The following is a 56,091-nucleotide window of genomic DNA, read 5'->3' on the forward strand; positions in this document are numbered from 1 at the left end:
AGATTTTACAACAAGAGACTCTGAAAATATTTTTGAAAGCTCATGCAACAGTGCAAGAAGAGTTTTGCTACGGTTACGGTATCTGGGTTCAAACAAAGGGAGACCAAGTGTATAAGTACATGATCATGGGCGAGGATCCGGGCGTTAATTTCCGATCAAGTTATTATCCTGACACCGGATGGGAAGTAACGGTGCTTTGCAATCGGGAATACGGCGCAGACGATTTATCCATCTGGATTGAAGAAAACCTAATTGGAAAACCCCAATAGCCCAAAGGGGACGTAGCCCAAAGGGGACGTAGCCCAAAGGGGACGTAGCCCAAAGGGGACGTAGCCCAAAGGGGACGGTGGTATTTGAGTCATAGCCGGTGAAACTGAAAATTGACGTAACGGACGGTAAATAATTCTTGAGGGGGCAATTATAATGAATTGGAAGGGAAAATCGACAAATAACGAGCAGGAACAGCAGATTAAATCCAATAAGCTTGCCTGGGGAACCTTGGCAAAGGATCACTACGAACATTTTAAGGCTGAATTGGCGGATGAAAACTTTAGGCTAAACCCCATGGTGGAAGAGGAACTTGGAGATATTCGAGGGAAAAGAATCCTTCATCTTCAGTGTAATACCGGGGCAGATTCTATCCTCCTGGCTCGTAAAGGAGCCATAGTTATCGGGGTGGACCTGGTTCCTGAGAATATTTTCTATGGGAACAAGCTTGCAGAGGATTTCAACATGAACAATGTGGAATTTATCGAATCTGATATTTTAAAACTTATGGAGGTCCATAGCGGAAAGTATGACATTGTTATGACCTCTGACGGTGCCATTGGATGGCTGCCGGATTTAGATCAGTGGGGAAGAGTGATTGCTCATTTTTTAAAGGATGAAGGGTTTTTCTATCTTCATGATGGCCATCCTTTTATGGGAATTTTTGATGAAGCGGCTTTGGATCGAGGGGTGTTGGAGCCTAGATATCCCTATTTTCAAAAGAGCGGGGATTTAGAGCTCACAATCGGAGGGTACGCCTCCGAGGAAAAGAATGCGGAAAACTATTTCTGGGGGCACCAGCTGAGCACCATTATCAATGGTTTGTTAAGCGGGGGGCTGTACGTTACCTATATAAAAGAATATGACCGCTGCGTTTCCGGTATGGGAGGCAGTAAAATCGATGAGAACGGCCTTTTGTATTATCCGGAGTTGGAAGGGAAGCTTCCCTTGATGTTGAGTATAAAGGCTATGAAGAAATAGGGGGTTCCGGCTTCGGATAAATTCTGCAATAACAATGAGTTTAGATAAACAAGGCAGGTTTTTGTAAGACGGAAAAAGATGGATAAAGGAGGAATTAGCATGAGGGATATAAATTATGTATATGGTCCGGTGCCTTCAAGAAGACTTGGAATCTCCTTAGGGATCAGCCTAATTCCCAAAAAAGTATGCAACTATTCCTGTATTTATTGCCAACTGGGAAGAACGGATCGCATGACTAATACCCGCAAGTTGTTTTACCCCGTAGAAGAAATCCTTGATGAATTAGAACAAACCATAAAAAACGGTGTGGAGTTTGATGTGGTAACCATTGTAGGAGAAGGGGAGCCCACGCTGTATTTAGGGTTAGGGGAGCTGATACTGGGGATTCGTCAGAAAACTGACAAACCTGTAGCGGTAATTACCAATGGAGCGTTGTTATACGATGAACATCTGCGAAAGGAACTCTTTGGAGCTGATATTGTATTACCTACCATGGACGCCTATGATCAAGAGTCTTTTAAAGTAATTAACAGACCACACGGATCCATTACTTTTAAAAAAATCCGGGAAGGACTTCGGATTTTCTCGAATGAGTATCCGGGACAGCTATGGATTGAAATTATGTTGATGGATGGGATTAATGACGATGAGGATTCTTTACAACATTATCTGGAGGAATTGAAAAACTTGAATTATGATCGGCTCTATATTAATACGCCGATTCGTCCTCCGGCGGAGTTTCATGTTAAAGCATCGGATTTTGAAAAATTAAAGCATGCCGCAGAGGTTTTGCGTGGAATATCAATTGATCTGTTGGTATCCGAAGGGTTTCAAAGTGACCACATAGATGATTACGAGGCGATTCTAAGCATTATTAAAAGACATCCTATGCATCAGTACGAGATCGCAGGTTTTTTGAAAAGTAGAGGGAACGAAAATACTGAAGCAATTTTGCAGCGGCTAAGAAGAACGGGAACCGTAGAAGTCGTTCACTACCGTGGATTTGATACCTATCGTTTAAAATAAACAAAAAGAGGACGAGATAAGCGTCCTCAAATTCTTTTACTGTAAACAGAGCAATAAGCATGAAGAAATAGATAATCCATTGAAAAATATCCGGGATGCGCTCTCGTGCAAATAAAACCATAGGTTGGTTTTATTATACTGTAGCAAATTATGTATTGGAATGTCCTGTATCACCTATGACCAAACCGAGAAGAAAAAGTACAACGAATAAAAGAGTATTTGCTAGCGAAAGGAATTGAACATCCCGAACTGTTGAAACGGGCTCTACAGAGAAATATTCCGAGAAAAACAAAACAGAATATAGAAAAATTACTCACATCTAACATTTAAGGAGGCTGAAGTCATGGAATTTAATAGTTTTCAAAAAGAAAGTCCCTTTGTAAACAAAGAAAGGATAATAATCGGAAAAATCCCCTGTCTGGTTTATCGGCCGAAGGAGACACCGGGGCCGTATCCAACGATAATCAATTATCACGGGTGGTCATCGAATAAAGAATTTCAGCATTTTAAAGCAACGATCCTCGCCGTTTATGGCTATCAAGTCATGGTGCCGGATGCTATGCATCACGGAGAACGGGGCAGTCTAAACTATACGGAAGAGGGAAAGCTGGAAGCCTATTTACACAAGGTTTTGCTGAAAAACATCGAGGAATCCGATCAACTGCTGGATTATGCACTAAACCACTTGGAAGCTGATGAAAAAGAGGTTTCTATAATCGGTCATTCCATGGGAGGCTTTACCGCTGCCGGTGTATTTACAAGGCATCCTTGGTTAAAGACCATGGTGGTTATTAACGGGTCCTGTGCCTGGCAGCGAATGCTGTTGAATGTCAAACAAAAGAATGAAATAGACGAGGCGCTGCCTAGGGAAATCCAACTGCTAAAAGCCATGGACCCGGAACAAAACCTGGATAGATTTCTAAAACGGCCTTTTCTTCTAATCCATGGAGAAGAGGATGATACCGTGCCCATGGAGCCCCAGCAACTGTTCTTTGAAAATGCTAAAGACTATTACGGCAAGGATCAAAAGAAAATTCGCTTCTATAAGATACCCGAAATCCCCCATGCCGTAAGCATGCATATGTTTGAACAGGTCATTACCTGGCTTGGGAAAGATGATCTAACTATTGATAAATAAAATGAACGTCTCATGATAAAACCGCCTAAGGCATATTTGACGGATACCTGTAGGCGGTTTTGTTCTACTTATTCAAATGGCTTGATACTCATACCGGGGTAACCTAAATAAAAGGCCTCGCCCTCACCAATCATGACTGTGGGGATCCCCACGCTGCCCTGTTCCTTTATGGGATCAAAGAACGGGTCTTTGTCTCTGTAGGCAAGAAAAATCTTCAAGTTTTTCATGCTTTCCGTAATATCCACGTAATCAAAGGTAATTTCCTTTTCTAAGAGATACTCTCTTACAGGTTCGCAGCCCGGTCATTTAGGACTTCCGAAAAGTGTGATTTTTTTCATACTACACCTCCTTGTAATTAGGGATATTATATCATATTTTAAGAATATGTTGTTTTCGAATTCCATGATTTTTTATAAAAAGGAAAAGAGCATGAAAAATCCAAGGCGCTTCTTGAGGGTTTAGGATTTATCCAAGAGTTCTGCTCTTATAAAGATGAGATCAACAATGGGGTGCCGATGGATCGGTTCAGGTATTTATTGAAGAAGAACATTATTCGATAAAAGGGAGTTTTTCCATGCTTACCATTAAGTGTGCAAAATGTAAAAAGAAATTATTCAAATACCAAAAAATCGGCAAGGGAAAAGTTTTAAAATGTCATAAAAGCCGAATGAATAAAGTTTATCACATCGAAAAAAGGGACGAGAAGTATCGGTGTCCCTGCAATAATTTGATTGGAAAAGATAAAGGAAGTTATATTAAGATGGTGGATCAAAGTTTTACCTATAGTGGAAGGAAAGAATAGTTGTTTTTCCATCTTCACTCCGATTCCCATGATTGGGGGATTAATCGGCTTAGCCGCCTTTGTGAACAATATTTTTGCTCTTCACAAACTCTACACCATCTATCGCCCCGATGAGGCGGTGCTGTTTGTGATCCTCAGTGTGGTTCTTCCCTTTATGGGACCGATTTTCCTCTTTATTATGCGAAATGATAAGCCGGTAAATGAAGAGGATCTGAAAGGGTCGGTATGGGAGAATTAACACATATTTTCTACATCTTTTTTAACCGAAGTATATAAATTGGATATAGAAGGTTTTGATATCAAAGAGCCAATGAATTTTTATAGGCTCTTTTTTTTGATGTTCAAAAATTTCCGTGTAGTAGTTTTCCCGTAGGAGATCCCCGGGCACATGGGGAAAAATATCCCATTGTTTTACGGTAATCAGTCTTTTGATTTTCACACCGGACTTTTCAATATCCGCTGTAATTTGGTTGACTAAATCCGGATTTGAAAAACCGTAGGCATAGGCCACTAATAGAGATTTGTTATTCTGTTTAAAAATATGGAAAAACTGTATTTTTTCCGTTTTTCCTAAATGAGGCTTAAAGTAGGTAGTAACGATCTTTTGGTTTTCTATCTCATAGGCACAGGTAAAATAGGGATTAGTGGTGAGTTTCCCCATGGCCTCGGAGAAAAATTCACTTTTAAGAACAAGGTCCGGAAGTTTAGCGGTTAACAGTACCTGATCATAGCGTTCTTCACTGTAAGGGGTTTGAACGGAAACTCCGGAATCTTTTTTTTCAATGGATATAATATCCATTGAATAGCGGATATCGGAGATGTTTTCACTGAGTTTATCAATGATCTCGGACATGCCCGTATTTACAAATAATAGTTTTTCCCCTTTGATGAAAGATAAAATTGTATCCACAGTAAAAATATTTAAGGCGTAGTAGGCGGGGATCTCGGAAATACAGCCAAAGCCGAAGGAGGAGAGCATAGGGGAGACCAGGCTGCGGATCCTATGTAAGTTGTTGACCATAAGAAATTGGTCCAAGGGTTGCAGTAATTCCTTCGGGACTCTCCCGTAATTCATATTTTCCGCGGTAGGGTAATGATTTTCCATCAGTTTTTTTAACCGATTGAGATCTTTCATGATCAGCTTTACCGTATCAAAGGATACGTGTTCAGACTTGGAGAAGTTTTCATCGAGAAAATTCCGATAGGTGTATCGCTCCGTATACTCCACACCCAGTTCCAAAAGCAGTTCCTTAATAGAATCGGAAAAACTGAAAACCGTTCCGATTTCACCATAAAGATCTTTGTTGACAATGGTTCGACAGTGTCCGCCGAGTATCTCCTCTTTTTCGTATACCGTAACCCGTTGCCCCTTCTTCTCCAACAGATAGGCGGCCAACAGGCCGCTAAATCCTCCGCCGACGATTGCATAGTGCATCTGTGATCCCTCCTAGTATAATCGATCCATATAAGCCCATAGGGGCAAAATCATTTTACTGTCCGTGGTATGAACATGGTACGCCACGGGAGAATAATCCTTTTCTTGGTAGGTTTGCTTATGATGAAGGTTATAGTCCCTGACGTACTCTTGAAGAAAGATTTTAAGTCCGTTAAAAGAAGTTTCTCTTTTGATATAAGGCATTAGAAAGGATAGACAGCGATTGGTATAGTCCTTTCTAAATTGTTGAATTTCCGGCACATACGCTCCCTGCTTTAACAGATGAATATCCAGTGCAAATCCCTGGTTTCGAATAATAGTGAAGATATCGGTAAAGAAGGATTCTGAAAAGTTTTCCATGTCCTTCCCTTCTTCGAAAAAGCAGAGAAACTTGAGTTCCATATTCAAACTCTGGGCCACGGGAAGGGCTAGTGCTTCTAAAAGGTTTTTAAAATTATCCGAGGCTAAAGTACTGTATAGTCGGGTACAGGCGATTTTGCTTTTATAGTCGAAAATCGTATATTCGTAGACGGGGCCGATTCCTTTGAAATCTCCATAATAAGTGGCCCAGGCGAGCCAGCATTCCCCTGAGGCTAAGTCTTTAAAGGAAATATCGTTTTTAAGAAGGGCTTTCTTTTTTCCTTTGGCAAAACGGAGTCGTTCCTGTTTGGTGGATAAACCATGGCTCCTGAGGGTGTTGTAAACCGCGGATTCACTGATTTGATAGCCGATGTCCCCCAATAAGTAACAAAGTTCCCGGGGGCCGTAGGAGGGATGTTTTTTAACCAGACTCAGAATGGCGGATAGAATCTCGGGTTTGGTTTTGTTTACCGGTGTAAAATTTCTCTTTTGTTTTTTTAGTCCCTCAATGCCGTAGGATTTATATCGATTCAGCCACCGATAATAAAGGGTTCGGGAAATACCGTGTTTTTCACAGGTGGCCGATACCCCCTTTTTTTGCCCCTCCATCAGGATACGAAACTTATGATCCTTATCCATCATATCAACCCCTCAAAAAAAAATTTACTTTAGCGAAGTGTGTACATATTTAAAAGTATGGGCCAATCAAAATAAGCAATTCTGTCAAAAAATTAACTAATAAATTCATTATACACCAATGTGAACAGAAAGGTAAAGTAAAAAAAGTCGGATTTATTGGAATTAGATGAACTTGTACTCTTTGAAAAGCTTGTTATAATTTAGACAAGGAGGGTGATAGCAATGAAGGAGCTAAAGGTGTTTAAGATTCAAAAAAATATTCATGAGGACAATAGGAAGGTGGCCAATGAAACCCGGGAATATTTAAAAGCACAGGATGCATTTTTAATTAATGTGATGTCTTCTCCGGGAAGTGGAAAAACATCGACTTTAGTAAGTATTATCAACGCTTTGAAAGATCGAGTCAAAGTTGGGGTGATTGAAGCGGATATTGATTCCGATGTGGACGCCCTAACCGTTCAAAGAGCTGGAGCCAAAGCGGTGCAAATGCATACCGAGGGCCTTTGTCATTTAGACGCCACTATGGCTAGAACCGGGATTGATCAATTAGAGGTCGGGGATTTGGATCTGGTTTTCTTGGAAAATATCGGAAACCTAATCTGTCCTGTGGGATATGACACCGGAGCGATGAAAAACATAGCGGTGCTTAGCGTTCCTGAAGGAGACGACAAACCTTTAAAATACCCGAAGATCTTCGGAAAAGTGGATTTATTGGTGGTGAATAAAATCGACGTGGCGGAATACTTCGACTTTGATATGAAATTATTGGAAGAACGGGTGAGAAAATTGAATAAAAACATCCAAATCATCCCGATTTCCGCTAAAACCGGGGAAGGGGTAGCGGCGCTTACGGATTGGATGATGGATACATTAAATAGGGGGTAGAAAAATGGCAAAAGTAGAGGAAAAGACCAACTTTAATAAATCAAAGCGTTTTAATTTTGCGCTGAACTGGGCGGATGTTGATGGGCGGGAGTACCGACAAGAAATTTTAGACCTGGCCAACAAAATTGGAAGAACCAAGGCCGGTAGTAGCAGAGAAGCGATTCCTTTTGGCCCGGAATATTATGCCCTAGAACCGATTGTAGATCCTTATCAAGCGAAAATCGCCATGCATTTAGAATTTCGTAAAAAGCTTAGCGCTGAAGAGGTGGGGAAAAAAGCGGGAGAACCCTACGAAAAAGTAAAAAAAGCCTTAGATCACATAGCCTGGGCCGGAGCATCTTTTGTGATAACCGTCGACGGTGTGGATATGTATTGGCAGGACATTTTTGTTCCGGGCCATCTGGAGTTAATAAATATTAATAAAGAAATTGTAGAAAAACATCCGGAAGTTGCGGAAGCCTTCTATTATTTTGGAAGTAAAAAAGGACCCATGGCTGCGGGGATTATGCCTATTGGAGGGGGACCTATGCGGGTGCTGCCCATCGAGCGGTCCATTGATGCCAATACAAAGAAAGCTACCTTTGAAGAGATATCCAAGTATTTAAATGAAGAGGAAGTATTTACGGTATCCGACTGTTCCTGTCGAACCTCTAGAGAAGCCATGGGGGAAGGCTGCGGTCATTTAAAAGAAAACATGTGTATTCAAATGGGTCATGCGGCGGAGTATTACATTAAAACCGGAAGAGGACGACAAATTACTCGGGAAGAAGCCTTTGAGATTATTGAAAAAGCGGAAGACAACGGATTGATGCACTCGGTTCCCAATCTGGATGGGATCGGTAAGACCCATGCTATTTGCAACTGTTGCGGTTGCGGGTGTTACGCCATGCGGCTGGCTAATGAGTATTTAAACAATGATATCGTACGGTCCAATTACAAGTCCGTGGTGGATGAATCTGAATGTGTGGCTTGCGGGGAATGTGTGGATGTTTGTCCCACCAATGCCTTAAGACTAGGACAAAAGCTATGTTCCAAGGAAGAAATTGATGAGACCATCACCAAAGTGACGCCAAGAAATACCGAGTGGAAAGAGGATAAATGGAACAGTGATTATCGGATAAACCGTCAGAACTCTCTGGAGTCAGGAACTTCTCCCTGTATTACCAATTGTCCCGTGCATATTCCGGTACAGGGTTATATCAAACTGGCCGCTCAGGGGAAATATCAGGAAGCCTTGGAGCTGATCAAAAAGCATAATCCCCTACCAGCGGTATGCGGACGGATTTGTCCGAGACTTTGCGAGGAAGACTGTACCCGGTGTGATGTGGATGAAGCCGTAGCCGTGGATGATATTAAGAAATTTATCGCCGAGAAGGATTTGGACAGTACCACCCGCTACATGCCGAAAAAGAGAAATGATTTTCATGATAAAAAAGTAGCCATCATCGGTTCCGGACCTTCGGGACTTAGCTGCGCCTATGATCTTTCCATTGACGGTTATGATGTTACCGTATTTGAAAAGGAAGAGAAATTAGGGGGGATGCTCACCCTGGGGATTCCATCCTATCGACTGGAAAAAGAGGTACTGGATGCGGAAATCGACGTGATTCGGCAAATGGGTGCAACCTTTCAGACCGGAGTGGAAATCGGAAAAGATCTTACCATAGAAGATTTACGAAAACAAGGGTTTAATGCTTTCTTCGTAGCCATTGGGGCTCAGTCGGGAAGAAAACTGGGTCTTACAGGGGAAGAGGCGGAAGGTGTACAAAGCGGTGTGGATTTCCTTCGCAAAACCGCTCTTGGCGAAGATACCGGGGTAAGGGGAAAAACCATCGTAATCGGTGGTGGAAACGTAGCGATTGATGTTGCAAGATCTGCGGTTCGACTGGATGACGTTCGCCAAAGCGATATTTACTGTCTGGAAAATAGAGAAGATATGCCGGCCCACAAAGAAGAAGTGGCGGAAGCCCTGGAAGAAGACGTAAACATTCATAACTCCTGGGGACCTGTAGCAATTATTTCGGAAAACAACAAAGTAACCGGGGTGGAATTTAAGCGGTGTATTTCCACAATGGATGCTCAGGGACGATTTAATCCGGTATTCGATGAGGGTGAGACAAAGGTTGTAGAGTGCGACCAGGTATTATTATCTGTTGGGCAGGTGTTTAATTATGGAGACTTACTAAAAGGGGAGGAGGTAAACTTAACTCCACGAAACACTATTGAAGTGGATTCGGTAACCCTGCAGTCCTCCAAACCGGATATCTTTGCCGGGGGAGATGTGGTCAGCGGTCCAAGACTGGCGATTGATGCTATTGCTGCGGGAAAAGAGGGGGCCGTGTCCATCCATCGGTTTGTTCAGCATGGTCAGTCCCTAACCTTTGGTCGGGACAATCATTCCTATAAAATGCTGAATAAAGAAAACTTAGAGGACTTCGTAGATTATGACGGAACGGAACGTCAACGAATTCAACACGTGGATGGGAAAGAGTCTAAAACCACCTTTAAGGATTTAAGAGGAATTTTAACCGAAGAACAGATTGAAAAGGAAACCGCCCGGTGCCTGGGCTGTGGTGCGACGAAAGTGGATGAATACCTCTGTGTCGGTTGCGGCGCTTGTACTTTGAAATGCAAGTTTGATGCCATTGAATTGGAAAAAATTCATGAGATAGAGGGATATGAGATAGATGAATTACCGAAAACCGTTTTGAAAAATGCGGTCACAAGAAAAGCAAAGATCACGATCAATAAAGTGAATCCTTTTGTAAAAACACGGTAGGATCCTGCCCCCTCCCAATAAAAAGGGAGGGGGATAATAAAAGAAAGGAGGACTTCGATGCATGAGTTAGGGATTGTATATGAAGTAATCAAAGTGGTGGATGGTTTTGTAGAAGAAAATCATGTCACGAAAGTAGAAAAAATTGTGCTGGAAATCGGACAGTTGTCTCAGGCTATCCCAAGATTCATCGAAGAGTGTTATCCCGCAGCAGTAAGCGAGACACCTTATGAAGAAACGAAGTTGGAAATTATTTCTTTGCCTGCAGAGGGGACCTGTAATTTCTGTAAGGCAAGCTATAACATCGTTGATCATCGCAAGGTTTGTCCCGGCTGTAAGGGAGAAAATTTCACCCTGATCTCCGGCCAGGAGTTTAACATTAAAGAAATTCAGGGCTACTGATCAGTAGCTCCCATCATCTAAAGGAGAGTCCTGGACTTTCGATTAAAGGTTGTTTGACATTATATATTTTTATAGAAATTGTTAAACTAATGACGAAAGGGGGCAAGGTGAATACTACAAGTAGATTGTCATCATAAGTTAATATCAAATTTATTGGGTTTGAAACAAAATAAAGGAGGGTACTTATGTCCGTATTTTATGATAGTGTCAGTGTGAAAGGTATTATAGGAATTATCTTATTTATCGCTGCATTTGTGTTGTTAAACGAAGCAACCAGAAGGTCGTTAAAGATTTCAATTTTCGCCTTCGGCGTACTTCCGGTGCTACTGGCCTTAGGGGTGTATCTGGATGTTTTAGGATCCCCTACGGGAAACACCTGGTTTGGATGAGTTAAGGTGGTTTCTGCCTTAATCGGGGTTTATGGATTTTTATTGATTCGATTCACCAGCATCGGGAACAAAAAATTTGCCCTGCTGTTTCCCGGAGCCATATTGGCGATTAATATAGCAGAAGCGGTATATCGGGAATTTGAAGTGTATTTTACCTATCAAACTCTAACCGTGGACCCCGGAGGGATTTTAATCCAAGGAGGGATATGGAATATATTTAATGGCATCGCCGGGATCCTTTGTATTCTTACCTTAACCGGTTTTGCCGGAATAAAAGTATCGAAGGATGCCTCCCGGGATATGATCTGGCCGGATATGACCTGGCTGTATATCATCGGTTATACAATTTGGAACTTTGCTTATGTATACAACTGTATTTCCACTCGTTCCCTGTATGCGGGCTTCGGTATTCTAACTGCTGCATTACTGGGGGAATGGATGTTTAAAAGAGGAGCTTGGCTACAACATCGGGCGCAAATTCTATCCTTATATGCCATGTTTTCCCTAAGTGTGGATTTTCAAAACTTTGCATATTTCAGTGTTTTGCCTACCTATAGTGAAAATGTTTTATTCGGATTGAGTTTAGCCTCCTTAACGATTAATATCGGAGTATTTGCTGTTATGGTTTACACCATAATGAAGCATAAGATCAATCCCATTAAACAGGAAATTTATATCCATACCCCATATTATAAGAAAACTATGGAACAAAGCAAGTTAGCATAAGATTAAAAAATCTCCCGTTGAATAAGGCGGGAGGTTTTTATATATCGAAAGCTTTTATCCTAAGAGGAATAAAGAAATTTTACATATTTAGATATAGGAATACGCAATTCAATTTATAAAATAGATAAAATAAATCAATTTAACACTATGTTAAAAATTTGATAATATAGAGCTTGTCATACATATTTTTTACAAAATCATATTAGGGAGGGAAGGTTATGTCGTCAAGGTTACAAATTATTTTATCGGGACTTATGGTGGGAAAGCTGGGAAGCCTGTTGGTGTTATTCGGAAACCCGGTGAATATGGGGGTCTGTGTTGCCTGTTTTTACAGAGATATGGCCGGCGGCCTGGGACTGCATCAGGCCGGCGTGGTGCAGTATATCCGCCCGGAAGTTATCGGATTTATTCTCGGAGCCTTTATTATTTCCAAAATGAAAGGAGAATTTCGGGTAAGGGGTGGCTCCTCTCCGATTATCCGATTCCTCTTAGGTTTTTTTCTGATGATCGGGGCTTTGGTATTTCTTGGATGTCCCCTACGGATGATCCTTCGCCTGGCCAATGGAGATTTGAATGCTGTAACCGGTTTATTCGGTTATGTGACGGGGATTTTCGTCGGCATTCAGTTTATCAAGCAGGGCTTTAGCTTAGGAAGAAGTGTAAAACAAAAGCCGGTAGGAGGCTATACCATGCCCCTGTTTGCAGTGGCGCTATTAGCGCTGCTGCTGCTAAGACCTTCATTCATCTACTTTAGCACTGAAGGTCCCGGTGCGGCTACGGCGCCGATTTGGATGGCCCTTGCTGCAGGACTGTTAATCGGAGGGGTACTGCAACGAACCAGGCTATGTACCGCCGGCGGTTTTCGAGACGCCATTTTGATTAAGGATTATCACTTTATGTGGGGATTGATCGCAATATTCGTTGCCAATCTTGCAGGGAATCTACTCTTTAATTTTGAAGCTTTTAATTTAGGCTTTGAAGGACAACCCATCGCCCATACGGACCATTTATGGAATTTTATGGGGATGGCCTTGGTGGGCCTTACGGCTGTTCTGCTGGGAGGATGCCCTCTTAGACAGACGATCCTTGCCAGTGAAGGAGATACCGATGCCATTATTACCGTGGTAGGTCTTGTGGCGGGAGCCGCTTTTGCCCATAACTTTGGGCTGGCCTCCAGCCCTGCGGGAAGCACTTTTAACGGTCAGGTGGCGGTCATGATTGGGTTGGCAGTAACCCTTGGGATTGCCATATTATCAACTGAAACCAGTGTATCCATGGAAAGGGGAGTGAAAAGCAATGTCTAAGAATCAAGTAGATGCGAGAGGACGATCCTGTCCAGAACCGGTGATCTTGACAAAGAAGGCTTTGGATCACTATAATGGAGAAGTGGTAGAGGTTTTAGTGGATTTGGAAGTAGCGGTGGAAAATATCCGGCGCTACGCCGAGAACAACGGATTTGCCGTGAGCATCTCGGAACTATCCGATGAAGACTACCAACTAACGATAAAAAAGTAGGGATTGAATGGATAATAAAACTTGTATTATGACCTTTCACACCACCTATCATGCCTTGAATTTTGAAAAGGCCTTAAAAGAAAAGGGGATTGAGGTAAAACTGATTCCCGTTCCTAGGGATCTCAGCTCCAGTTGCGGTTCCGCTGCCCGGTTTAATTTAAAGGATCGGGAAAAGGCCCTGGCCCTGGCAAGGGAATACCATATTGAGCTGGACGAACTGTATGAACGGGAAGCAGAAGTGGAAAAACCCGGTTTGTTGGAGCGCTTGATGAAAAAGAAATAAAAAGAAAGCAATGAACAAAGAACCATCCCATGGGACCAAGTAAAGGCCCAGGGGTGGTTCTATTTTTGTTCTACATAGAAAACAAGTAATACTATTGCTCCCAAAGTTTTTTAATAACAAAAGCCAACAGATGTAAAAGTACTAATAATAGCAACATTATGAAATAGGGTAGAAAAGTAGATTCATTAAAAAAAGGAATTATATAAAGGTGTCCTGCTAACAATGTAATAAATAGAAAAATAAAACCCTGGATAAGCCAAAACACTGTTTTTTTCATTTGACCGTGTCCTGCCCGGCAAAGATCTTTTGGGTTTTTCCATGAAGCCTTCTTCTTTAACTCCAATGCTCTGAGTTCTTCCCGTACGGATTGTTTTCGTGCCTCTTCTTCATATGGATCCCGTTTCATAAAGCAAACAACCTCCGTTATTATTTATTATACCATGAAAATCATCTGTTGCTGATGTAAATAACTCGTCAACATATCAATAGTCTGAAAAATTCCAAAGTTCCGTCTTGAGACGGAGTGGGAATCCGCCCCTATGCCCTTATGCTTTATGATGGGGTTCTTTATACTAAGTATAGGAGCAAAAAGAAAAGCTTGTTTTTGCTAAGATCATGCACGTTGATAAAAAAATGTGGTGTACAGCAGTCGATAAAATTGGAGGCGGTTAACCTGATCATTAACAAACAAAATCCTTATGATGTGGAAGAACATATTGCGGAGATTTATGACCGTGAAGAAACAACGGTGGAAGATGTGGAATTAATCACAGAGTTACTTATCCGGCATCAATGCAGAAATGTGTTAGAGCCGTTCTGCGGCACGGGAAGAATTCTACTTCCCATTGCGAAATTGGGGGTGACAATTGTTGGGATGGACGGGGCAAAGATGATGTTGAATCGCTTGGAAGAGAAGTTGGATGCGGAGCCCGAATCGGTAAAAAACAATGTATCGATCATTCACTCAGAGCTAATGAGCTACAGCTGGCCGGCGGGTTTTGACGCCGTAATTCTTGGAGGCAACTTCTTCTTTGAATTTGCCAGCCTGGAGGAGCAGCAAAAGATCCTAAATAAAGCCTATCACTCCGTGAAAAAAGGGGGATACATTTTCATTTCCTCCGACAGCATTGAAAAAGAACTGCCGGACTACTGGTGCAACGTAGGTGTGGAAAATCGGGCCTTCCCCTCAGGGGTATGCAAAGACGGGGCGGAACTGAAAGCCTACTCAAAGCCCGTGTATGTAGATAGAACGAAAAAGATCTGGAAAGCCGAAAGGCGCTTAGAAGTTTACGAGAATAACAAACTGACCAAGGAATATTCCTGGGAAATACAAAAACACCCCATCGGTTATAGCGAAATCATCGACATGATCAACATGTTTGATTTAGAAATCATAGAATCCTGGGGAGATATTAAGACAAGAAAACCGTTCAGCACCGGCGATGACAAAGCCGCTTTATGGCTTAGAAAAAAGTAACGGAGGAGAAAAACATGAAACTGGAATTAAAACAACCTATGAACTAACGATGTAAAGGAGGATACTATGAAAAACAAACCGGCGTTACTTATTACCGCGGCGGCAATTATTATACTTTCAGTTATTCTAATGGTAGCCAATCATCTGAAGGAACCGGATCAAAGAGCAGAAGCCTTAGAAAACCCTTCGGAGAATTTGGGGAATTCAGCGGTGGAAATCATCGATATAGAGCGGTCAATTACGGGACTTGAAAGCCGTATGAGTCGATTGGAGCATCAAATGCCGAGGGATGATCTGGAGCAAAGGATACAATCCGCCAATAGTGAACTGGACTATGTGAAGGATTTACTGAGTAAGATGCCGGAGATTGAAACCCATGTTGGAAGAATCAGTGGATATGAAATTGCAGAGGGCACAGTACTTGACGTAGAGTTAAAGGATACCCGGGAATTACTTCAAATACCTCTGGCTGAGGACTTCACGGTGTATATGATGACCGAATTGACTTGGGCGCCCATCACCCTAGAAGATTTTAATGAATTTTTACAGGCAACAACAGAAGGTAACAAAGATACCTTTACATTTAAAATTATTGATGGCAAAGCCGTTCAAACTTTTCAGGGAGAGAAAACTGAATAATGATAAGTTGGGGGCTAGGGCAGTTTACTAAAGCGTAAAGCGTGTTCTTACAAAAAACGGTTGAACAAAGAAAATAAGAGAGGAAGATAAAAAATGAACGTAAAATCCATCAGAGCACATCCGGAGTTGAAGGACCGAGCCATTTCGTATTTTCAGCAGAAATGGGCCAGCGAAAGCAGCAAAATGGTGTACGAAGACTGTATAAACCATTCAATAAATCCGGAAAGTCCCTTGCCTCATTGGTACTTGCTGATGGAGAAGGAGAAAATCATCGGATGCGCAGGTTTGATCACCAATGATTTTATCAGTCGAATGGATCTTTATCCATGGATCTGTGCAATTTTTGTTGAAGAAGACTACCGGGGACACGGCTATGGTTCATTACTGATGGAGGCTGCAAAACAAGATGCCAAGGCCAGAGATTTTAGGCACCTTTATCTTTGTACCGGCCATGTGGGCTATTATGAAAAGTACGGCTTCGAATATATTGCTACAGGATATCATCCCTGGGGAGATGATTCACGAATTTACCGTATTAGTTTATAAAAGAATTTTAGGAACAAAGCTCGTCAGTATTCAGTCTAATAACTACAATACTATCGAAAATACCGAGAATATCGAAAAAATTAAAATTACATGGAGCGTGGAAATTATGAGAGAAATTAAGTACGAAGGTTATTACTGGCAGAATGAGAAGGTTCGTTTGCGGGCTATGGATGAACCGGATTGGGAAGGACACTATTACAACCGCTATGATACCCCTGCCCGACGATTATTGAATTATGAAGTGGAACTTCCTCCAACCCCTCAAGAAGCCAAGGATATGATTGAACACTTTAAAAATTTCAAAGAAGGTTCGGGACGATTGATGTTCAGCATTGAAAATCTTGAAGGGGTTACCGTTGGCGGGATTAATTTGAATTCCATCGATGAGAGAAATGGCACCTTCAGTATCGGGATGCAAGTGGATCGGGATCACCGGGGAAAAGGCTACGGAACCGCAGCGATGGATATTGTACTGGGCTATGCTTTTAACGAAAGAAGGTTGAATAAGTATTACGGCGCTGTATTAAAGGGAAATATCCCTTCGGAGACGATGTTAAAGAAACTAGGATGCCTTGAAGAAGGCAGAAGACGACAAATGGTTTATACCGATGGCAAATATCATGATGAGATATTGTTTGGATTATTGAAAGAAGACTATATGAAGCTGTAAGGGAAGAAAGATTGGGGAAGACAATGAAGAAACTGGGCTTGTGGGTAAAGTTAAGGGGGAAATGATATATGAAAAAGTTTACGAAGTGTTTATCGGTACTCGTATTATTGGCCCTGCTGGGGACAATGCTTATGGGTTGCAGTTCAATTAATTCCAGTAGAGCCATGGAAATAGACCAAAAGGAACAGGCCGCGGAAAAACTGCTAGAAGAAAAAGGCTATCAAGTGGTTTCATCCGGCGGAAAAACTGAAATTTATGAAGTTAATCGAGATATTCTGGCCCATCCTCATTATGCACTGATTTGGGGGATTCAAAAGATTGATGCGGATCGATACATTGGAAAAACAGTGGAAACCTATGAATTTCTTGTTGAAAACCATCCACTACTGTTAGAGGTTGCAGAGGATGTAGGTCGGGTCAGGGTATGGGTTCTTTTCTGTGAGGATGAAGTACTCGGCGGATATACCTTTCCCGATTACGACGAACCCCATTACGGCGGAGTATATTCCTTAGAGGGAGAAACCTTAGAAGAGGTAACGGAAATGAGATTTCAAGCCTGGCGAAAAAATTGGGAACAAAAATATCAATCCTCCAAACAGTAAGGAATCTGAGCGATACAAAGGACTTAGAAAAACCGAAGCAAGGATTCCCGTTGGATAGGGCTGAAGGGATAAATTTCAGGTCTTTCCGTCGGGAAATTTTTTTCCTTTTTATTCATTTTCGTCTTCATCGTAATAGTTGAACTGCCACATCACACCGAACTTGTCCACCACAGAGCCGTAGCATTTACTCCAGAAGGTCTTTTGCAGTTCCATTTCCACGGTACCCTCTTGTTTAATCCGATGGAACAAGGTCTCGATTCTTTTTACGTCATCAGTGTTCACAACCGGACTGATATTATTACCAAAATTCACAGGGCTATCCGGTAAAGCATCGGAAAACATTACCACGGTTCCTTCGATTTCAAGACCTACATGCATGATACGATCCTTTGTATCTTCAGGAAGGTGGAAAAGGGGATCCTCTGGTGCCTCACCAAAGGTCATAAATTCCGGCTCGGTTGTTTCGAAAATTTCAGCATAATACTCTACGGCTTCTTTGCAATTTCCGTTAAAATTCATATAAACCTCAATGGACATGTTATTCACTCCTTTTGGTTTTCAATAGGTTGCGAAATGATGCACAGTAGCTGTTCATACAGTAAGTATATACCCGATTTCCAAGAATTTAAGATAAGTAATCTTTGAAATTTGAATAATATATATAGATAAAAATAAGAGAGCAGAAAAAAGGACATTCCGATCAAACATAAGAACTTAAGGCGTGTTGCTAAAGGCCTATTTCACCGGTGACTTCCTCTAGGGTTTGTAGCCGTTTTGAACGGCCCGTTGAAGAATATCCTCCTCAACGCCGTCCCAATCCATTCCGGAGGCTTTACCGATGGTACCCCCTTCCCAGTCCCAAAGAAAGTTATGGTCCTTGTCTATGGAACCCACATCGCCGTGGTACCAGTTGGAAAGCATCTCGATCATTCGTTTTTCCACAAAGCTGGGGTTTTCCACCGCCGCCAGTTCTGTTAATATGGTAAAAATGTTCTCGTCGTTTAACGTTAAATATCCCCATTTGTCCCGGGCCACGATGGCCCCGTCAGGTTGCGTATAAATGCAACCCCGCCCCTTGCTTCGGTCGTCTAAAACTCAAATATTAATTTGTTTTTTATGTTAAAATTGAATATTTCATTTAAAAAGCAAGAAAGGCCATGTTTCTTTGCCTTTAAGTACCGTATTAGTTCCTTATCTCCGGCTTCGAGGAGTGCTAAGTATTTGCTCGCACTGTCTTCATAATGCTTCAGCATTTTTTGGACCTTGCGTTTGGTGAAACTCTTTTGTCGGGAATTGCTTGCCCGAAACTTGCTGCCGTCCACGGCGATGATTTGTTTCCCGTACAGGCCGAGCTCGTTGCACAGCAGACTGAACTCTTTAAAGATATTTTTTAACGCTTCGGGATTGTGCTGGCGAAAGTTGGAGATGGTTCGATCATCCGGCTTTAATTGATCCAGCAGCAACATGACTTCAATGTTTCGGTGAGCTTCCCGTTCAAGCTTTCGGGTGGTCCGGATGCCATTTAAGTATCCGTACAGGAACAGCTTCAACAGATGACGCGGGTCGAAGGGTTTTCGGCCAACTTCTTTCGTTACGCCATAGCGAAAACCCAGCCGCTGCATATCCAGCGTATCGACAAACGCATCGATCACCCGTACCGGATGATCTTCGGCGATCATTTCGTTTAATGTCATCGGTAATAAGCTAACTTGATCTTTATGCTCACCTTGAATATAGCGGGACATCGAACCACCTCGTTTTCTTTCTATTATATCATATAACCATTGATAATACAGGATTTCAGGGTGGTAATACTAATGTTTTATTGATTTGTTTTTACGCAACCTGCCGTGGGTCATGTGGTGGACATCCCGGACAATGGCCGCCGTGGACCGGGGACTGATGGATGCAACGTCGGCGTTTTCTTTCACGTATTGAAAGGGATCGAAGCCTCTTCCCCTATAGTCCTCCGGTACCGGCACCTTAAAATCCGCCTGAAGGGTTATTTCCTCCTCTTCCTCGGTGGCTTCAACGGAAGTGCCCTCTTCTCCTTCCCGAAGACTTTCGATTTCTCGGGGCCCTTCATTTTCATCGTTGCCTAAAACCGATTGTAGCATAGGCAGGTTATTCAAGACCAAAAAGAGGACTAGCAGCAGTCCCAGGGTAACCCCGCTAAGTAAGACCGCTTTAAATCGATCACGGTGAAAGACTTCTTTCATGTGGAAATCATTCCCTTCAATTGTAGTATACTACATTTTAACATTTTATCCACTTCCTATACAAGACGATTATCCCAAATTCACCTCGTTGTTCAAATGAAAGAGGCTAGGTGGTGAAATAAAAAAAAGACTTAAGACACCGATAAACAACAGGACCGTAAGGACGTTTGAAGAAACAAAGTTTAAGGTTTGAAGAAATTTCCCGCCACCCGATAGGAAAACTCGAAGAAAAGGTAGGAGGTAGGAGCAGGGGAAAAAATATGTAACTCTGAGAGGGAAGCCTGGAAGCTTGGATCCAAATATGCAGTTGTTTTATGTCATTCCAACTTTCTGTAATTTTAGGCAAAAAATATTTGACATTTTACATTAATACCACAAATATCCAAAGCTTAATCAGGAAACCGAAAGGGAGGAAGAAAATTCTCGAAAAGAATTCAAAAAACAAAGGAAAATCGTAGAGGCAAGTCGAATAATAGTACATAAGGAAAATCTCATAAAGAGGAGCGGGTAGATCATGAATGTCATCTGGGGAGAAGAAAACTGGAAGGTTCGGGGAAAGTGGTTGTTGGTTGTATCAGTAGCTTTGATCGGGTTGAATCTCCTGTTAAACCAATTAATCTATCGGCAACAAACCTCCTTTGAAGTGGAGGGAACGTTGTTTCGATACGAAGCAATGGAGGGGGAGGAAATTTTCTTTCGAGACAGGGAGCGGGACCGTCTTACGGTTACTATGGAAAATCCGGAAAATAATCCGGTGTCCTTTGCAACAGACTATCAGGTAAGTTATCAAAACTATCAGTTGCAGGTAGCCTCGAATAATTTTTTTGAACAAGGCTTTCGAATACATCGGAATACCGGGTCCGATTACACGCAAACCATTACGGATAGCGGCTGGTCTAGCGGAGCGGGAAGGATGCCTTCGAGAAATCATGGGGAAATCAAAAATCTGCCCTATGATGTACAACTGGTTTACGGACTGGAAAGCACGGTTCCCACCGTTAAGGAAGGCTTTATCGGGAATTGGGGCCGGTTGTTTTTTGCTTTTACCCTCATATCCATCGGAGCAGCCTTTGTCATCCTTCTGCCGGACATTGCTTGGAAAGTGGAGCACTTTCTGTGGGTGGAAAAGGGGGAACCATCGGAGCTGTATCTAGGACTCCATATTACCCTGGGAATTTTGACCATGATTCTGATATTCGGCTTTTATTTCTTCGCTTTGCTTTAGTATTTTTTTGATTATCATAACCTATAGTGACTGAGGTGGATCAAACCTATGAAAACAATCCTATACAATTCCAACGATCGGAAAAACCTCCCCAGGTCCCCTGGAGTATACCGTTTTATTGACCAACAGGGTGAGGTGCTGTACATTGGAAAAAGCGTGAATTTAAAAAGTCGGGTAAACTCCTATTTTCAAAATAAAGGGGAGGGGGAGGGACCGGAGAAACTTCTTCGAATGCAGGGCTTTATTACCTTTATCGAAGTAACCCCCACCCCTACGGAATTGGAAGCGGAGTGGCTGGAGCAAGCTTTGATTGAGCGCCATCATCCCCAGTACAATCAGCAGATGAAAAGTAATGCCCGTCACGGCTATTTGGTACCGGAAGCTGGAAAAGTCAATTGGCGGTGGCGGGAAATCCCTCTTGGGAAAGATCAAGATCCTCTACAGGAAAAGAGAAAAGACCACTTTTTGATCGGTCCCTTTCGAAATCCCAAGGCCCTTAAGGACCGACTGAAAGTCCTTTATAACTTTACTTGGCTGGAAGACTGGTCCTATCAGCCGTTACCCGTGGCTTACCCGACGGAAGGGGTAACAAAAATAGTTCGCTGGCTCAAAGAGATCTTTGGAAATCAGGAAAACTACAATCAATGGATTCGAAACCTGGAGCAGGAAAGGGACCTCGCTGCAAAAAAATTGGAATTTGAGAAGGCCGGACGATTCCAGGAAGTCATTGCGTCCGTGGCTCCTTTAGGACATGCCCTTAAAAGAAACCAGCTGCTGTATCAAGGCGATCCCCCTTTTATGATTGATCGGAAAAATCAGCACCACTGCGGTTATTACCTAAAGAATGGTGTGTTATTTCGAACATGCTGGATATCGAAGCCGAAGGCATCCGGCGGAGAAGGAAAGGTGTTTTTACGATTAATAGGCAACAGGGAAGATACTATAGAAGGGGACGGGACGTACCAACAATGGAGACTTACAAACTTGGATCAGGAAATGATTCTTTACCGGGCCTTTGTAAAACAAGAGGAGAAAATCATCGGATGTTTTCTGTAAAATAGAACTTAGTAGGGAGCTGGTAAGATGTCAGATCGGAGAGAAGTGCAATGGACAATAGAAAAACTTAAGGTGGAAAAAGTTCATGGGGATTATGAAATTGAGATGTCGGAGTTTGATAGTTGTTTGTTTTCATTGTTTAAAAGAAACAATTATCAACGGGTTCTTGATTTAGGCTGTGGGAAAGGTAAGAATTCTTTAATTCTAGCGAAGAATCATCAAAGGGTATTTGCCGTCGATGCATCTTTGGAATCTCTAGAAAAAGCAAAGGATAAAAGCATTCAAGAAAACATTGGAAACATAAAATTTTATAATGACTCTTTTACTAATTTACGATTTCAAGATGGAGGTTTTGATGCAGTATTGTGTAAATCCACGTTGCATCATGGTACGCTTAAGGAGATTAAGCAGGGCATCCGTGAAGTTTACCTAGTGCTTAAACAGGGAGGATGCTTTGCTTTTGATATGCTCTCAAAAGAAGATGAGTCATACGGGAAGGGGGCATTAATTGAGCCACATACTTTTGTCGGATCGAGAGAAGGAGAAAAAGGGGTTCTCCATCATTATACGGATATAAAAGAATTAAAGGAGGTGCTAACCGGTTTTAGTAGCGTTGAAATAAGTATAAAACTGTATATTATATCTGTAAACGGCGGAAAAGAATTGACATCTAAAGTGTATAATATTATCGCATTTAAGTAAGGTAACAGGATTGTTATTAAGGGCAAGCCATCAATGGAAATCACTATTTTAAAGGAGGATACTTATGGAACCGGTGGACATTTTAGACCGTATGGCAAAGCATTTTCAAAATATGATTGATGAAGCCTTCTGCTTGAATATTAAGCTGAAAATAGAAGGTAGCGAGGAGTATTTTAATATAAATATTGAAAACGGCAATGTGTTATTGGAGGATACGGCTTCAAAAAATGTGGACTGTACCCTGGTTACAAGCGAAGAAGTTCTGCAAAAAATACACCGTGGAGAAATCACTGCATTTACAGCAGCGGGAAAAGCCCATGTGTCAGATCCTGCTCCCCTGGACTGGGAGATTGAGGGCGGCTATAATCCTGAAAACATGAAGAATTTATATTTTTTCTTAATGCACTTTTTTAATGTGCAAGTGCCGGAAAAAATTAACCTAGGGGAGAAATATGCACGGAAAGTTCATGGAGCAAATGCAATTCCTCTATATTATAATCCCGGTTTTAGAAGTGCATGGTATATGGTTAAAAAAGGGGAACAGATGAATGAACCGGGGGATACCGATCCTTTTCATCAGGCAATCATCGTTATAGAGGGTAAGGGATATGCAAAGATTGGCAATAAATCCGTAGAAATCGAAAAAAATGAGTCTTACTATATTCCTCCAAAAGGCGATCAGGTGGTTTGGAATGATAGTGAAGAACCCCTGGTCTTAATCTGGTTAGCCTGGGGGGATGAAGCGTAATGTGTTTGTTAATTATAAATGTACTACAATCATTTCAAGGAGGTAAAACATGAGCAAGGTATCTTTAAATATGTACGTTTTTGCTGTTTATGTGGGATTGGTTGCCGCGGGTTATGATATGAGTGAAAGCAGTAGCAATAAAGAAATGATTGAAGAAATCAAAAATATGGATTGGGATAACCGGATTACAGACTATTATCAATGGACTAAAAATTCAACATGTGAAGTGAATCCATACTGGCCCAGGGCATTTATTCTAACATTAGCCAGTTTATATGTTTCAGATGAGAATACAATACAATATAAAGACGTTGATGAGGTGATGAACCATATTAACAGTCTCGATCAAATTAAACTAACAAGTGAAAAGGAAGAAATCGAACAACGGGTTAAAGAATTACCGTGCATTCATAATCGGGTTGTTAAAACCCCTGGATTTCATGGACTATGGAAGGCGTATTGTAGAAGGGTTAAATCTGAGGAACCTGAGTATAATAGAATAATTCATCAAGCAATGGGTTTAGTAAGAGAAGCCTTTGATTTAAAAGCTGACAAATTTCCTTCGTTAATTTTTGTTCCCAACAGCTTACAAGCTCCTGAAATTGCTGATTTCGTTACGATGAAAAACCGGGTATATGTAATTCAGTCAAAACCGAATGCTGTTGCAATTGTCCATGAATATCTTCACCAAATTTTAGGCAACAAACTGGATGAATCCGCTGATCTAATAAAGCGGTATACCTTTTTAATTGAACCGGTTTTTGAAAAGATGGTAAAGTACCAATACGCCTGGGACAAAGATAATGATTCTTGGCTGAATGTTTTTGAAGAGAACTTTATAAGAGCCGCTTCAATTTGGATTATCAATAGAAATAATAAAGAGGCGGCTATTAAAAAAGCTAATAAATATGCTGCGGATGGTTTTGTTTATATTCCAATTATCCTCGAAAATTTTATGAATCGCTGGAAAGGTCTAAAAGCGCTGGATCTTTTCATTTTAGAATGCCTTAATGAGTGCAAAAGAAGTATAAATTAAAATGCTAAGCAAATCGGAAAAGAAGGGATGGAGCTTATCAGTGGAACCATGGGAAAAAGCATTGGAGGGCTTTCTAGAGGTCTGGAGTTATAACGAAGAGCTAAATTGTTTCTTTTTATCAAATTACAAGTTCCATGACAGATCCGAGGCGTGAAGAAAAATATTTAGCTAAAGAATTTCCGGATCAAGATTTATGCGATCGGTTAGGGTCTCTGGTGACCTTCAAAAAAGGCGTGGAAAGTTGGCGTGAACACCTATAAAATGGATTTTAACTAAGGAACAGAAATTTGGATTAGACAGGAGGCAATTATGCGAATAATTATTTCACCGGCAAAGAAAATGACGCGGGACACGGATTCCTTAGAATACAGGAGCTTACCGGATTTCTTAGAGGAGACGGAAAAGCTTTTAAAATATTTAAGGAGTATCAGTTATGAAGAGTTAAAAAAACTTTGGAAATGCAGTGATAAAATAGCAAATGAGAATTACAATCGAATTCAAAACATGGACCTTACCCGGCAACTAACCCCGGCGATCCTGGCCTATGAAGGGATACAGTATCAATATATGGCCCCGGGGGTATTCGACAATGACGAATTGGAATACCTAGAAGAGCACCTGCGGATTTTATCGGGCTTTTACGGCATTCTTCGTCCCTTTGACGGTGTGGTGCCCTACCGGCTGGAGATGGCCTCGAAATTGAAGGCGTTTGAAGCTGCAACCCTCTATGATTATTGGGGAGGGAAGTTGGCAAAACAGCTGTTTTCGGAAAGTGATTGTATCGTAAACCTGGCATCCAAGGAATACAGTAAAAGCATTACCCCTTATATGAACGACTCCATTCGCCTGGTCAACTGTGTTTTCGGAGAGAGGGAAAAGGGCAAAGTCGTAGAAAAAGCAGCCCGGGTAAAAATGGCCAGGGGTGAAATGGTTCGCTTTATGGCGGAGGAGAAGGTCAAGGATGTAGAGGCATTAAAAAACTTTCACTATCTTGATTACAGGTTCGCTGAGGATTTATCCGACGGGGAGAATTATATCTTTATTCAGAATACTCCCTTGAAAGACCAAGATTTTTAATGGTATAATGACACTATATTTTCTAAATTTTGGAACAATAAAAAAGAAAAACATATCATAAATACTAATAGCCCGGCATAGTAGCTATATAGACTTGGTACCGAAGTGTTCACTCTTTGAAAGAAAAGAATGGGAGAGAGTTGCATGAAAAATAAGAAGTTATTATTGAAATTTTTCATACTACTAGGAATAGTCATTGTTTCCTTTGTTTTTATAAACCAACGGCAGACCACTTATGGAAACCTCCTGGAAAGAAATTTAGGAGGAAAAACTATTTCTGAAATTTCCATTCGACATTACACGCAAAAAGAGGATAAAAATATAAGATTAATTTCGCAGGAGAAAATATCAAAATTAACCTCGGATCTATCTGAAATGGAACTCAATCGGACACGTACAGCGATGGGGCGTAATTATATTGTCCTTTTCCACACCGAGGAAGGTTATAGTTTTGCTATGAGCTTTGATGATAAGGGAGTTTTGAGAATTCCTGGTGAAAAGACCGACTTCCGGATACAAGGAGAGAATCTTTTGCTCGAAGGTTTGCACTCCTTCGACGACAAATGGAACATGATAGATTGATTTGAGCAAAGTGAAAAGATCCTTTCTGTTCTCCTCGACAGGGCCTTTTTGCATGGAATCTTATGAGGTTTAGGAAGGGGACGGAAGAGGAAACCTAAGGCACATGGTTATGGTATAAGGATTAAATAATGAGTACATAATTGTTCACTTAAAAGTTGAAGCATAATGATAGCTATGGTACTTGCTTTACATTCCCAGGACATTTCTTATTATGTTAGTCGTAACCTAATAAGGGTATCTTCATTATATATTCTTACATTTATTACCGTGGTATCCAAAGGCTTGTACCTGGTCACACCGAGTATGGTATAGAAGAATACCCTGCTGCAGAAAAACGGGAGAATAAGCAGGGGTCGGTATTTGTGGATGTATAATCTAATAGGTGGCACAACTACTGTAAGATCCATAATCGAGATGTTTTTTTGTGGGGTTAAAATGGAAGGCATAGAGTACTTTTAACTGAATTCAAGAATTGGAGGAGATATAATGAAGAATCGGGGAATCTTTCTATTAATCTCTGTAGCACTGATCATGGTTTTTATTTTTTTTCAAAACGGAAGTGTAACCTATGGTGACAAGATACAAGAGTTAATCGGTGGTAGGGAAGTGGAGAAAATCGAAATAAGGTTGGACGACGGCACAACCGTTGCAGTCATTGAAGACCAAGAGACAATCGATGAGATTGTTGAAAAACCACGAAATATGAACCTGGAGGAAACCGAGGAAATCCATGATCCGGTAGAGGATTTTTATTTGGATTTTCATACTAGGGAAGGGAATTTTTTGATTACGGTAAACGAAGCAGTGATTGGAAGATTATATGGAGATGAAAATGCAAGTTTTACCGTGCTCGATGAAAACATACTATATGAAATCGTTAATGATATAGCAGAGGAAGGCTAAACTAGAGGAGGAAGCGTAGATCGCAGGAAAAATGCATCTGAAGTTTTCGGAATAGTCAATCAAAACAAGACGTAAAGGCTTAGGGTAGCGGTCTGCTTGAAAGATGAAGAATGATCTTTATCAATAGGGAGGAGGAGAATTATGAAGCTTACGTTGGAAAAATTTTGGCTGGATGATATGATCTTCGGAGAGGATACCGGGATTCGTGGTACCACTTTAACCGTGAACAGAGAGGAAATCATTAAAATCATTAAGGAAGATAAGCGAATTGCCAAAGTTCACATCGACATTGTTAAACCCGGAGAATCCGTCCGTCTATATTCCGTTCGTGATGTAATTGAACCCAGAGTTAAAGTTTCGGGAGCTGGTGAGTTGTTCCCCGGCTTGCTCGGCGGTGCGGATCCGGTGGGCGAGGGTGTTACCAAAGCCTTTAAAAATGTGGCAGTAGTACCCCTCGGAGAAGTTGCCGGAGTAAAGGAAGGAATTATCGACATGTCCGGTCCGGGAGCAGCGTACACGCCCTTTTCAAAAATGAAAAATCTCGTGTTGGACTGTGAACCGATAAGTGGTTTGGAAACCCAGCGGTATGAAGAGGCTCTGCGGCTGGCGGGTCTTAAAATTGCCCGGTATATAGGCAAAAGCTGTGAAAAGGTAAGAACTCAAGATAAAACCGTCTACGAAACCCTACCCATAGAAGCACAAGGACATAAGTACCCGGACTTACCAAAGGTGGGTTACGTTTATATGCTTCAAAGCCAGGGGCTCCGACACGATACATATGTCTATGGTGTGGACGCTAAAGAGATAACACCTAGGTTGATGTATCCCACAGAAGTCATGGACGGAGCGATTGTCAGCAGCAACTGCGTAATCGCCTCCGATAAGAATACCTCCTATCATCATTTGAACAATCCGATCATTGAAGATTTATATGAGCGTCACGGTAAAGATCTCAATTTTTGCGGGGTGATTATCACCAATCAAAACGTCACCTTAGAGGATAAAGATCAAGCCTCCAACAAAACAGCAGAATTGGTAGAGCAATTAGGCTTGAACGGTGTCATCATTTCAAAAGAAGAGTATGGAAACACAGACACCGATTTAATGATGAATTGTAGAAAAATTGAGGAGAAAGGAATCAAAACCGTGCTTGTAACCGATGAGTATGCAGGCCGTGACGGCACTTCCCAGTCTCTGGCAGATGCTGATCCGAAAGCGGATGCGGTAGTGTCAACCGGGAATGCCAATGAAACGATCATGCTAGCCCCTATGGATAAAGTAATTGGAAAAATCGATTCATCAGATCAAGCTGAAGAAGGCATGGAACAAGACCGGAATATAGAAGTGGAAATACAGTCCATAATCGGGGCAACCAACGAGTTGGGCTTTAATAAAATGGGCACAAGATAATACCGGTTCATTTCCTTGAATTCTGAAAAGGAGCTGTGAAAAATTTATGGGAGGAGGAGATCGTTTGAATAAATTGGACAAGGTAAAAGAATACGCATTAAGTAAATTGCACACGGAAGTTACCGCCCATGATTTTTCTCATTCCTTAAGGGTAATGAAAATAGCAAATCATATCGGAAACAAGATGACCGGGGATGTGGATATGGAAATTATCAACGTTGCCGGGTTAACCCACGACATCATTGATAAAAAAGTTGCTCCCAACATAGAGGAGGCAATCAGAAGTTTGTCAGAAGAATTACTAAAGATCGGCTATACAGCCTCCCAGATGGAGCATGTGTTGGACATTATTCAAAACCTCTCTTTTTCCAGTGGGAAGACACCGAGAACCCTGGAAGGAAAAATTGTTCAAGATGCCGACCGGCTGGAAGCCATTGGAGCCATAGCCATAGCCAGAACTTTTGCCTATGGAGGGAGATTAAACAGACCCATATATGAAGAAGGGGACAAGAGTACCGGAATTGCCCATTTTTATGACAAACTGCTATTACTAAAAGACCGCATGCATACAGAGGTTGGAAAAGAAATTGCATTATCAAGACATGAATTTATGAAAGATTATTTAAGGCAATTTTATAAGGAATGGAGCCTAGAGGATTTAGAACAGGATAACCCTTAACGGAAGGGGAAAGAGAATATGTTTGTGAGGCTCAGTAGATACCGGACAGAGGTTTTAATCCTTTTCGAAGCTTGCTAAGCCTTCTTTACAGTCTTATCTCCGCCGGGAGATGTAGAGGGAACAAGACCCTCGACGGTTATAAAATGAAGTAGTATAGGCTATTATTAAGGGAGTCTAAGAAGGGTAAGAATTTAATCGATTATAAGAATGAATAATTTTATCGAGAAGAGGAATCGCCCATGAAAAGAAATAAAGCCATGTATGGGATGGCCCGGATTTTAGTTTTAGCTTTGACGTTTTTATTGGTGTCCACGGTGTTGAACTCTGAATATCTGTTTCAGTGGGTGGCCCATAACCGGATGTTTTATTTAGTACTGTGTGTTATTCCCTTCGTCCTATTCCTATTGAATAAAATACTTCTATCAAGATTTATCACCGTGGGGATTGTTGCAGGTATTTTTATCGGAAATTATTTCGGGGGATGGATTAAAACCTACAATGAAAGCAGAATTGTTGACAACATGAGTGCAGAAGAAATTGCCCGATTGCAACATCACCCCGGTTTTGAAATTTGGATGGGGGCAGTTTTATTTACCGCAGTTATCGGAATGATTATTCATCGAGTTCTTGGGAAAAATTAAGAATCAAACGAAGATAATTAAACAGTAGGAAATAATAAAATGGAGGGATCATATGGAAAATCTGTATCAAAATCCGAAGTATTATGAAATTGCTTTTTCCTATCGGGATATTCAAGGGGAAGTGGATACCTTTGAAGAAAGCATCCAACGGTTTTCTAAAATACCCGTAACCAATGTTTTGGAAATCGGATGTGGAAACAGTCCGCATATGAGGGAGTTGGTAAACCGAGGATACCGCTATCATGGAATTGATCTCAGTGAAGCAATGCTGGATTATGCAAGGGAAAAGTCAAAAGACATCAAGGGAAAAGTACATTTCACCTGTGCCGACATGACGGATTTCACCCTTCCCCGTCAAGTGGACTTTGTTTATATCCCCCTGGGTTCTTTATATGCAAAAACCAACGAAAATTTAAATGCCCATTTTGACTCGATTAGCCGGGTGCTGAAAAAGGGAGGGCTCTATTTGTTGGATTGGTGTGTGAATTTCGAGCCTTTAGGTGAAACAAAAGATTCATGGGAAATGGAAGAAGAGGGAATCCTAGTGGAAACGGAGTTTTCCATAAGCAAGTTGAACAAAGTAACCCAAACCTACGAGGAGGGGATCACCTTACAGGTTAAGGATCATGGAAAAGAAATGAGCTTTACTCAAAAGGATCTAAGACGGGCAATTTATCCCCAGGAATTTCTGTTTCTACTCCAGGGAAGAGAGGATTTTGAATTTATCGGCTGGTGGAATGATTGGGACTTAAATCGGCCCATAAAGGGCACGGAGACAATCAGCCGTCCGATAACGATCATACGAAAGCAATAAAAAGCCTGATTTTTTTATTAAGGATCCGGGAAGCTCATAATTTAAACAAGGAGGCGTTAACAATGGCAAGAAAAGCGTTCAATGCAAAAGAAGCGGTGGCCGTGGGGCCTTATTCCCACGCTGTAGAGGCCGGAGGCTTTTTATACTTATCGGGACAAACCCCGATTGATTCCACTACCGGTAAATTGGTGGAGGGAGATATTACCGACCAAACCGAGCAGTGTTTTAATAATCTGATGCATGTTTTAGCTTCCGCCGACTTAACCTCCGATGCAGTCATAAAAGTAAAGGTTTTTCTGACGGATATGGAAAACTTTCACGGGATGAACTCGGTTTATGAGAAGCAGTTCTCAAAGCCATTTCCTGCACGAACCACCATCGGTGTTAAGGAACTCCCCCTCGGGGCCCAGGTGGAAATTGAAATGGTTGCAAGAAGAGCTTAGATGACAGCGGGACGGAGATTTTGTCATCTTATTTGAAACCTTTCAGGAATTATCAAAAGCTTTACTAGACTAAAGGAGGCGAAAGCGATGAAACTTACCGTGCTGGTGGATAACAATACCTATATCGATCAATACTGTTATGGAGAACCAGCGGTTTCTTATTACATCGAAGATGAGGATACAAAGCTGTTGTTGGATACCGGATACTCCGATGTGTTTCTGAAAAACGCTAAAAACTTGGGTGTAAACCTGAAGAACCTAAATACCATTGTCATTACCCACGGCCATGATGACCATACCGGAGGATTGCAATACTATTTTGAACATAGAAAAGACCTGAACTTCACGGTAATTGCCCATCCCGAAGCTTTTCATGAAAAAAAGAAAGATGGTCTAAGGATATCTGCTCCAATTAATGAAGAGGAAGTAAAGGATCGGTGTCATTTGTTTCTTTCAAAAGAGCCGGTGCAGATCAGCGCCAATATCACTTTTCTCGGAGAAATCCCTCAAGCAAACAGTTTCGAGAAGCGGGAAGCTATGGGAGAACAGATCCTTAAGGGAAAGGCCTTTGATGACTTTTTGCTGGATGACAGCGCCTTAGTATACAAAAGGGAAGATGGCATCTATATTATCACCGGCTGTTCCCATAGCGGTATATGTAATATTATTGAATACGCCAAGGAAGTTACAAAGGAGGAAAGGGTATTAGGGGTTATCGGAGGATTTCATTTATTTGAAGTGAACGAACGGGTGCATCGGACTATAGATTACTTAAAACAAAATAATATACAGGAATTATATGCCTGCCACTGCACTTCCTTTGAAGTTAAGGCGGAAATACACAAAGTTCTCCCCATAAAAGAAGTGGGTGTGGGTTTGCAGCTCTATTGGTAAGATAAAGCATAGCAATCGATGAGACTGAGTCAAGCGAGGGGTTATCTAAAGGAGGGTATCGGATGGGTACTATAAGTCTTACCGATCGAATCAAATCGTTGGCGCGGCAAAACGGAATTACCTATTTTGGTGTGGGGGACTTATCTAAAGTAGATAAAGCATTACTTGATCAGTGGGGGGAGGATATAAGTCATTTTTCTTATGGAATTTCCTTAGGAATTCCGTTAAATAACTATATCGTGGATCAATTACCCCGAAGGTCGGAGCCATCGGTGGTTATTAACTATAAGCATCATGCTTATGATGTGGTGAATCAGCGTCTGGACTTAGCGGCTTCCGCTGTAAGCGACTTTATACAACAGCAGGGCTATGATGTGTTTCCCATTCCTGCATCCAAACAGGCGGATAAAGATCGAATGTATGGTGGATTTTCACATAAAATGTCAGCGGGTTTGGCAGGATTGGGATGGATCGGGAAGAACTGTTTATTGATTACCCCGGAGGATGGACCGCGGGTACGGTGGACAACCATTTTGACCGATGCTCCCATAAAACCAGGCAAAGGACTGATGAGTAATCAATGTGGAGATTGTATGGATTGTGTAGCGGTCTGTCCGGCAAAGGCCATTACAGGGAACCCCTTTGTAATAGGGGAGTCCCAAGAAATAAGGTTTGATGGAGAAAAGTGCGAGGCCTATTTGGAGAAAATGGAATCCGAGGGGAAGTTAAAGGTCTGCGGAATGTGTTTATACGTCTGTCCCTATGGGAAAAACAGGAGTACGAAAACCGAATAATCAAGGAGGATGGCGAAAGCAGGAATAAAATTCACAAACAACGAATTATTTAGATCATAATGCAGTTAATAAAAATAAAGGAGCCTGCCGATGAAAACCCTGTTTGATTTAAGAAAAAACAGTGACCCGAAGACCTATATCGAAATCAATCAATTATATGGAGGGGATCTTTTAATATTTGAATTTCAAAACCAGGAAATCACCCCCTGCACAGGATGTTGGAACTGCTGGTTGAAAACCCCGGGCACTTGCGTGTTGAAGGATCGGATGAGTGAGAGTTACGGAGCTTTTGTGAACAGCGATACGGTAATTGTACTGTTGGATACGGCTCAGGGCTTTATTAATCATCGGGGCAAGGCTTTTATTGACCGAACCATCCCCCACTTTCATCCCTATATAAAACTGGTAGATGGAGAATCCCGGCATCTTTCCAGGTATGACCGATTACCGGAGATGGTTTTTTATTTTGAACGGGAAGGACTCACCGAAGAGGAGGAGGAGCGGATAGAGGATTACCTGTACCGAACGGCTTACCAGTTCCAAACAACAGGCTATAGAATCAAGGATCTACGTCATCCCACATTGAAGGTATTGAATCGGCGGCCGGCGAAAAGAGGAGCGCAATCCTTTGGAGCCGTAAAGAAAATGGATAAACTGGTGATCTATAACGGATCTCCTCGAAGGTCGGGCAGTAATACAGCACTAATTTTACAAGAGGTCAGCCGTCGATTGGAAAACTCGGTGGAAATACGGGATCTTAAACATCGAGAAGAGTGGGGGAACTGGCAGGAAAAGTTTTCTAAAGAAGAGCATATTCTTTTGATGCTTCCTCTATACGTTCACAGTATGCCTTCCCATGTGATGGATTTTATTGAAGGCCTCAAACCCTCCCGAGGGAGTATCACCTTTTTTATTCAATCGGGATTTCCGGAAAGCAGCCAGTCCTATTATTTGGAAGCTTATTTTGAGCAGTTGGCAAAGCGGCTGGAAAGAACGTATTTGGGTACGGTGATTAAGGGAGGGATGGAGGGGCTGAAAGCCCGGCCTCCCCAGTCCCGTCAAAAGATGATCGAACCCTTGGCAACAATCATCGAGGAACTTATAAATCACGGACATATTTTGAAGGATTCATGCATACAACTGGGAAAACCAGTTCAACTGAGCTTACTTGGAAAAGCTTTTTTAAAAACCGGGATCATTAATTATTATTGGGATCAGCAGTTAAAAGCCAACAATGCGTTGGAGAGAAAAAATCATCGCCCTTATTAATAAATGAACCAAAGGGGACGGAGGTATTCGGTACATCATGTACCGAATGCCTCCGTTCCCTTTGGTTCGCCCGAAATTTACTGTTTAAAGATTGTCTTTCGCGAGTAAATATAGTACAGAAACACAATTTCCATTTGGTACCCATAAAACGAAGGGGTGGTTTTTTGAATAAAAGACAAAAAAGAAATATACGACTGATTGTACCGGCCGTTTTATGGGTATTTGTAATGGTTTCACTTTGGAGCATTGCTCCCGATTTAGATATTTTAGTGAGGGAGCATGGGCAACATGATATTCCCGAAGGATACTCCACCCAAATTGCTCAGGATATTTTAGAAGAGCACGAGGGTACCTCTGGGGAAGAGGTATTGGTGCTTTATGAAATGGAAGAGGAGCTAGAAGCCTACGAGGATAAGATCCTTACCATGAAAGACGATCTTATAGAAGACCCGGGAGAACTGGAAATCGCGGAGGTGGTCACCCCCTTTGACGGATCTCAGGAAGAAAACCTTCTGGTGGGGGAGGACGGCGAACTGCTCCTAGTCATTATTGAGCTGGATATGACAGTATCGGAGATCTCTTTTGTACGGGAAGAGATTCAAGATAAAACGGAGATTGAAGGAATGGAAAGTTACACAACCGGTGCGGCGATTATCGAGGATGATGTGCTTACAACCACGGAAGAACGTTTAGGGATGATTGAGTATTTAACCGTGGCCCTGGTATACATCGTTTTGCTGGTGGTTTTTAAATCACCAATTGCTCCCCTAGTACCCTTAATTACCTTAGGGGCTTCCTACTTTACCAGTATAGCCATTGTATCTTTGTTGATTGAGCATGTGGGATTTCCCGTATCCAATTTCAGTCAGGTATTTGTTTTAACGGTAACCTTTGCCATCGGTACGGATTACGTGATTTTGCTGATGAAACGTTATCAGGAGGAGTTAACGGAAGACGAGAAAAATGGCAGGAATCATAATAGTGAGGATAATCATCAGCGGGTACAACGAACCTTCCGCTTTACCCGAGGGGCGGTTTTGTCCAGTGCTATTACGGGATTTGTAGGGTTTGTAACCATCGGTCTCGCGGATTTTAACCTGTATCGTTCCGGTGTGGGGGTAGCCGTTGCGGTGGTGGTTCTGATTCTTGCCATTTGGACCTGGGTACCGCTTTTTATAGGAGTGATCGGTCAAAAACTTTTCTGGCCCTCCCATAAGTCTACGAAAAAAGAAAACAATCGGGTTTGGGGGTTTATCGGACGATACAGTACCGGATACCCCGCCTGGTCTTTGCTTTTTTTAATCATTCTTATGATTCCGCTGCTGCTTCTCTTTCGGAATGAGCCCTCTTTTCATTCCCTGGATGAACTGGAAGGGGACCAGGAGTCGGTGGTTGCCTTTGAAAAAATTGAAGAGCATTTCGGGGAAGGGGAGTTTTTCTACGGAAATTTAATTGTGGAGGCGGAGGATCCCAATTGGGATGATGCCCAGCGGATTTCTTATGGAGAGATGGTAACGAACGACCTTTTGAAAATCGAAGATGTTGAGGAAGTACGAACCATAACCCGGCCGGAGGGCTCTCCCATTGATGCGATTACCGTACCCTACCAGGCCGGACTGATAACCGACGAGGTGGGGGAAGCCTTGGAAGGGGTTCAAGAAATTCAACAGGGTCTGGAGGAGATGGAAGAAGAGCTTCGCAGTACAAAGGATCAGCTGGCGGGTCAGGAAGATGAGGTTCAGGAATTGGTCGACGGTACGGCGGAGAGTCGAAGTGCTTCGGGACAGTTACAATCCGGGGCCAATGAAGTAAACCACGGGGTTCGAAATATGCGTCAAGGGTTACGCTCTACCCAAGATAGTTTAGAGGAGTATTATAATTGTTTGGATATGATTGACAGTTTGTTTGAAAAACTGATCGGTCTGTTCAGTGATGAAGAAATTTCTGTCCTCAGTCCGGTTTTGGAGCCGTTACAGGAAGGAATTGAAGAAGTACGGCGACTGCAGCAAGGACTTGGAGAAGCTTCAGCGGGTCTCGATGAGATCTCCCGGGGAGCAGGTCAGCTACAACGGGGTCTAAGGGAAATTGAAGAGGGGCAAAAGGCCTTAATGGACTCCTTTACCGACCTGCAGGAAGGACTCGAAGAATTTCATCAGGGGGTAGTGGATTTGATGCACGGGGTGGATGAGCTGGAAGAAGGAATGATCAGCCTTCAAGAGGCTTTTGAGGAGGTGGCGGATCAGGAAGAAAACGTACTGGCCGGGATTTTTATTCCCGAGGATCTCTATGAAGAGGAGTTTGGAGATGCCTGGGAGGCCTACGGTACCCCGAATCGAAACGTTGTTATTTTTCAAACCCTTTTAGGGGTGAATCCCTATGGGGACCGGGCGATGGATGTAATTGAAGATATGGAGGATGTGGCCCGATTCAGTTTGCAAAAATCCGATTATGAGGATTCTAAGGTGGCGATTGAAGGGCTTCCTGCAAGGAATCGGGACCTTCGGGCATTGTCCCGTCAGGCTTTTTTCCAAACGGCGACCTATATGTTAATCGGGATATTTGTAGTGCTGACGATTCTTTATAAATCCTTAATCATGCCGATTTATGCAATGTTCTCCTTGGTGATCACCTATATCGCCTCTCAGACCATTGTGGAGCTGATTTTCATCAACGGGCTGGGATATCCGGGAGTGATGTGGTCCGTACCTTTTTTCACCTTTGTGATGCTGATGTCCATGGGGGTGGATTACTCCATATTTTTATTGACCCGGTTTAATGAAGAGATGGATAAGAAAAAACGGCGGACCACGGGGGATGTAAAAAAGGCCATGCATACTGCCATGAAGAAAGTGGGGGGCGCCGTATTCTCCGCCGCCGTTATTCTAGGAGCCAGTTTCGCCGCTATTACCCTATCGGGGATTCAGTCCCTGGTACAAATCGGATTATGGATCATCATCGGTCTCGGCTTTTATGTTTTGGTACTCCTGCCTATATTTATCCCTGCGGTAGCCAGTCTTTTCGGAGGAAATAACTGGTGGCCCTTCCATTTGATTTCCGGGAAAAAGGGGGCCGGAAACCCTTCGAATCTGACCTTGAATTCTACTGCCGCTGAATTGAAAAGGACCGGGAAGGCTCGGGAAGAAAATGCAAAAAACAAACGAGGCTCCAGGGCTTACCTCAAATCCAAAAGAAGGAAGGGCATAAACCCTTCCCGTAGGAGAGATAAGAGAAGTCTTCGAAGGCTGAGAAAATCAAAATAAGTTGAATACTTCCGACCATAAAAGCATGATGAATATAAAGGCCACCATCATGTAGTTCGCCGCTTGAAAAGAGAGTTCATATTCCCGTACTTTTTCAAAGAAGGAGGCAGTAATAGGAGATTGGCGGATGAATAAATAGGCAACCAAAAGATATAACAGAAAGAAGAGCCATGCTTCTGGGGAAAGGGGGGCCTCATAAAAGCGGAGCCCTCCAAAACCGGGAACCATCAATTGGTACAGGTTTAAAAACAGGATCCCTGCGGTCAGGAGGCCTAAGGAGAGGCGGTCATAAATACTGACGGTCAGGGGCTTTCGAGAGCCACGGGGAAGGAGGATCTGCAAAAGTCTTCCAAATAGGATTAGGGTGCCCAGGTTGATGAAATGATAGCCCAAATAAAACAGCGGTTGATCCCGAAGAATCATTCCGACAAGGGCTTTTCCCTGATAGCCCAGCAGTAGGGGGGTTCCCATAATGGATAGAATTCCAAAGAGCATCACAGCGCCCACCAGGGGCATGCGATGCAACACCCCCCGGATTTTTTCCAGATCATAGGTTTTATAGCTGCGAACAATGGAGCCCGCCCCTAGAAATAGTAAAATCTTTAAAAATCCGTGGTTTACAATATGGACCAAGGCTCCGGAAACCCCTTCCGATGTGGGAACTTCCAAAGAACTAAGGCCCATGACGATAAAGCCGATATGGGAAATGGTGCTAAAGGCGAGCAGCCGTTTAATATTGGTCTGACTGATACCGAAAAACAAGCCACACAGTGCGGTGATCATTCCCAGAAGAATAAAAAAGTCTTTATAGGCCTCCATGGGAAAGACCTGTTGGATTTTATACAGTCCCAGGACACCGCTTTTTACCATGATCCCCGAAAGTACGGCGGAGATACTGCTGGTGGATACACTGTGGGCCCGGGGCAGCCAGTTGTATACGGGAAAAAAGGCGGATTTCACTCCCATAGATACGCACATCAATACGAATATCATGATCATCGTGGCATCCTGTTCCATACCCGACAAGGCATCCTGTACCAGTCCCATATGAAGGGTTCCCGTCATGCGGTAAAGCATACTGAGGCCGATCAGAAACAATAAAATTCCCGCGGTATTAAAAACGATGTAGTAAATCCCGGCTCTTAAGGAAGGGCCGTCTTTTTTGTAAATAATTAAAATACCTGATAGAATCGTGGCAATTTCAATGAACAAAAACAGGTTGAAAAAATCGTGGGCATGGACAATACCCATAAAAACCCCCTGCAAAAATAATAAAAAGAAATAATAGCTTGAGGACTGTTTTTGATGGGGCCAGCTGTAAAGGATTACCGAAAACCACAACAACACCGATAATAACCCGTAGCCGTAGGTAAGGGTATTGGAAATCAAGGTGATGTTGAGCTTGTCACCGAAGGCTCCCAGGACCAGGTAATATTCCCCCTCGGGAAGATAAAGAGAAAAATATCGAAGTCCCACAACCAGCAGGGCTCCTTGTGCAATAAAGGCTAAAAGATTGCTCCTGGGATCATTGATCAGATAAATAACAATGGCGAAAATAATCGGAATCAGAATTGCAAAAATGGGATAATAACTCATTGGTTATCCTCCTTTTCTAAAAGGAGTTTCCAGTCTAAAGTCCCGTATTGGTGGTATATTTTAATACTCATCATCAGGGCTAAAGCGGTTACGGAGGCACCGATAACAATGGTGGTAATCATCAGTGCTTGGGGCAGGGGATCCACCGGTTTTCCTCCCATAGAGGGGATAATCGGCACCGCACCTTCCGGCACATAAAACAGGCGAAGGAAAAAAAGAATCACCGCGGCCTCCAAGACATTAAGAAATACGATGGATTTAATCAGGTGACGGCTGGTGGCCAGACCGTAAAGGCCCAGACCGATCATCAATAGAATTAATGAGAGCTGCAACATCTACTTTCCCTCCTTTACAAAGCGGGTAAAGATTATGGTTAAGCCCGAGGAGACCTTCAGTCCGATTAAAAGATTTAGCAACACCAAAAACAATCTTCGCAGTTCCGGATCCAGGGATCCGGATAAGAAGTTGGTAAAAGGAGCACCTTCGGTAAAAAGACTGATAAGGCCCAGGCTTAGCAGGGATAAAAACAGGATCTTCTCCAGTCGGTTTAATAAATTTGTGTCTGCCGAAGCTTTTTCCGGGATGTATACGGAAATCAGTCGGGCGGTGGCCAGGATGACGCCGCCCTGAAAGCCGCCTCCGGGGCTGAGATCCCCGAATACGATAATGTAAAATCCGAAAAGTAGCATAAAAGGATAAAGTATTCGGCTGACCGCAAGGATGGTGTCGCTGTCCTTCGGTGCGGCGGCTACCTTTGCCCGGGGAAAGGGCCTTGAATAAGCGGAAGACTGGGTCATATAAAGCACCCCCGCTGCGGAAATTAGAAGAATTCCCGCTTCAAAAATGGAATCGAAAAGACGGTAATCCAGTAAAATCGCAGCCACCAGGTTTTTGGATGCGGTGTCGTCGTAGCCTTGTTGGATTACGGTCTCGCCAACGGAGGTTTCCGGAGAAAAGTTTTCCAAGGGAGCCGTGGCCGTAAGGGAATAAAGTAAAATAAAGCCGAACATCAACAGCAGCATCAGTTTCTTAATCATAAATCTCATCCTCCTCTACGACCTCAAATCGAATGCGAGGATCCTCATGAAGCACCCGCCGTAATTTATGGTGGAGAACGCTGCTTTTTTTCATGACAAATACATATTTACCGTCCCGGTGACTTTTTACAATGATCAAATCCACATTCCGTTCGCGAAAAGCCCCTTTGATTTGCACATGATGTTCGAAATAAATATCCAGAGTCAGGTCATAGGAATCCGTAAATCGTTCTAGGGGTTTGAAACCGGGGCAGCCTTCCTTTTCACTAAAGAACTTATCCTCCACCCGGCTGACCACCACAAAGTTCTTCTGTTTTCCCAGGGCAATGGTAAAAAAAAGCGGCAAAAGGGCGCTGCCGATGGCAATTTCCGCTAAGGCCACATCATAGGCGTGGTATAGAAAGTAGAGTGCCGACATCAGCAAAGAGAAAACTGCAAAATAAATAATCAGGCGAAGGGACTCCTTTTCCCGAAGCATAATGATGATAAAAAAGATGATTAGGCCGTAGAGTATCAGATACATCGCGTTGCACCTCGCTTTGGTCTAATGACCGGTTGGTCTTTTCATCGGAAGGGTAATTCTTTGTTGAAGACCGGTCAGTTTATGGAATTTAAGACTCTTTTAGCTCCTGGTCGTCCTTTGAAACAGTTTCCGGATCCTTTAAGGGAATTCCGTTGATTAAGGCGGAGCGCCCGATGAACTGACTGTTTAAGGGGCTGGTGATCAGGAAAAACAGCAGGATTGCTAAAAGCTTCAGGGATTCCCACTGCAAGCCGATCCGAAACACCAGGGCAAGGATAATGGAAAAGAAGGCAACGGTGTCGATCTTCGAAGCCACTAAAATTTTCAAATAGATGCTTTTAAAACGAAAAAGACCGATTACTCCAAAGAGTAAAAAAATCCAGGAAATCATAAGAAAAAAATTGCTGATCATTTTTGGCGGCCTCCTTCCATCAGAAAGCGGGTAATTAAGGTGACAGCTAAGAATCCGACGATGGAGAAGGTAAGGGCGATATCGAGAAAAAAGAAATTATCCCGCTGAAAGCCGATCAATAAAAGCAGTAAAACGGTTTTGCCGCTGATCAGGTTTAACGCCAGGATCCGTTCCCAAATCGTAGGACTGAAAATGAATTTTATACTGATTATCCCTATCGCCATAAGCAGGAGAAGAATTGTAAACTCGATCATCAAATCCCTCCTTTTAAAAAGGGTTGTTCCAGCCGGGTTTTAATATCTTTTCCTATGGTTTTACCCTGTTGGAAATCATTTTTCACCGAAAGCACCAGCAGTCGATTTCGCCGCTGGTCCAAGGTGATGGTTCCCGGAGTCAAGGTGATGGAATTGGCAATTAACGTGGTGATAAATAAATTGTTGTTCTCCAAGTCCATGGAAAAGATAATGGGATCGTCATTTCCTTTGATGATGGTCACCAGCAGGCAAAATCCGGCGTAGTACATATCCAAAATCAGACGGATACTGTGGCCGAGTAGGAGCCCAAAAGAGGGCAGGGAGAAATAGGAGCCTTGATCATGATAATAGGTCCCTTTTGACAGAAACACCACCAATAGGGAAAAAAGCCCTCCGATAAGTATATTGACGGGGGCAAGACTTAGGGAAAAAAGCATCCAAACCCCCAACAAAAATCCAAAGAGTTTAAATTGAAAAATTATTTTATCCATGGTTATCCCTCCTTGCTTGCCGAAGTTTTCCCTATATTATCCGTCCCCGTTCGCATTTATTGCCCCAGGCATCAATCAATTCATCACCCTGATAAACCGCAATAATCTCACAGTGGTTGGCACATTTATCACAGGGTATCCCTTTGGTTTGAAAGTCCGCTTCGGAAATTTTAAAATCAAAGGGGCGGTGGTCTTTGGAATTTTTCGCAAGGATCGCGGTACCCAGAGCGCCGATCAAGTGAGAGTCGGGATCCACATGAATTTCATGACCCGTGATCCGCTCAAAGGCTTTGGTAACTCCGATGTTTTTGCTGACGCCCCCTTGGAAAATTATGGGGGGGATAATCCGTTTTCCTTTAGCCACGTTATTCATGTAATTTGTCACCACGGACTGACAGATTCCTGCGATAATGTCTTTTTTAGAATGCCCGATCTGGCTTTTATGCACCATGTCGGACTCGGCAAATACACTGCAACGGGCGGCCAGTCTGGTGGGATTGTCTGATGTCAGAGCGATTTTACCGATATCCTCCACCTTTTCGTTCAACCGCTGAGCCAGGCTAGAAAGAAAAGCTCCTGTGCCCGCAGCGCAGAGAGTATTCATGGCATAATCCACCACAATTCCGTTTTCAATTAAAATGATTTTCGAATCCTGTCCACCAATTTCAAAAATGGTTCGCACCTCGGGGTACAGGGAAGTGGTGCCGATGGCATGGGTGGTAATCTCATTTTTTACCACGGAGGATCCGGTAATACTACCGATTAATCGCCGGGCACTGCCCGTAGTGCCCACGGCTTGAACCTGATAGGGATTCTCCCGATGCTTTTCGTTGACCCGGTCCAGTTGATCGGAGAGGGACTGGAGCATTTTTTTTACGGTGCCGATAGGATCCACCTCGGTCCAAAGATAATCCCGGGCTAAAATCATATTATTTTCATCGATGATTACGGATTTTGTGGAGATGGACCCCACATCGATTCCTAAATAAGCGGTTTTCATAGTAGTCCTCCTTTGCGCATCATAATCATGTCATAAAAGGCTTCCAAGCGGGTCTGGATCCCCGTATCACTGGTTTGAGAATCAAAGGTGAAGTAAAGGATCGGTATATTAAAGTCCCGACTGATGTTTTGCAACACCGGCATGGCATCCATCTCGGGAGTGCAGCCGAAGGATTTCACGTGAATGATCCCGTCGTACTTTTGTTTGGCAAAACGCAGGGCCTGATCCACAGTAAACATACTGGTGGCTCCCATAGAATACTTTGTATAACGTCTTACCCTTTTTTTACGTTTCCAATCTTTTCGAAGAACCGTGTTGGTCAGATTGATCCACCGGTCCACCACGATACCTTTTTTCGCCAGTTCCTTTTCGATGTCGTGGTTGCTAAAGGGTTCCATAATGGTATAATACTCGCCGATCACCCCCACTCGAATGGGATTGTGGGGTTTATTCAGCGGAACCTCCAACAGATGATCCGTGGTCTTTTTGTAAAGTTTTTTCACGTCTTTCTTGGAATCCGTTAAACGCAGTTGCTGTAAGAAGTCTTCGTGAATGGCCTCCAGGATTCCCGGAGACGTTTGAAAACCGCTGTTTTTTCGAACAAAGTCCTCCACCTTATCCATGGTCTCGATCATGGTCATTACCATCGGCAGGGTGGAGCCGATTTGTTTTACGGACATAGCGGGGTTGATTTCTTTAAAGCTCTGATAAAGGGTGACGGGTTTGGACAGGGCTCCCTGGGACAAAGTGATAAAACGAACATCATGACCCAAGTCTTTAAGAATTTGAGACTGCAGCTCGCCGTAATAACGAAGACGGCAGACACCTCCGGTTTGTACCAAAGTGTCGGCACCTTTCTCAATGGTTTCGATATAATTGCCCATATTAAACTTAAAAGGGGCACAGATGTAATCCGGGCTGTGAAGGCTTCCAAGTTCCAAGGTCTTTTTCGTAATCACCGGAGGCACTACATAGTCCACGTCCAGTCCCCGGGTAAACAGGCGCTCCAAGGGAACGTAATAATTTCCAAGATGGGGAAAGCTGACCTTATATTTTGTCATAATAGCCCTCCTTTTTAAATCGGATAATGTCGATGAAGCTCTCCAGCCGGGTCTCCATCCCTGCGGTTCCTTCCTGGCCGTCAAGAATCAGTTGTAGTACCGGAGGATTGTTAATCCGTCGAAGGACTAACTCGTTGATTAAGGAATCGGGACCGCAAGGGAAGGCGGTTATCAGTACAATACCGTCGACCTTATGCTGATAGTGGGCGATGGTGCCCACCAGTTCCCGGTTAAAAACCCAGGGAATGTTTTGGGATATTTGATGGGAGGTTCGGTGAATCTCCTTATCATGGACCCGGGCAGCGGAAATGGGTATGGTGTCAAGTTTTTTTAACATCTCAAACACCGGGGTGCCCAAGTGGGGATCATGTAGATTGTAGGCATGGCCCGCCACTAGAATTTTCAAGCCATCCCTTTCCATGGCCTCCCGTACTTTGTTTCCCTCTAAAATTTGCTGGGTTTTCTCTCCCTGTTTCGCTATCAGGTAAGCCCGAAGGCTTTTCGTACGGCTTTTTCCCAACTGTTTTCCCAGCTTCACAAAACCCGGAGTTTCTGCATCGGCATTTCGAAAGTCCACGTTGTAATGGACCAGCTCAATTTCCTGGTCCCCAAAAGTGTTCCTTACCAAATCGAATAGCGCGGGAAACTTGGTACAGAGTTCACCATCCATACCATAGGATGAGATTCGGGGCACAAAGATTTTATCGCACTTGTCAATCAGCCAGTGTACATGACCCAAATACACTTTCGAAGAAAGACACGCCTCATCAATGGCGAATTCATTCCCCCGGTCCAGGATCTCCTGATTGGTTTTGGGGCTGACAATGTACTTAATACCTAAGGCGTCAAAGAAACCCTTCCATAGGGTTTCGTGCTTATAATATAAAAATCCTCGGGGAATTCCGATAATCATAAATATCACCTGCTTTACTTTAGTATTTGTGATTAGTTTATCATATGAAAGGGGAAATGTGAATGAAGGGGGAGGGGAATAGAGGTAATTATAAGAAAAGTTTATGAACTCAGTATGAACTCATTTTCCTAGCGCGGGATCAACAACAAGGGTTTATCTTTATGAAATAAGGGAATAATATGAATATCAGATTAGTTAATAGGGAGTTGAAGCTATACCTCTACAGAAGGCTTTGTTAATTGAAGGTATATGTAAAAGGAGGATTATCATGAGGGATGTTCAAAAAAAGCGGGAGGTAAAAGAGACGGAAACGGCAACGGATACTTTAAGAAGGGTCATCAGAATCATTTTTTCTTTAGCGGGAATTATTCTGTTATTTAGATTTGTGTTCCTGCTTTTCGGGGCCAATCCGGACAATCAGTTTGTGGATACTCTCTATGGCATTACCGAACCCTATGTAGGAATTTTCAGTGGTATTTTCCCGGAGACGGAATGGGGAAGGGGAGTTTTTGAACCGGCGACGTTGATTGCATTAGTCGTTCTTTTTATAGCATCCTGGCTGATCCAATCCTTATTTGCGAAAAGAACCCTACGCCGGGAGGAGTACGTCGCATCAGATCATACCCCTAAGGAAGATCCATCCTCAGAGACCACTGAAGATACCGCCGTAAGGGAAAAGGTTAAAGAAGAAAAGGTTAAAAAAGAGGGAGAAGAATGATGCTCCGCTCTTGAAAAAATTGTGGATTCTCCAACCCGAATGGAATTTAAAGTCTTTTCATCGGAAAAGGAGGAAGAGGCCCGAGCCTGGTTACGTTAACAAGGTCACTGTTTCAGCTAATCGTTTTCAAGGAACCGAAAATAAGGGGAGAAACTTGGTATGATCAAAGAAATCATCACCGACAAAAATTTCATCGGAAACGTAATTCAAAGGTTCTTTCGTTGGGTAGTGAATCTGTTGGTGTTATTACTGATCGGATCATGGATATTGTCTTTTATGTCGGAGGATTCTTTTTTAGAAGTGTTAAGCCTCATTTCTTTAGGCTGGAGTCTTAGGGTTGTCCTTGTATTGTTTCTGATTGTTACTGTCAGCGAAATCATTAGAGAGTACAGAAAACGCTACACAATATAAGCGATAAGTTAAAAAAAGTGTACCAGAGGGTCGGACCCTCTGGTACACTTTTTTTACTGTCAATAGATGAAAAAAATCAGCATGTAAATCGGGTTTTTATTTATCAGGGTCGTTAAAAGTGAATATTTTGGGTAAATAATCTATAGATTAAGATTTAAGATTAACAGTTTTTTGTCGCAGTGGAAGATGCTTTTACGGTTCTTAAAAGGGGTGTAACGATGGCAAGGTATGAATTTGATGGAATTGAAACAAAAAATTTGATCCTTCGAAGGTTCAAGGAAAGTGACATCAAAAGATTTTACACCTACAGGAATCATCCGGAAATTCGACGGTACAAGGGAGAAGGATGGTGTGACTGTACCTTTGAAAAAGCCAAAAAGTTTATTAGGGAACAGGCAGGGGCGGAACCCCAAAAGTCGAATAAGTGGTTTCAAATGGCCATCGAGTTGAAATCAAGGGGGGAATTGATCGGAGATTTAGGAATTTACATTTCCGATTCCGATGAATGGAAAGCCCAAATTTTTGTAACAATTGCACCGGATTATCAGCAGGAAGGTTTTGCAGAAGAAGCGGCGACGGCGGGGCTGAACTATGCATTTTCGAATCTTGATGTTGAAGAGATGGTTGCCATTATTGATACTCGAAATCAACCAGCGGTAAGTTTGTTGGAAAATTTGGCTTTTGAACGACAGGGAGACTTTACAACCAATGAGGAAGTTGACGGAGAGGACCGCACCGAGCATTTATTTACCCTGGGGAAAGAACAATGGATTGGAGCTAATATTTAGAAAATTTTTTGTTGAGAGTTTTTTTTATCTATACGGATCAAATTAACATCGACAAAAAAATACAAGCTTCGGGAAAATTCTCCGAAGCTTTTTTTTGTAATTTTACTTCCCGATTATTCGTTTTTAATTTTGCACAGTTAGACTCTATTACAAAAAAGAAAAAGCGGAAATCGCGGACAAATATTGGAATTCCCGGTAATGAATTCACAATCAAGGGATTAATGTATAGAAAAAAGGGTATTTGAAAATTACTGAGAAGTTCTTATCCTAAGAAGATAGAGGATAGAATTTTGCCGTAAAATAAAGAAATGATTGTTATTTCATGAAAGCAAAAACCTTACAAAGTATAAAAAGGAGGACTAATTAATGAAATTCATTGGAAAGTTGAAAAGCAGCAGGAAATTGAGGTTTGCTCTATTAGTTTTGGGAGTGTTTATTTCGGTCCTGGGCTGTTCCGAGGAGACCGTAGAAAATGGCCGGGGACTATTTTACGAAGTGACGGGGGGAGAAAATCCGGTATATTTAATGGGTTCTATCCATATAGGAGAGGAAGAAATGTATCCACTACATAACTCCATTGAAGAAGCCTTTGAAAGCTCCGATGTATTGGTGATGGAAATCGACTTGGACAATCTTAACGAAATGGCCGTAGCTCAGGAAATGATGGATTACGCCATGTATGATGATGAAAGCAGAATGCGGGACACCATCTCGGAGGAAACATTTCAGGAACTATTATCCTACGCCCAACCCTTAGGCATTGGAGAAGAAATTCTAGATCTTTTCCGTCCCTGGTACGGCACAATGCTTCTTACAGAAATTGCCGTGGAGAAATCGGATTTTTCCCAGGAGTATGGAGTGGAACAGTACTTTCTTGATCAGAAGGGGGACCGGGAAGTCATAGGACTGGAATCCGTTGAGGATCAATTACGGCCCTTTACCTTACTATCCGATGAATCCCAGCAGCGGTATCTGGAAGAGACCTTAGGGGAGATGGAAACCGTAAACGAACAGTTTCGAGAGATGCTGGATTACTGGGAGCAAGGAGATTTGGAATATTTTGAAACCCTTCGTCGGGAGAGTATGGAAGAGGTTGGGAGCGAATCCTTTCAGCAGTATCAAATCGCCATGCTTGATGAACGGGATCTGAACATGACGGAAAAAATCCAGGAGCTTTTGGAAAATGACGAAGAGGAGACTTACTTTATTGTAGTGGGTTCTTTGCACCTCGTAGGGGAAAACAGCATTGTATATAATTTAGAAGAGCTGGGCTATCATCTGGAACTGGGGTATTAGTTAGGATAAGGGACCTAACTATACGCCAAACAAGCCGCTGGTATTTTTATATCGACGGCTTTTTTCACTAGTACCGGAATACCCCTTTCAATGTATTCTGAAAACAATTATAATAAAGGGGAGCAATCACGAATTAATCAATATAGAGAAAGGAAGGATTCCAATGGATAAAATCGATATAAACAGTGATCTTGGAGAAAGTTTTGGGGCATATCGATTGGGCATGGACGAAAAGGTACTGGAGCACGTAAGCTCTGTCAATATAGCCTGCGGTTGGCACGCCGGGGACCCGATGGTTATGAAAAAAACAGTGGATACTGCAATAAAGCTGGGGGTCGCCATCGGAGCTCATCCAGGACTTCCGGATTTAATGGGGTTTGGTCGCCGGGAAATGGCAATTACCCCGGAAGAAGCAAAGGCCTATGTGATCTATCAAGTAGGGGCATTAAAGGCTTTTGTGGAAGCGGCGGGAGGCAGACTGCAACATGTAAAACCCCATGGAGCACTGTATAATATGGCGGCGAAGGATCTGAAGCTGTCCCGGGGGATTGCGGAGGCTGTAAAAGCGGTGGATTCGGATTTGGTGTTGGTGGGACTTGCCAACAGTTACCTGGTAAAAGCCGCAGAAGAAATAGGACTCAAGGCGGCTCGGGAAGTGTTTGCGGATCGAGCCTACGGCAAAGACGGAAACCTGGTGTCGAGAAAGGAGCCCGGGGCTATGATCGAGGATCAAGACCTGGCTATAAAACGGGTTGTACGAATGATCAAAGAAGGAAAGGTAGAGGCGATCACCGGGGAAGAAATCAGCATTTGGGGAAACACCATTTGCATACACGGAGACAATGAAAAAGCCCTGGGTTTTGTTAAAAAGATTCGAAAGGCTCTTAAAGAGGAAAACATAGATATCGCACCGATGAACAACAGATTTCTAAAGAGCGGATCACGGGGAGGAATGACGAATGGACAAGGCGATTGAGTATAAAAGTGCCGGAGACCATGCTCTGGTAGCAGAGTTCGGAAATGAAATTTCGAAAAAAATCAATGAACAGGTGCGGGCTCTTGCCTATTTACTACAACAGGAAGGAGTGAAAGGGGTTACAGAAACCGTTCCCACATACCGTTCGTTGATGATTCATTACAATCCGCTGGTAATCGATCAAAAATCATTGATTACAGAGCTTAAGAAAAGGGAAGAGAAACTAAAGGAATTAAAGATGCCGCCACCATTGATTACGGAAATTCCAACAATTTATGGGGGGGCCTACGGACCGGATTTAGAGGATGTGGCAAAACATGCAGGGGTCAGTGAAGAAGAGGTTATCCAAATTCATTCTTCTGGAGAGTACTTAATCTACATGTTAGGATTTACCCCGGGTTTTCCCTACTTAGGAGGAATGGATCCCCGAATAGCTGCGCCGAGGCTGAACAGTCCCAGAAAGAAAATTACAAGAGGCTCCGTGGGAATAGCCGACGCTCAAACGGGAATATACTCTCTGGACAGTCCTGGAGGTTGGCGACTGATTGGCTGGACTCCGGTAGCTTTATTTGATCCTAAGGGAACTCCCCCTTTTTTATTGAAGGCGGGAGACTACATAAAGTTTTGTCCCATAGACCATGAAGAGTATGAAAAAATTCAACGGGAATTGAAAGCCGGAGGCGTTCCCTGGAAAACCTATCGGAAGGACGAAGAGAAAGGATCGATGTAAATGGGAGAACTTAAAGTGCTTAAAGGCGGCCTGCTCAGCACATTGCAGGATGGCGGAAGAACAGGGTGCCAACAATACGGTGTGCCGGTTTCCGGGGTTATGGATGATTATGCCTACCGTATGGGCAATATTCTGGTGGGTAATGGCAGGGAAGAGGCGGTAATTGAAGTCACGATGATGGGTTTTGCCGCTGAGTTTCTACAAGAGGCGGTTATTGCGTTGACCGGAGGGGATTTAACCCCGACGATCAACGGTCGTCCCGTAGAAATGTGGAAATCCCTCGCGGTTTCTCCCGGGGACAAGTTGGCTTTTCAGCGTGTGAAAAGTGGCTGCAGAAGCTATGTGGCCGTTGCAGGAGGGTTCGATGTGTCGAAGGTAATGGGGAGCCGATCCACCTATCTCCGGGGAGGTTTCGGAGGTTTTCAGGGAAGAGCTCTTCGAAAAGGAGATCTGATGAAAATCGGCATCCCTGAGGGAGCCCAGGATAAATGTAAAGACCGGTCCCTGGGGGAACAGGGAATGATATATCCTAGGGAAATAAGAATCCGGGTAGTTCCCGGGCCTCAGGAGGAAGCTTTTACAGAGGATGGTATTAAGAACTTTTACATGGAGTCCTATAAAGTGACGATGGACAGTGACCGTATGGGCCTTCGCCTGGAAGGCCGGGAGATTAGCCACCAGGGTCCGGCGGAAATTATTTCCGACGGTATAGCCATGGGGGCCATACAAATTCCCGGTCACGGTATGCCAATTATTATGATGGCGGATCGTCAAACCGCCGGGGGCTATCCGAAAATAGGAAATGTGATTACTGCAGACCTTTCGAAGCTGGCCCAGGCAAAACCGGGGGATACTTTGTATTTTAAAAAAGTCTCCGTGAAAGAGGCTCAGAAAATTTTTTGGCAAAGAGAAGAGCAGTTCAAAGGAATGCAATATGCCTTGGATCATGGAGCAGAAAAATTCTGTAACCGGAAAGAGGAATCGTTGAAACCGGGACAAAAAGAGTTTAGGATCCGGGTTAATGAAAGGGAGTATACGGTTTTGGTGGAGGAGAAAAGGAAGCTATAGACGCTCCCCGGGAGAAAAAATTCAAGCAAAAAAGAGGAATATGGGTGCTCTTTGTCGAATAAATACAGTAGATTATCAAGGAGATGAAAACTCCATCGAAGGAGGGGGACCGATGAACCTGCTAAGAGAAATTGAAAAGTACGAGCCCTATAATGAACAGGAGTCCCGGGATAAAAATGTGATGCTGGGCTTTTTAAAAAATCAAAAAAACGTGTTGACCAGAGAAAACGAAATTGCCCATTTTACTGCCTCAGCATGGGTTTTAAATGAGGCTCGGGATAAGGTGCTGATGATTTATCATAACATCTATGATTCCTGGTCATGGACCGGAGGCCATGCCGACGGGGAGGAAAACCTATTGGCTGTGGCGATCAAAGAAGTCAAAGAGGAGACGGGGCTTATAGAAGTGCGACCGATTCAAACAGAGATCTTTTCCCTGGAGATATTAACCGTGGAGGGTCATTTGAAAAATGAAAAATACGTGCCTTCACATCTTCATATCAACTGCACCTATTTACTGGAAGCTAGCGATGACGAAAAGTTGTCCGTGAAATTCGATGAAAATCAAGGGGTATGTTGGATGGATATTGAAACCTGTGTTAAGGTCTCCAAGGAGCCTTCCATGCAAAAAATTTATAAAAAACTCAATGAAAAACTGCGACGTTATCAACTTCAGAATCGGAAACCGAGTAAGAAATCTAACGATTCAAAGGATATAATCTGTGTAGACTGTTTTTGAATTAAAGTTTTACTAAGCAAAAGACCTTGGAAATTATTCCAAGGTCTTTTGCTTAGAGGTATATGTTTCTAACAACACCCTAATCGTTGATCATTACTGTAGCCTCTCCATCGAGCACTACTTTTCCTTTTTGATTTTTACAGTAGGTATTCAGGGTAAGAAACTTTTTTTCTACATTGATCTTTTTGATGGCAACCACGGTGGTAATGGTATCACCGATATATACCGGCTTTTTGAAATTCAGGGTTTGGCCTAAGTAAATGGTTCCGTGTCCCGGCAGCTGAGTTCCGATGACCTTTGAGATAAGCCCGGCGGATAGCATCCCGTGGGCAATGCATTTTTTAAATATGGTATCCTTCGCGTAGTCCTCATCCAGGTGTACGGGATTATGATCGCCGGTGACCTTGGCAAAAGTTTCTACATCTTCTTTGGTAATAGTTTTCTCATCAAAGGCTTCATCGCCGACGCGCATACCTCTGAGCTCTGCATTTTCTACTGTTTCCATGTTAAAACCTCCATTCTTTATTGTTTGATAATTTGTTAAATAATTAACGTTACAAATTTATCATACACTTTTCCCCATGTTTTATCAAGGGCTATCCGGCAACTTTAACAACATTTTCAACTTTACAGATGAAGCAGAAGAAAAAGCTAAACTTTTCAATCAATAAGCCGATAATAATCATGGATTTATCGTAAAAAGGAGGAGGGCATTTATGTGGAAAGATCGTTATAAAATAGGGGTAGAACGGATTGACGAGCAGCACCGGGAACTTTTTCAAAGGGTAGAGGAGTTTTTAAAGGCCACCAATGACCCCCAAAGAACCTGGGAGGATAAGATTGAAAAAGTAAAGGAAACCATGAATTTTATGGGGGAGTATGTACATTATCATTTTGATGATGAGGAAAAACTTCAAGAAGAATTAGGGTACCCTAATATAGAGGATCATAAAAAGGCCCATGAAAAATTCAAAAAAGGCATTGAAGAGTATATCGAAAAACTTGAAAATGAAAATTATTCGGAGGAACTGGTACAGGAATTCGGCGGAAAGATTATGACCTGGTTGATTATGCATGTGGGGGATGTGGACCAAAAGATCGGAGACTACGTTACGAAGGAAAGGGAGGATTGCTAAAATATGAAGGCAGAATACTTAAATCCTTTTATTGAAGCCACCAATCGGGTGTTTCAGACGATGCTCAATTTGGAACCTGAGAAAAAAGAATTGAAAATGGAGGAAGATTTGATTACTAGTAATGATGCCAATGTGGTTCTGGGGGTTACCGGAGATCTTCAGGGTACTGTGATTTTCGGATTTCCTGAAGAGATGACATTGAAAATGGTAAAGGAAATGTCAGGAATGGAAATGGCGGAAATCAACAGTTTTGTATCCTCCGCGCTGGGAGAAGTGGCTAATATCATTTCGGGTAATGCCATGACCATACTCCATGATGAGAACCTGAGCTGCGACATTGTTCCTCCGAGGATTTTCATCGGCGAGTACAAATCCTTTGCTGTGGAGGAAGAACAGCCCCTGGTACTTACGTTAAGTACGGCGATGGGGGAGTTTGATCTGAATTTATTTTTAAAAGAAAAGGAATAAGGGAAAGACAACAATCGATGAACAATAAAAAACCCCGTGACTTGGAAAATCTAGGTCGCGGGGTTTTTCTTCTCTATAAAGAATCGGTAATTTTATGGAACACCGGTTGTTGATTTTTAAAACTGGTATAGTATTTGAAACCTAAACTCTCCAGAATTTCCAAGGCTTCAGGAAAATAAGTTCCGGTACCGCCAACTACGTGAGAGTCGGATCCCAGGGTGATGAGTTCACCCCCTAAGGCCTTGTACTCCTTTAAAATATCCACGGAGGGATGAAAGTCTCCCAAACCATAGCGAAGTCCCGAGGTGTTCAGTTCAATGCCTTTCCCTTTTTCAATAAGCAGTGTAAAAATTTCCCGTAGAATATCCCGGTAGCTACTTAGGGGGAGGGTGTGGGGATAATTACCATAACGCTTGATTACATCGATGTGACCGAAGGACTGAAAATGATCATAAGTGGCAAGGCACTGTTTCAGCTCGGAAAAATAATCGTTATAGGCCTGGAGTTGGCTCCGGTGGTCAAAAAAGTTACCGGAATAAAAATCTTCCCGATCCACACTGTGGATGGAAGCCAGGATGAAGTCAAAGGGAATATCCTTAAAAAGAGTGTGGTAGCGGTGGACTAAATGGGGTTGAAGTCCCAACTCGATTCCTACACGCACATCGATTCGATCCCGGTACTTTTCTTTTAATAAACCCAGAGTGTGGAAATACTGATCTATATCAAAGGTGAGGTCATTATCCTTGCCGTCGTAATCCAAGTCATAATGATCTGTAAAACAAATGGAACTTAGTCCTTTTTTTATACTTTCCTCGATGGTGTCTACCATAGGAGCGGCAGAGTCCGGGGAAAAGTTGGAATGTACATGACTGTCAAACATAGTAGGCCTCCTTTATATTAATACCTCATTAGTATATCAGAAATTGATTGAATAACAAAACCCCCATTAAGAATCACAAAAATGCAAGTCTTGTATTAATAGTTGCAAATAGCATCTTGGAGGAATAATTAACAATGACAAAAGTGGATGGTTAAAACGTTGGCATGTGGGGGTCTGAAAAAAATACAAGAAAGATGTTTAAAGAAATTACTCCCTGGGTAACTATAGTTATAAGAAAAAAATAATTTTAAAAAATCATTTGACAAACAAATGCACGGTTGGTATAATGATCTTACAGAGAAAATAAAAGGAGAGATAATATGAGAAAAGAACAAAGACATTTACCCAAGGTAGAAGAACGAAAAGATTGTGGAGCAATTACCTGTATTCATTGTGTGGCAAACTCTTGTACTCTAGAAGAGTGTGACATGTTTGAGAAGAAGTTGCGACAGGAAAATTAATCATAAAAGAACAAACCCCATATAAAAATGGATCCTGGAAATCGGGGTCCTATTTTTATGAGTAAATTCACCTCTTATGCAATAAAATTAAAAAGACCTGCACGGGCAAGAGAGTATAAAAAAAGCTCGGGTTTCTTAGAAAGAAACCCGAGCTTTTTAAGGGAATAAATTAGGCAAAGCTGTCAGTGGTTGTTATCGTACATCCTTATATTGTAGTTCGTATAAATTGTAATATAAGCCTTTTTCTTTAAGAAGCTGATTGTGATTTCCTATTTCCCGTATACGCCCTTTATGAAGGACAATGATCTTATCACAACTTTGGATTGTAGATAAGCGATGGGCGATAGCAATGGTGGTTTTTCCTTTGATGATTTTTTGCATAGCGTCTTGAACCAACTCTTCTGTTTCCGTATCAATATTGGAGGTGGCCTCATCCAGTACCAGTACCGCCGGGTTAAACGCCAAAGCCCGGGCAAAGGCCAACAGTTGTTTTTGTCCCGAGGATAAGGTGGCCCCCCGCTCCATTACCGGTTCGTCGTATCCATTAGGGAGTCTTTCAATAAACCGGTGCAGGTTTACATACTTGGCGATTTCTTTGATTTTTTCCCGGGAGATGTTGGGATTATCCAGAGAAATATTTCCTTTAATGTCCCCGGCAAACATGAACACATCCTGCAAAACTATTCCGATGTTCTCCCGAAGATCGGTAATGGAAAGGTCCTTAATATTGACACCGTCGATTAAAATTTCCCCCTTTTGAATATCGTAAAAACGGGCCATCAGGTTAATAATGGAAGACTTTCCGGCACCGGTAGCTCCTACGAAGGCGATGGAGTCCCCGGGCTTGATTTTAAAGCTAACGTCTTTAAGTACCCATTCATCCTCATTATAGGCAAACCATACATTTTTGAACTCAATCTCTCCACGAAAGAATTTTAAGGGTTTAGGGTTCTCTGGGTTTTGTATAGTGGACTCCGTATCCAAGAGCTTGAAAATTCGCTCTGAGGAGGCCATGGAGGACTGGAGAACGTTATATTTTTCCGTTAGGTTGTTGATCGGCTGGAAAAACTGTTTAATATAATTGATAAAGGCAAAGAGAATACCGAACTGTATATTGCCTTGGACCACCTGACCGCCTCCGTACCAAATAATAATGGCAAAGCCGAGAGACCGTATAATCTCCATGGATGGTCTATATACGGCGAAAATGAATACTTCCCGTTTGTTTGCAGCTAGGAGTTCCTCGTTGGTTTTATTGAATTTATTAAACTGCTGAGTTTCCCGTTTAAAGGTTTGAATGGTTTTCATTCCGGTGAAGTTCTCACTTAAGGAAGCATTGATTCTTGCAAGCTTTAGTCGGACCTGTCGGTAGGCATCTCGGACCTTCAGTCGAAACAAATAGGAGGATAGGAGCAGCACCGGCAGCACTAAGAAAGTCAAAAGAGCCAGTCGAAAACTCATGGTAAGCATGACGATGACCACCCCTAAAAGGATGAAAATATCCTTGAAAAAGCTTACCAATACCTCGGTATACATCTGATGAAGGGTTTCCGTGTCGTTGGTGATTCTTGTTACCAGCCGTCCCACCGGGTTTTTATCGAAAAAGCGTAAGGACATGTTCTCCACATGGGTAAACAATTGTTGGCGGATATTGTAGATGATTTTATTGCTGGCATAATTCAGGGCATACACTTGAATGTAGTTCATGATAAAAGCACTAATGATTAGTGCGAGAAAGATCCAGCCGATGCGCCACAAATTGCTGATATCCTCGGCTCGAAAATCCTGTATGGCTTCGTCGGACAGTAGAGAAGCGGAAATTT

65 protein-coding genes and 1 pseudogene (2 of these 66 running past the window's edge) are annotated in these 56,091 nt (G+C 42.6%); 45 read left to right on the forward strand and 21 right to left on the reverse strand.

Annotation, left to right across the window (positions count from 1 at the left end):
* The 4 genes from ISALK_RS04955 to ISALK_RS04970 all read left to right on the forward strand — a co-directional run.
* On the forward strand, positions 1-269 hold the 3' portion of the coding sequence (locus tag ISALK_RS04955; protein ID WP_371723579.1) for a serine hydrolase domain-containing protein. 832 nt of this gene lie to the left of the window's left edge; the window shows 269 of its 1,101 coding nt (coding positions 833-1,101); its start codon lies beyond the left edge, outside the window; its stop codon occupies positions 267-269.
* 154 nt (positions 270-423) lie between these two features.
* Positions 424-1,248 (forward strand): class I SAM-dependent methyltransferase, encoded by an 825-nt coding sequence (locus ISALK_RS04960; RefSeq protein ID WP_160719733.1) that lies wholly within the window; start codon positions 424-426, stop codon positions 1,246-1,248.
* A gap of 99 nt (positions 1,249-1,347) precedes the next feature.
* Positions 1,348-2,274: a radical SAM protein gene (locus ISALK_RS04965; RefSeq protein WP_160719735.1), complete on the forward strand. Its 927-nt coding sequence runs from the start codon at positions 1,348-1,350 to the stop codon at positions 2,272-2,274.
* Positions 2,275-2,617: 343 nt separating this feature from the next.
* A complete protein-coding gene (locus ISALK_RS04970; RefSeq protein WP_160719737.1) occupies positions 2,618-3,412 on the forward strand; it encodes an alpha/beta hydrolase family protein in 795 nt (264 codons plus the stop codon).
* A 68-nt stretch (positions 3,413-3,480) separates the two neighbouring features.
* Here ISALK_RS04970 and ISALK_RS15030 read toward each other — a convergent pair whose 3' ends face one another.
* A complete protein-coding gene (locus tag ISALK_RS15030; RefSeq protein ID WP_236660268.1) occupies positions 3,481-3,639 on the reverse strand; it encodes a hypothetical protein in 159 nt (52 codons plus the stop codon).
* A gap of 504 nt (positions 3,640-4,143) precedes the next feature.
* Between ISALK_RS15030 and ISALK_RS04980 the strand changes: the two genes are divergently transcribed.
* Complete coding sequence (locus tag ISALK_RS04980; protein ID WP_160719739.1) at positions 4,144-4,452, forward strand: hypothetical protein; 309 nt, start codon at positions 4,144-4,146, stop codon at positions 4,450-4,452.
* 21 nt (positions 4,453-4,473) lie between these two features.
* Here the strand turns inward: ISALK_RS04980 and ISALK_RS04985 are convergent, their stop codons facing one another.
* Positions 4,474-5,649: an FAD-dependent oxidoreductase gene (locus tag ISALK_RS04985; protein ID WP_160719741.1), complete on the reverse strand. Its 1,176-nt coding sequence runs from the start codon at positions 5,647-5,649 to the stop codon at positions 4,474-4,476.
* A gap of 12 nt (positions 5,650-5,661) precedes the next feature.
* On the reverse strand, positions 5,662-6,648 hold the full coding sequence (locus tag ISALK_RS04990) for a helix-turn-helix domain-containing protein (RefSeq protein ID WP_160719743.1): 987 nt from the start codon (positions 6,646-6,648) through the stop codon (positions 5,662-5,664).
* A gap of 222 nt (positions 6,649-6,870) precedes the next feature.
* Here ISALK_RS04990 and hypB point away from each other — a divergent pair, with 222 nt between their 5' ends.
* The 7 genes and pseudogenes from hypB to ISALK_RS05030 all read left to right on the forward strand — a co-directional run bounded on the left by hypB (position 6,871) and on the right by ISALK_RS05030 (position 13,624).
* Positions 6,871-7,533, forward strand: coding sequence for a hydrogenase nickel incorporation protein HypB (gene hypB / locus ISALK_RS04995; protein WP_160719745.1), 663 nt, complete (start codon positions 6,871-6,873; stop codon positions 7,531-7,533).
* 4 nt (positions 7,534-7,537) lie between these two features.
* Complete coding sequence (locus ISALK_RS05000; protein WP_160719747.1) at positions 7,538-10,312, forward strand: FAD-dependent oxidoreductase; 2,775 nt, start codon at positions 7,538-7,540, stop codon at positions 10,310-10,312.
* Positions 10,313-10,369: 57 nt separating this feature from the next.
* Positions 10,370-10,711, forward strand: a complete 342-nt coding sequence (locus ISALK_RS05005) for a hydrogenase maturation nickel metallochaperone HypA/HybF (protein ID WP_160719749.1) — start codon at positions 10,370-10,372, stop codon at positions 10,709-10,711.
* A 185-nt stretch (positions 10,712-10,896) separates the two neighbouring features.
* Positions 10,897-11,826: pseudogene (locus ISALK_RS05015) on the forward strand (DUF5692 family protein).
* A 218-nt stretch (positions 11,827-12,044) separates the two neighbouring features.
* Entirely contained in the window at positions 12,045-13,130 is a 1,086-nt protein-coding gene (yedE, locus tag ISALK_RS05020) for a YedE family putative selenium transporter (RefSeq protein WP_160719755.1), read from the forward strand.
* Positions 13,123-13,341 carry a sulfurtransferase TusA family protein gene (locus ISALK_RS05025; protein WP_160719757.1) on the forward strand — a complete coding sequence of 73 codons (219 nt, stop codon included), beginning with the start codon at positions 13,123-13,125 and terminating at the stop codon, positions 13,339-13,341. Before yedE ends, ISALK_RS05025 begins: the two co-directional genes overlap by 8 nt.
* A 7-nt stretch (positions 13,342-13,348) precedes the next feature.
* Positions 13,349-13,624: a putative Se/S carrier protein gene (locus tag ISALK_RS05030; RefSeq protein ID WP_160719759.1), complete on the forward strand. Its 276-nt coding sequence runs from the start codon at positions 13,349-13,351 to the stop codon at positions 13,622-13,624.
* A gap of 91 nt (positions 13,625-13,715) precedes the next feature.
* On the opposite strand, the gene ISALK_RS05035 is transcribed toward ISALK_RS05030, so the two are convergent.
* The gene (locus ISALK_RS05035; protein WP_160719761.1) at positions 13,716-14,030 is read right to left on the reverse strand and encodes a hypothetical protein; all 315 of its coding nucleotides are present in this window, start codon (positions 14,028-14,030) and stop codon (positions 13,716-13,718) included.
* Between the two features lie 252 nt (positions 14,031-14,282).
* Here ISALK_RS05035 and ISALK_RS05040 point away from each other — a divergent pair, with 252 nt between their 5' ends.
* The 5 genes from ISALK_RS05040 (at position 14,283) to ISALK_RS05060 (ending at position 17,558) form a co-directional block, all read left to right on the forward strand.
* Complete coding sequence (locus ISALK_RS05040; protein ID WP_160719763.1) at positions 14,283-15,101, forward strand: class I SAM-dependent methyltransferase; 819 nt, start codon at positions 14,283-14,285, stop codon at positions 15,099-15,101.
* Between the two features lie 66 nt (positions 15,102-15,167).
* A complete protein-coding gene (locus ISALK_RS05045; protein ID WP_160719765.1) occupies positions 15,168-15,740 on the forward strand; it encodes a hypothetical protein in 573 nt (190 codons plus the stop codon).
* A gap of 93 nt (positions 15,741-15,833) precedes the next feature.
* Positions 15,834-16,286 carry a GNAT family N-acetyltransferase gene (locus tag ISALK_RS05050; protein ID WP_160719767.1) on the forward strand — a complete coding sequence of 151 codons (453 nt, stop codon included), beginning with the start codon at positions 15,834-15,836 and terminating at the stop codon, positions 16,284-16,286.
* Positions 16,287-16,392: 106 nt separating this feature from the next.
* Positions 16,393-16,956 (forward strand): GNAT family N-acetyltransferase, encoded by a 564-nt coding sequence (locus ISALK_RS05055; protein ID WP_160719769.1) that lies wholly within the window; start codon positions 16,393-16,395, stop codon positions 16,954-16,956.
* A 68-nt stretch (positions 16,957-17,024) separates the two neighbouring features.
* A complete protein-coding gene (locus ISALK_RS05060) occupies positions 17,025-17,558 on the forward strand; it encodes a hypothetical protein (protein ID WP_160719771.1) in 534 nt (177 codons plus the stop codon).
* A gap of 108 nt (positions 17,559-17,666) precedes the next feature.
* Here ISALK_RS05060 and ISALK_RS05065 read toward each other — a convergent pair whose 3' ends face one another.
* The 4 genes from ISALK_RS05065 to ISALK_RS05080 form a co-directional block, all read right to left on the reverse strand.
* A complete protein-coding gene (locus ISALK_RS05065) occupies positions 17,667-18,095 on the reverse strand; it encodes a VOC family protein (protein ID WP_160719773.1) in 429 nt (142 codons plus the stop codon).
* A gap of 219 nt (positions 18,096-18,314) precedes the next feature.
* A complete protein-coding gene (locus ISALK_RS05070) occupies positions 18,315-18,593 on the reverse strand; it encodes a DUF6241 domain-containing protein (RefSeq protein ID WP_160719775.1) in 279 nt (92 codons plus the stop codon).
* A gap of 53 nt (positions 18,594-18,646) precedes the next feature.
* Positions 18,647-19,303, reverse strand: a complete 657-nt coding sequence (locus ISALK_RS05075) for a transposase (protein WP_160719777.1) — start codon at positions 19,301-19,303, stop codon at positions 18,647-18,649.
* 69 nt (positions 19,304-19,372) lie between these two features.
* Positions 19,373-19,777, reverse strand: a complete 405-nt coding sequence (locus ISALK_RS05080) for a hypothetical protein (protein ID WP_160719780.1) — start codon at positions 19,775-19,777, stop codon at positions 19,373-19,375.
* Between the two features lie 514 nt (positions 19,778-20,291).
* Here ISALK_RS05080 and ISALK_RS05085 point away from each other — a divergent pair.
* From ISALK_RS05085 to ISALK_RS05165, 17 genes are all read left to right on the forward strand, one after another.
* Entirely contained in the window at positions 20,292-21,002 is a 711-nt protein-coding gene (locus tag ISALK_RS05085; RefSeq protein WP_160719783.1) for a hypothetical protein, read from the forward strand.
* A gap of 48 nt (positions 21,003-21,050) precedes the next feature.
* Positions 21,051-22,058, forward strand: coding sequence for a GIY-YIG nuclease family protein (locus ISALK_RS05090; RefSeq protein ID WP_160719786.1), 1,008 nt, complete (start codon positions 21,051-21,053; stop codon positions 22,056-22,058).
* A gap of 27 nt (positions 22,059-22,085) precedes the next feature.
* Complete coding sequence (locus ISALK_RS05095) at positions 22,086-22,760, forward strand: class I SAM-dependent methyltransferase (RefSeq protein ID WP_160719789.1); 675 nt, start codon at positions 22,086-22,088, stop codon at positions 22,758-22,760.
* Positions 22,761-22,824: 64 nt separating this feature from the next.
* On the forward strand, positions 22,825-23,508 hold the full coding sequence (locus tag ISALK_RS05100) for a cupin domain-containing protein (protein WP_160719792.1): 684 nt from the start codon (positions 22,825-22,827) through the stop codon (positions 23,506-23,508).
* A gap of 49 nt (positions 23,509-23,557) precedes the next feature.
* Positions 23,558-24,544, forward strand: a complete 987-nt coding sequence (locus ISALK_RS05105; RefSeq protein WP_160719796.1) for a hypothetical protein — start codon at positions 23,558-23,560, stop codon at positions 24,542-24,544.
* Between the two features lie 309 nt (positions 24,545-24,853).
* Positions 24,854-25,621 (forward strand): peroxide stress protein YaaA, encoded by a 768-nt coding sequence (gene yaaA / locus ISALK_RS05110; RefSeq protein ID WP_160719799.1) that lies wholly within the window; start codon positions 24,854-24,856, stop codon positions 25,619-25,621.
* 144 nt (positions 25,622-25,765) lie between these two features.
* Positions 25,766-26,203 carry a hypothetical protein gene (locus ISALK_RS05115; RefSeq protein WP_160719802.1) on the forward strand — a complete coding sequence of 146 codons (438 nt, stop codon included), beginning with the start codon at positions 25,766-25,768 and terminating at the stop codon, positions 26,201-26,203.
* Between the two features lie 486 nt (positions 26,204-26,689).
* Entirely contained in the window at positions 26,690-27,106 is a 417-nt protein-coding gene (locus tag ISALK_RS05120) for a hypothetical protein (RefSeq protein WP_160719805.1), read from the forward strand.
* 141 nt (positions 27,107-27,247) lie between these two features.
* Positions 27,248-28,516, forward strand: a complete 1,269-nt coding sequence (locus ISALK_RS05125; protein WP_160719808.1) for a glycine/sarcosine/betaine reductase component B subunit — start codon at positions 27,248-27,250, stop codon at positions 28,514-28,516.
* Positions 28,517-28,580: 64 nt separating this feature from the next.
* Positions 28,581-29,195 (forward strand): HD domain-containing protein, encoded by a 615-nt coding sequence (locus tag ISALK_RS05130; protein ID WP_236660270.1) that lies wholly within the window; start codon positions 28,581-28,583, stop codon positions 29,193-29,195.
* A gap of 239 nt (positions 29,196-29,434) precedes the next feature.
* Complete coding sequence (locus ISALK_RS05135) at positions 29,435-29,836, forward strand: hypothetical protein (protein WP_160719811.1); 402 nt, start codon at positions 29,435-29,437, stop codon at positions 29,834-29,836.
* A gap of 52 nt (positions 29,837-29,888) precedes the next feature.
* Positions 29,889-30,650 carry a class I SAM-dependent methyltransferase gene (locus ISALK_RS05140; RefSeq protein ID WP_160719813.1) on the forward strand — a complete coding sequence of 254 codons (762 nt, stop codon included), beginning with the start codon at positions 29,889-29,891 and terminating at the stop codon, positions 30,648-30,650.
* Between the two features lie 62 nt (positions 30,651-30,712).
* Positions 30,713-31,093, forward strand: a complete 381-nt coding sequence (locus ISALK_RS05145) for a RidA family protein (protein ID WP_160719815.1) — start codon at positions 30,713-30,715, stop codon at positions 31,091-31,093.
* A gap of 87 nt (positions 31,094-31,180) precedes the next feature.
* Complete coding sequence (locus ISALK_RS05150) at positions 31,181-31,987, forward strand: MBL fold metallo-hydrolase (RefSeq protein WP_160719817.1); 807 nt, start codon at positions 31,181-31,183, stop codon at positions 31,985-31,987.
* A 62-nt stretch (positions 31,988-32,049) separates the two neighbouring features.
* The gene (locus tag ISALK_RS05155; protein WP_160719819.1) at positions 32,050-32,781 is read left to right on the forward strand and encodes a 4Fe-4S double cluster binding domain-containing protein; all 732 of its coding nucleotides are present in this window, start codon (positions 32,050-32,052) and stop codon (positions 32,779-32,781) included.
* Between the two features lie 90 nt (positions 32,782-32,871).
* On the forward strand, positions 32,872-34,050 hold the full coding sequence (locus ISALK_RS05160; RefSeq protein WP_160719821.1) for a flavodoxin family protein: 1,179 nt from the start codon (positions 32,872-32,874) through the stop codon (positions 34,048-34,050).
* A 164-nt stretch (positions 34,051-34,214) separates the two neighbouring features.
* Positions 34,215-37,310: an MMPL family transporter gene (locus ISALK_RS05165; RefSeq protein ID WP_160719823.1), complete on the forward strand. Its 3,096-nt coding sequence runs from the start codon at positions 34,215-34,217 to the stop codon at positions 37,308-37,310.
* On the opposite strand, the gene ISALK_RS05170 is transcribed toward ISALK_RS05165, so the two are convergent.
* The 10 genes from ISALK_RS05170 to ISALK_RS05215 form a co-directional block, all read right to left on the reverse strand.
* Positions 37,302-38,906: a complex I subunit 5 family protein gene (locus tag ISALK_RS05170; protein WP_160719825.1), complete on the reverse strand. Its 1,605-nt coding sequence runs from the start codon at positions 38,904-38,906 to the stop codon at positions 37,302-37,304. The genes ISALK_RS05165 and ISALK_RS05170 overlap by 9 nt on opposite strands.
* The gene (locus ISALK_RS05175) at positions 38,903-39,241 is read right to left on the reverse strand and encodes a sodium:proton antiporter (RefSeq protein WP_160719827.1); all 339 of its coding nucleotides are present in this window, start codon (positions 39,239-39,241) and stop codon (positions 38,903-38,905) included. The genes ISALK_RS05170 and ISALK_RS05175 overlap by 4 nt, the downstream gene beginning before the upstream one ends.
* Positions 39,242-39,943: an MnhB domain-containing protein gene (locus ISALK_RS05180; RefSeq protein ID WP_160719829.1), complete on the reverse strand. Its 702-nt coding sequence runs from the start codon at positions 39,941-39,943 to the stop codon at positions 39,242-39,244.
* A complete protein-coding gene (locus ISALK_RS05185; RefSeq protein WP_160719831.1) occupies positions 39,936-40,466 on the reverse strand; it encodes a Na(+)/H(+) antiporter subunit B in 531 nt (176 codons plus the stop codon). Before ISALK_RS05185 ends, ISALK_RS05180 begins: the two co-directional genes overlap by 8 nt.
* Positions 40,467-40,554: 88 nt before the next feature.
* Complete coding sequence (locus ISALK_RS05190) at positions 40,555-40,878, reverse strand: cation:proton antiporter (RefSeq protein ID WP_160719833.1); 324 nt, start codon at positions 40,876-40,878, stop codon at positions 40,555-40,557.
* Positions 40,875-41,132: an MrpF/PhaF family protein gene (locus tag ISALK_RS05195; RefSeq protein WP_160719835.1), complete on the reverse strand. Its 258-nt coding sequence runs from the start codon at positions 41,130-41,132 to the stop codon at positions 40,875-40,877. The genes ISALK_RS05190 and ISALK_RS05195 overlap by 4 nt, the downstream gene beginning before the upstream one ends.
* Complete coding sequence (locus ISALK_RS05200) at positions 41,132-41,623, reverse strand: Na+/H+ antiporter subunit E (RefSeq protein WP_160719837.1); 492 nt, start codon at positions 41,621-41,623, stop codon at positions 41,132-41,134. The genes ISALK_RS05195 and ISALK_RS05200 overlap by 1 nt, the downstream gene beginning before the upstream one ends.
* Positions 41,624-41,654: 31 nt before the next feature.
* Complete coding sequence (locus ISALK_RS05205; RefSeq protein ID WP_160719839.1) at positions 41,655-42,623, reverse strand: acyl-CoA dehydratase activase; 969 nt, start codon at positions 42,621-42,623, stop codon at positions 41,655-41,657.
* Complete coding sequence (locus ISALK_RS05210; RefSeq protein WP_160719841.1) at positions 42,620-43,684, reverse strand: 2-hydroxyacyl-CoA dehydratase; 1,065 nt, start codon at positions 43,682-43,684, stop codon at positions 42,620-42,622. Before ISALK_RS05210 ends, ISALK_RS05205 begins: the two co-directional genes overlap by 4 nt.
* Complete coding sequence (locus tag ISALK_RS05215; protein ID WP_160719843.1) at positions 43,671-44,597, reverse strand: acyl-CoA dehydratase activase-related protein; 927 nt, start codon at positions 44,595-44,597, stop codon at positions 43,671-43,673. The genes ISALK_RS05210 and ISALK_RS05215 overlap by 14 nt, the downstream gene beginning before the upstream one ends.
* A 268-nt stretch (positions 44,598-44,865) precedes the next feature.
* On the opposite strand from ISALK_RS05215, the gene ISALK_RS05220 reads away from it, so the two are divergent.
* The 8 genes from ISALK_RS05220 (at position 44,866) to ISALK_RS05255 (ending at position 51,323) form a co-directional block, all read left to right on the forward strand.
* Positions 44,866-45,315: a YggT family protein gene (locus ISALK_RS05220; protein WP_160719845.1), complete on the forward strand. Its 450-nt coding sequence runs from the start codon at positions 44,866-44,868 to the stop codon at positions 45,313-45,315.
* Between the two features lie 159 nt (positions 45,316-45,474).
* Entirely contained in the window at positions 45,475-45,726 is a 252-nt protein-coding gene (locus tag ISALK_RS05225) for a hypothetical protein (protein WP_160719847.1), read from the forward strand.
* 218 nt (positions 45,727-45,944) lie between these two features.
* Entirely contained in the window at positions 45,945-46,514 is a 570-nt protein-coding gene (locus tag ISALK_RS05230; RefSeq protein ID WP_160719849.1) for a GNAT family N-acetyltransferase, read from the forward strand.
* Positions 46,515-46,880: 366 nt separating this feature from the next.
* On the forward strand, positions 46,881-47,810 hold the full coding sequence (locus tag ISALK_RS05235; protein ID WP_160719851.1) for a TraB/GumN family protein: 930 nt from the start codon (positions 46,881-46,883) through the stop codon (positions 47,808-47,810).
* 163 nt (positions 47,811-47,973) lie between these two features.
* Positions 47,974-48,786 (forward strand): LamB/YcsF family protein, encoded by an 813-nt coding sequence (locus ISALK_RS05240; protein ID WP_160719853.1) that lies wholly within the window; start codon positions 47,974-47,976, stop codon positions 48,784-48,786.
* Positions 48,770-49,516 (forward strand): 5-oxoprolinase subunit PxpB, encoded by a 747-nt coding sequence (gene pxpB, locus ISALK_RS05245; protein ID WP_160719855.1) that lies wholly within the window; start codon positions 48,770-48,772, stop codon positions 49,514-49,516. The genes ISALK_RS05240 and pxpB overlap by 17 nt, the downstream gene beginning before the upstream one ends.
* Entirely contained in the window at positions 49,517-50,584 is a 1,068-nt protein-coding gene (locus ISALK_RS05250; RefSeq protein ID WP_201756841.1) for a 5-oxoprolinase subunit C family protein, read from the forward strand. It begins immediately after the preceding gene.
* 112 nt (positions 50,585-50,696) lie between these two features.
* Positions 50,697-51,323, forward strand: a complete 627-nt coding sequence (locus ISALK_RS05255) for an NUDIX hydrolase (RefSeq protein ID WP_160719857.1) — start codon at positions 50,697-50,699, stop codon at positions 51,321-51,323.
* A 79-nt stretch (positions 51,324-51,402) separates the two neighbouring features.
* On the opposite strand, the gene ISALK_RS05260 is transcribed toward ISALK_RS05255, so the two are convergent.
* Positions 51,403-51,828, reverse strand: coding sequence for a MaoC family dehydratase (locus ISALK_RS05260; protein WP_160719859.1), 426 nt, complete (start codon positions 51,826-51,828; stop codon positions 51,403-51,405).
* Between the two features lie 211 nt (positions 51,829-52,039).
* Between ISALK_RS05260 and ISALK_RS05265 the strand changes: the two genes are divergently transcribed.
* Complete coding sequence (locus ISALK_RS05265) at positions 52,040-52,459, forward strand: bacteriohemerythrin (RefSeq protein WP_160719861.1); 420 nt, start codon at positions 52,040-52,042, stop codon at positions 52,457-52,459.
* A gap of 3 nt (positions 52,460-52,462) precedes the next feature.
* Complete coding sequence (locus tag ISALK_RS05270; protein WP_160719863.1) at positions 52,463-52,927, forward strand: chemotaxis protein CheX; 465 nt, start codon at positions 52,463-52,465, stop codon at positions 52,925-52,927.
* Positions 52,928-53,000: 73 nt separating this feature from the next.
* Here the strand turns inward: ISALK_RS05270 and ISALK_RS05275 are convergent, their stop codons facing one another.
* Complete coding sequence (locus tag ISALK_RS05275; protein WP_160719865.1) at positions 53,001-53,807, reverse strand: histidinol-phosphatase HisJ family protein; 807 nt, start codon at positions 53,805-53,807, stop codon at positions 53,001-53,003.
* Between the two features lie 320 nt (positions 53,808-54,127).
* Between ISALK_RS05275 and ISALK_RS05280 the strand changes: the two genes are divergently transcribed.
* The gene (locus tag ISALK_RS05280; RefSeq protein WP_160719867.1) at positions 54,128-54,268 is read left to right on the forward strand and encodes a hypothetical protein; all 141 of its coding nucleotides are present in this window, start codon (positions 54,128-54,130) and stop codon (positions 54,266-54,268) included.
* 192 nt (positions 54,269-54,460) lie between these two features.
* On the opposite strand, the gene ISALK_RS05285 is transcribed toward ISALK_RS05280, so the two are convergent.
* Positions 54,461-56,091, reverse strand: the 3' portion of a protein-coding gene (locus tag ISALK_RS05285) for an ABC transporter ATP-binding protein (RefSeq protein ID WP_160719869.1). 418 nt of this gene lie beyond the right edge of the window; only the last 1,631 of its 2,049 coding nucleotides appear in the window; its start codon lies off the right edge, out of view — the gene reads right to left on this strand; its stop codon occupies positions 54,461-54,463.

Source organism: Isachenkonia alkalipeptolytica, from assembly GCF_009910325.1.
Lineage (GTDB): Bacteria > Bacillota > Clostridia > Peptostreptococcales > T1SED10-28 > Isachenkonia > Isachenkonia alkalipeptolytica.

What these genes read in the sequence shown, in the direction of transcription:
- ISALK_RS05180 (WP_160719829.1), bottom strand. Translation starts at nt 39,943, where the DNA reads ATGATTAAGAAACTGATGCTGCTGTTGATGTTCGGCTTTATTTTACTT.
- ISALK_RS05185 (WP_160719831.1), bottom strand. Translation starts at nt 40,466, where the DNA reads ATGTATCTGATACTCTACGGCCTAATCATCTTTTTTATCATCATTATG.
- ISALK_RS05135 (WP_160719811.1), top strand. Translation starts at nt 29,435, where the DNA reads ATGAAAAGAAATAAAGCCATGTATGGGATGGCCCGGATTTTAGTTTTA.
- ISALK_RS05170 (WP_160719825.1), bottom strand. Translation starts at nt 38,906, where the DNA reads ATGAGTTATTATCCCATTTTTGCAATTCTGATTCCGATTATTTTCGCC.
- ISALK_RS05035 (WP_160719761.1), bottom strand. Translation starts at nt 14,030, where the DNA reads ATGAAACGGGATCCATATGAAGAAGAGGCACGAAAACAATCCGTACGG.
- ISALK_RS05120 (WP_160719805.1), top strand. Translation starts at nt 26,690, where the DNA reads ATGAAGAATCGGGGAATCTTTCTATTAATCTCTGTAGCACTGATCATG.
- ISALK_RS05250 (WP_201756841.1), top strand. Translation starts at nt 49,517, where the DNA reads ATGGGAGAACTTAAAGTGCTTAAAGGCGGCCTGCTCAGCACATTGCAG.
- ISALK_RS05195 (WP_160719835.1), bottom strand. Translation starts at nt 41,132, where the DNA reads ATGATCGAGTTTACAATTCTTCTCCTGCTTATGGCGATAGGGATAATC.
- ISALK_RS04965 (WP_160719735.1), top strand. Translation starts at nt 1,348, where the DNA reads ATGAGGGATATAAATTATGTATATGGTCCGGTGCCTTCAAGAAGACTT.
- ISALK_RS05230 (WP_160719849.1), top strand. Translation starts at nt 45,945, where the DNA reads ATGGCAAGGTATGAATTTGATGGAATTGAAACAAAAAATTTGATCCTT.
- ISALK_RS05030 (WP_160719759.1), top strand. Translation starts at nt 13,349, where the DNA reads ATGGATAATAAAACTTGTATTATGACCTTTCACACCACCTATCATGCC.
- hypB (WP_160719745.1), top strand. Translation starts at nt 6,871, where the DNA reads ATGAAGGAGCTAAAGGTGTTTAAGATTCAAAAAAATATTCATGAGGAC.
- ISALK_RS04960 (WP_160719733.1), top strand. Translation starts at nt 424, where the DNA reads ATGAATTGGAAGGGAAAATCGACAAATAACGAGCAGGAACAGCAGATT.
- ISALK_RS05265 (WP_160719861.1), top strand. Translation starts at nt 52,040, where the DNA reads ATGTGGAAAGATCGTTATAAAATAGGGGTAGAACGGATTGACGAGCAG.
- ISALK_RS05210 (WP_160719841.1), bottom strand. Translation starts at nt 43,684, where the DNA reads ATGACAAAATATAAGGTCAGCTTTCCCCATCTTGGAAATTATTACGTT.
- ISALK_RS05175 (WP_160719827.1), bottom strand. Translation starts at nt 39,241, where the DNA reads ATGTTGCAGCTCTCATTAATTCTATTGATGATCGGTCTGGGCCTTTAC.
- ISALK_RS05115 (WP_160719802.1), top strand. Translation starts at nt 25,766, where the DNA reads ATGAAAAATAAGAAGTTATTATTGAAATTTTTCATACTACTAGGAATA.
- yaaA (WP_160719799.1), top strand. Translation starts at nt 24,854, where the DNA reads ATGCGAATAATTATTTCACCGGCAAAGAAAATGACGCGGGACACGGAT.
- ISALK_RS05125 (WP_160719808.1), top strand. Translation starts at nt 27,248, where the DNA reads ATGAAGCTTACGTTGGAAAAATTTTGGCTGGATGATATGATCTTCGGA.
- ISALK_RS05160 (WP_160719821.1), top strand. Translation starts at nt 32,872, where the DNA reads ATGAAAACCCTGTTTGATTTAAGAAAAAACAGTGACCCGAAGACCTAT.
- ISALK_RS05260 (WP_160719859.1), bottom strand. Translation starts at nt 51,828, where the DNA reads ATGGAAACAGTAGAAAATGCAGAGCTCAGAGGTATGCGCGTCGGCGAT.
- ISALK_RS05065 (WP_160719773.1), bottom strand. Translation starts at nt 18,095, where the DNA reads ATGTCCATTGAGGTTTATATGAATTTTAACGGAAATTGCAAAGAAGCC.
- ISALK_RS05225 (WP_160719847.1), top strand. Translation starts at nt 45,475, where the DNA reads ATGATCAAAGAAATCATCACCGACAAAAATTTCATCGGAAACGTAATT.
- ISALK_RS05200 (WP_160719837.1), bottom strand. Translation starts at nt 41,623, where the DNA reads ATGGATAAAATAATTTTTCAATTTAAACTCTTTGGATTTTTGTTGGGG.
- ISALK_RS05095 (WP_160719789.1), top strand. Translation starts at nt 22,086, where the DNA reads ATGTCAGATCGGAGAGAAGTGCAATGGACAATAGAAAAACTTAAGGTG.
- ISALK_RS05275 (WP_160719865.1), bottom strand. Translation starts at nt 53,807, where the DNA reads ATGTTTGACAGTCATGTACATTCCAACTTTTCCCCGGACTCTGCCGCT.
- ISALK_RS05150 (WP_160719817.1), top strand. Translation starts at nt 31,181, where the DNA reads ATGAAACTTACCGTGCTGGTGGATAACAATACCTATATCGATCAATAC.
- ISALK_RS05050 (WP_160719767.1), top strand. Translation starts at nt 15,834, where the DNA reads ATGAACGTAAAATCCATCAGAGCACATCCGGAGTTGAAGGACCGAGCC.
- ISALK_RS05000 (WP_160719747.1), top strand. Translation starts at nt 7,538, where the DNA reads ATGGCAAAAGTAGAGGAAAAGACCAACTTTAATAAATCAAAGCGTTTT.
- ISALK_RS05190 (WP_160719833.1), bottom strand. Translation starts at nt 40,878, where the DNA reads ATGATCAGCAATTTTTTTCTTATGATTTCCTGGATTTTTTTACTCTTT.
- ISALK_RS05085 (WP_160719783.1), top strand. Translation starts at nt 20,292, where the DNA reads ATGAATGTCATCTGGGGAGAAGAAAACTGGAAGGTTCGGGGAAAGTGG.
- ISALK_RS05155 (WP_160719819.1), top strand. Translation starts at nt 32,050, where the DNA reads ATGGGTACTATAAGTCTTACCGATCGAATCAAATCGTTGGCGCGGCAA.
- ISALK_RS05145 (WP_160719815.1), top strand. Translation starts at nt 30,713, where the DNA reads ATGGCAAGAAAAGCGTTCAATGCAAAAGAAGCGGTGGCCGTGGGGCCT.
- ISALK_RS05005 (WP_160719749.1), top strand. Translation starts at nt 10,370, where the DNA reads ATGCATGAGTTAGGGATTGTATATGAAGTAATCAAAGTGGTGGATGGT.
- ISALK_RS05235 (WP_160719851.1), top strand. Translation starts at nt 46,881, where the DNA reads ATGAAATTCATTGGAAAGTTGAAAAGCAGCAGGAAATTGAGGTTTGCT.
- ISALK_RS05055 (WP_160719769.1), top strand. Translation starts at nt 16,393, where the DNA reads ATGAGAGAAATTAAGTACGAAGGTTATTACTGGCAGAATGAGAAGGTT.
- ISALK_RS05105 (WP_160719796.1), top strand. Translation starts at nt 23,558, where the DNA reads ATGAGCAAGGTATCTTTAAATATGTACGTTTTTGCTGTTTATGTGGGA.
- ISALK_RS15030 (WP_236660268.1), bottom strand. Translation starts at nt 3,639, where the DNA reads ATGAAAAACTTGAAGATTTTTCTTGCCTACAGAGACAAAGACCCGTTC.
- ISALK_RS05080 (WP_160719780.1), bottom strand. Translation starts at nt 19,777, where the DNA reads ATGAAAGAAGTCTTTCACCGTGATCGATTTAAAGCGGTCTTACTTAGC.
- ISALK_RS05100 (WP_160719792.1), top strand. Translation starts at nt 22,825, where the DNA reads ATGGAACCGGTGGACATTTTAGACCGTATGGCAAAGCATTTTCAAAAT.
- ISALK_RS04990 (WP_160719743.1), bottom strand. Translation starts at nt 6,648, where the DNA reads ATGGATAAGGATCATAAGTTTCGTATCCTGATGGAGGGGCAAAAAAAG.
- ISALK_RS05025 (WP_160719757.1), top strand. Translation starts at nt 13,123, where the DNA reads ATGTCTAAGAATCAAGTAGATGCGAGAGGACGATCCTGTCCAGAACCG.
- ISALK_RS05215 (WP_160719843.1), bottom strand. Translation starts at nt 44,597, where the DNA reads ATGATTATCGGAATTCCCCGAGGATTTTTATATTATAAGCACGAAACC.
- ISALK_RS04970 (WP_160719737.1), top strand. Translation starts at nt 2,618, where the DNA reads ATGGAATTTAATAGTTTTCAAAAAGAAAGTCCCTTTGTAAACAAAGAA.
- ISALK_RS05270 (WP_160719863.1), top strand. Translation starts at nt 52,463, where the DNA reads ATGAAGGCAGAATACTTAAATCCTTTTATTGAAGCCACCAATCGGGTG.
- ISALK_RS05140 (WP_160719813.1), top strand. Translation starts at nt 29,889, where the DNA reads ATGGAAAATCTGTATCAAAATCCGAAGTATTATGAAATTGCTTTTTCC.
- yedE (WP_160719755.1), top strand. Translation starts at nt 12,045, where the DNA reads ATGTCGTCAAGGTTACAAATTATTTTATCGGGACTTATGGTGGGAAAG.
- ISALK_RS05220 (WP_160719845.1), top strand. Translation starts at nt 44,866, where the DNA reads ATGAGGGATGTTCAAAAAAAGCGGGAGGTAAAAGAGACGGAAACGGCA.
- ISALK_RS05240 (WP_160719853.1), top strand. Translation starts at nt 47,974, where the DNA reads ATGGATAAAATCGATATAAACAGTGATCTTGGAGAAAGTTTTGGGGCA.
- ISALK_RS05255 (WP_160719857.1), top strand. Translation starts at nt 50,697, where the DNA reads ATGAACCTGCTAAGAGAAATTGAAAAGTACGAGCCCTATAATGAACAG.
- pxpB (WP_160719855.1), top strand. Translation starts at nt 48,770, where the DNA reads ATGGACAAGGCGATTGAGTATAAAAGTGCCGGAGACCATGCTCTGGTA.
- ISALK_RS05280 (WP_160719867.1), top strand. Translation starts at nt 54,128, where the DNA reads ATGAGAAAAGAACAAAGACATTTACCCAAGGTAGAAGAACGAAAAGAT.
- ISALK_RS05045 (WP_160719765.1), top strand. Translation starts at nt 15,168, where the DNA reads ATGAAAAACAAACCGGCGTTACTTATTACCGCGGCGGCAATTATTATA.
- ISALK_RS05060 (WP_160719771.1), top strand. Translation starts at nt 17,025, where the DNA reads ATGAAAAAGTTTACGAAGTGTTTATCGGTACTCGTATTATTGGCCCTG.
- ISALK_RS04985 (WP_160719741.1), bottom strand. Translation starts at nt 5,649, where the DNA reads ATGCACTATGCAATCGTCGGCGGAGGATTTAGCGGCCTGTTGGCCGCC.
- ISALK_RS05075 (WP_160719777.1), bottom strand. Translation starts at nt 19,303, where the DNA reads ATGTCCCGCTATATTCAAGGTGAGCATAAAGATCAAGTTAGCTTATTA.
- ISALK_RS05090 (WP_160719786.1), top strand. Translation starts at nt 21,051, where the DNA reads ATGAAAACAATCCTATACAATTCCAACGATCGGAAAAACCTCCCCAGG.
- ISALK_RS05205 (WP_160719839.1), bottom strand. Translation starts at nt 42,623, where the DNA reads ATGAAAACCGCTTATTTAGGAATCGATGTGGGGTCCATCTCCACAAAA.